This is a genomic window from Pseudarthrobacter sp. MDT1-56, assembly GCF_059383555.1.
The window spans coordinates 115,344-171,200 of the sequence record NZ_JBWZCK010000003.1; the positions used below are offsets into that span (position 1 = coordinate 115,344).

54 protein-coding genes (2 of these 54 running past the window's edge) are annotated in these 55,857 nt (G+C 67.4%); 9 read left to right on the forward strand and 45 right to left on the reverse strand.

The features are described 5' to 3' along the window. The 3 genes from AC50YC_RS05510 to AC50YC_RS05520 all read right to left on the reverse strand — a co-directional run. A protein-coding gene (locus tag AC50YC_RS05510) for an AAA family ATPase (RefSeq protein ID WP_494952583.1) crosses the window boundary here: on the reverse strand, positions 1-1,294 show its 5' end (the start). Its footprint begins 1,811 nt before the window's first position; only the first 1,294 of its 3,105 coding nucleotides appear in the window; the start codon lies at positions 1,292-1,294; the stop codon falls past the left edge of the window. Then, entirely contained in the window at positions 1,291-2,469 is a 1,179-nt protein-coding gene (locus AC50YC_RS05515; protein WP_494952584.1) for an exonuclease SbcCD subunit D, read from the reverse strand. Before AC50YC_RS05515 ends, AC50YC_RS05510 begins: the two co-directional genes overlap by 4 nt. 67 nt (positions 2,470-2,536) lie before the next feature. Beyond that, positions 2,537-3,478 carry an MIP/aquaporin family protein gene (locus tag AC50YC_RS05520; RefSeq protein WP_494952585.1) on the reverse strand — a complete coding sequence of 314 codons (942 nt, stop codon included), beginning with the start codon at positions 3,476-3,478 and terminating at the stop codon, positions 2,537-2,539. Between the two features lie 142 nt (positions 3,479-3,620). On the opposite strand from AC50YC_RS05520, the gene AC50YC_RS05525 reads away from it, so the two are divergent. After that, positions 3,621-4,736, forward strand: coding sequence for an ADP-ribosylglycohydrolase family protein (locus AC50YC_RS05525; RefSeq protein WP_494952586.1), 1,116 nt, complete (start codon positions 3,621-3,623; stop codon positions 4,734-4,736). Between the two features lie 39 nt (positions 4,737-4,775). Here the strand turns inward: AC50YC_RS05525 and AC50YC_RS05530 are convergent, their stop codons facing one another. Both AC50YC_RS05530 and AC50YC_RS05535 read right to left on the reverse strand, forming a co-directional pair. Further along, the gene (locus tag AC50YC_RS05530) at positions 4,776-5,336 is read right to left on the reverse strand and encodes a DUF4395 domain-containing protein (protein ID WP_494952587.1); all 561 of its coding nucleotides are present in this window, start codon (positions 5,334-5,336) and stop codon (positions 4,776-4,778) included. A gap of 79 nt (positions 5,337-5,415) precedes the next feature. Then, the gene (locus AC50YC_RS05535; protein WP_494952588.1) at positions 5,416-6,435 is read right to left on the reverse strand and encodes a 3'-5' exonuclease; all 1,020 of its coding nucleotides are present in this window, start codon (positions 6,433-6,435) and stop codon (positions 5,416-5,418) included. Between the two features lie 171 nt (positions 6,436-6,606). Between AC50YC_RS05535 and AC50YC_RS05540 the strand changes: the two genes are divergently transcribed. Then, complete coding sequence (locus tag AC50YC_RS05540; protein WP_354170299.1) at positions 6,607-7,374, forward strand: VTT domain-containing protein; 768 nt, start codon at positions 6,607-6,609, stop codon at positions 7,372-7,374. A 115-nt stretch (positions 7,375-7,489) separates the two neighbouring features. Here AC50YC_RS05540 and rdgB read toward each other — a convergent pair whose 3' ends face one another. From rdgB to clpS, 6 genes are all read right to left on the reverse strand, one after another. Beyond that, positions 7,490-8,155 (reverse strand): RdgB/HAM1 family non-canonical purine NTP pyrophosphatase, encoded by a 666-nt coding sequence (gene rdgB / locus AC50YC_RS05545; protein ID WP_494952589.1) that lies wholly within the window; start codon positions 8,153-8,155, stop codon positions 7,490-7,492. Next, the gene (gene rph, locus AC50YC_RS05550) at positions 8,152-8,910 is read right to left on the reverse strand and encodes a ribonuclease PH (RefSeq protein WP_354350062.1); all 759 of its coding nucleotides are present in this window, start codon (positions 8,908-8,910) and stop codon (positions 8,152-8,154) included. The genes rdgB and rph overlap by 4 nt, the downstream gene beginning before the upstream one ends. Before the next feature lie 102 nt (positions 8,911-9,012). Next, on the reverse strand, positions 9,013-9,810 hold the full coding sequence (locus AC50YC_RS05555; protein ID WP_354169962.1) for an MBL fold metallo-hydrolase: 798 nt from the start codon (positions 9,808-9,810) through the stop codon (positions 9,013-9,015). Beyond that, entirely contained in the window at positions 9,807-10,835 is a 1,029-nt protein-coding gene (gene murI / locus AC50YC_RS05560) for a glutamate racemase (protein ID WP_494952590.1), read from the reverse strand. Before murI ends, AC50YC_RS05555 begins: the two co-directional genes overlap by 4 nt. A gap of 131 nt (positions 10,836-10,966) precedes the next feature. After that, the gene (locus AC50YC_RS05565; RefSeq protein ID WP_494952591.1) at positions 10,967-11,533 is read right to left on the reverse strand and encodes a DUF2017 domain-containing protein; all 567 of its coding nucleotides are present in this window, start codon (positions 11,531-11,533) and stop codon (positions 10,967-10,969) included. Continuing rightward, positions 11,526-11,894 (reverse strand): ATP-dependent Clp protease adapter ClpS, encoded by a 369-nt coding sequence (gene clpS / locus AC50YC_RS05570; RefSeq protein WP_494952592.1) that lies wholly within the window; start codon positions 11,892-11,894, stop codon positions 11,526-11,528. The genes AC50YC_RS05565 and clpS overlap by 8 nt, the downstream gene beginning before the upstream one ends. A 37-nt stretch (positions 11,895-11,931) precedes the next feature. On the opposite strand from clpS, the gene AC50YC_RS05575 reads away from it, so the two are divergent. The 3 genes from AC50YC_RS05575 (at position 11,932) to AC50YC_RS05585 (ending at position 14,413) form a co-directional block, all read left to right on the forward strand. Next, positions 11,932-13,260, forward strand: coding sequence for a nicotinate phosphoribosyltransferase (locus AC50YC_RS05575; RefSeq protein ID WP_494952593.1), 1,329 nt, complete (start codon positions 11,932-11,934; stop codon positions 13,258-13,260). Then, positions 13,260-13,955 (forward strand): isochorismatase family protein, encoded by a 696-nt coding sequence (locus AC50YC_RS05580; RefSeq protein ID WP_494952594.1) that lies wholly within the window; start codon positions 13,260-13,262, stop codon positions 13,953-13,955. The genes AC50YC_RS05575 and AC50YC_RS05580 overlap by 1 nt, the downstream gene beginning before the upstream one ends. Before the next feature lie 107 nt (positions 13,956-14,062). Next, a complete protein-coding gene (locus AC50YC_RS05585; protein ID WP_494952595.1) occupies positions 14,063-14,413 on the forward strand; it encodes a hypothetical protein in 351 nt (116 codons plus the stop codon). 101 nt (positions 14,414-14,514) lie between these two features. On the opposite strand, the gene AC50YC_RS05590 is transcribed toward AC50YC_RS05585, so the two are convergent. From AC50YC_RS05590 to AC50YC_RS05625, 8 genes are all read right to left on the reverse strand, one after another. Then, positions 14,515-16,299: a DEAD/DEAH box helicase gene (locus AC50YC_RS05590; RefSeq protein ID WP_494952596.1), complete on the reverse strand. Its 1,785-nt coding sequence runs from the start codon at positions 16,297-16,299 to the stop codon at positions 14,515-14,517. 219 nt (positions 16,300-16,518) lie between these two features. Then, positions 16,519-16,827, reverse strand: a complete 309-nt coding sequence (locus AC50YC_RS05595; protein ID WP_494952760.1) for a DUF3039 domain-containing protein — start codon at positions 16,825-16,827, stop codon at positions 16,519-16,521. Between the two features lie 90 nt (positions 16,828-16,917). Next, positions 16,918-17,700 (reverse strand): glucosamine-6-phosphate deaminase, encoded by a 783-nt coding sequence (gene nagB, locus AC50YC_RS05600; protein ID WP_494952597.1) that lies wholly within the window; start codon positions 17,698-17,700, stop codon positions 16,918-16,920. A 100-nt stretch (positions 17,701-17,800) separates the two neighbouring features. Further along, positions 17,801-19,372, reverse strand: a complete 1,572-nt coding sequence (locus tag AC50YC_RS05605) for a transporter (RefSeq protein ID WP_494952598.1) — start codon at positions 19,370-19,372, stop codon at positions 17,801-17,803. Further along, entirely contained in the window at positions 19,354-20,160 is an 807-nt protein-coding gene (locus tag AC50YC_RS05610; RefSeq protein WP_494952599.1) for an ABC transporter ATP-binding protein, read from the reverse strand. The genes AC50YC_RS05605 and AC50YC_RS05610 overlap by 19 nt, the downstream gene beginning before the upstream one ends. An 89-nt stretch (positions 20,161-20,249) precedes the next feature. Further along, a complete protein-coding gene (locus AC50YC_RS05615) occupies positions 20,250-21,350 on the reverse strand; it encodes an NADH:flavin oxidoreductase/NADH oxidase (RefSeq protein ID WP_494952600.1) in 1,101 nt (366 codons plus the stop codon). Beyond that, on the reverse strand, positions 21,350-22,357 hold the full coding sequence (locus tag AC50YC_RS05620) for a co-chaperone YbbN (RefSeq protein WP_494952601.1): 1,008 nt from the start codon (positions 22,355-22,357) through the stop codon (positions 21,350-21,352). The genes AC50YC_RS05615 and AC50YC_RS05620 overlap by 1 nt, the downstream gene beginning before the upstream one ends. A 158-nt stretch (positions 22,358-22,515) precedes the next feature. Continuing rightward, a complete protein-coding gene (locus AC50YC_RS05625; protein ID WP_494952602.1) occupies positions 22,516-24,327 on the reverse strand; it encodes a hypothetical protein in 1,812 nt (603 codons plus the stop codon). A gap of 316 nt (positions 24,328-24,643) precedes the next feature. Between AC50YC_RS05625 and AC50YC_RS05630 the strand changes: the two genes are divergently transcribed. Next, complete coding sequence (locus tag AC50YC_RS05630) at positions 24,644-25,828, forward strand: AI-2E family transporter (protein ID WP_494952761.1); 1,185 nt, start codon at positions 24,644-24,646, stop codon at positions 25,826-25,828. A 91-nt stretch (positions 25,829-25,919) separates the two neighbouring features. Here the strand turns inward: AC50YC_RS05630 and AC50YC_RS05635 are convergent, their stop codons facing one another. Both AC50YC_RS05635 and AC50YC_RS05640 read right to left on the reverse strand, forming a co-directional pair. Then, complete coding sequence (locus AC50YC_RS05635) at positions 25,920-26,726, reverse strand: alpha/beta hydrolase (protein WP_494952603.1); 807 nt, start codon at positions 26,724-26,726, stop codon at positions 25,920-25,922. A 47-nt stretch (positions 26,727-26,773) separates the two neighbouring features. Then, positions 26,774-27,127 carry an Rv1322 family protein gene (locus tag AC50YC_RS05640; protein ID WP_494952604.1) on the reverse strand — a complete coding sequence of 118 codons (354 nt, stop codon included), beginning with the start codon at positions 27,125-27,127 and terminating at the stop codon, positions 26,774-26,776. A 59-nt stretch (positions 27,128-27,186) separates the two neighbouring features. Between AC50YC_RS05640 and nucS the strand changes: the two genes are divergently transcribed. Then, the gene (gene nucS, locus AC50YC_RS05645; protein ID WP_056426140.1) at positions 27,187-27,882 is read left to right on the forward strand and encodes an endonuclease NucS; all 696 of its coding nucleotides are present in this window, start codon (positions 27,187-27,189) and stop codon (positions 27,880-27,882) included. A gap of 374 nt (positions 27,883-28,256) precedes the next feature. Next, a complete protein-coding gene (locus AC50YC_RS05650; protein WP_024365900.1) occupies positions 28,257-28,460 on the forward strand; it encodes a cold-shock protein in 204 nt (67 codons plus the stop codon). A gap of 82 nt (positions 28,461-28,542) precedes the next feature. Here the strand turns inward: AC50YC_RS05650 and AC50YC_RS05655 are convergent, their stop codons facing one another. From AC50YC_RS05655 to AC50YC_RS05720, 14 genes are all read right to left on the reverse strand, one after another. Beyond that, positions 28,543-31,098, reverse strand: a complete 2,556-nt coding sequence (locus AC50YC_RS05655) for a bifunctional lysylphosphatidylglycerol flippase/synthetase MprF (protein WP_494952605.1) — start codon at positions 31,096-31,098, stop codon at positions 28,543-28,545. Beyond that, a complete protein-coding gene (locus AC50YC_RS05660) occupies positions 31,095-32,480 on the reverse strand; it encodes an alpha/beta hydrolase (RefSeq protein WP_494952606.1) in 1,386 nt (461 codons plus the stop codon). The genes AC50YC_RS05655 and AC50YC_RS05660 overlap by 4 nt, the downstream gene beginning before the upstream one ends. 5 nt (positions 32,481-32,485) lie before the next feature. Continuing rightward, positions 32,486-32,917, reverse strand: a complete 432-nt coding sequence (locus AC50YC_RS05665; protein WP_494952607.1) for a DUF2550 domain-containing protein — start codon at positions 32,915-32,917, stop codon at positions 32,486-32,488. Between the two features lie 10 nt (positions 32,918-32,927). Further along, positions 32,928-33,212 carry a F0F1 ATP synthase subunit epsilon gene (locus AC50YC_RS05670; RefSeq protein ID WP_307459655.1) on the reverse strand — a complete coding sequence of 95 codons (285 nt, stop codon included), beginning with the start codon at positions 33,210-33,212 and terminating at the stop codon, positions 32,928-32,930. Between the two features lies 1 nt (position 33,213). Further along, complete coding sequence (atpD, locus tag AC50YC_RS05675) at positions 33,214-34,668, reverse strand: F0F1 ATP synthase subunit beta (protein WP_354169922.1); 1,455 nt, start codon at positions 34,666-34,668, stop codon at positions 33,214-33,216. Between the two features lie 79 nt (positions 34,669-34,747). After that, positions 34,748-35,641, reverse strand: a complete 894-nt coding sequence (locus AC50YC_RS05680; protein ID WP_354350084.1) for a F0F1 ATP synthase subunit gamma — start codon at positions 35,639-35,641, stop codon at positions 34,748-34,750. Positions 35,642-35,717: 76 nt separating this feature from the next. After that, complete coding sequence (atpA, locus tag AC50YC_RS05685; RefSeq protein WP_282382575.1) at positions 35,718-37,355, reverse strand: F0F1 ATP synthase subunit alpha; 1,638 nt, start codon at positions 37,353-37,355, stop codon at positions 35,718-35,720. Between the two features lie 87 nt (positions 37,356-37,442). Next, positions 37,443-38,267 carry a F0F1 ATP synthase subunit delta gene (locus AC50YC_RS05690; RefSeq protein ID WP_494952608.1) on the reverse strand — a complete coding sequence of 275 codons (825 nt, stop codon included), beginning with the start codon at positions 38,265-38,267 and terminating at the stop codon, positions 37,443-37,445. Next, positions 38,267-38,815: a F0F1 ATP synthase subunit B gene (locus AC50YC_RS05695; RefSeq protein WP_494952609.1), complete on the reverse strand. Its 549-nt coding sequence runs from the start codon at positions 38,813-38,815 to the stop codon at positions 38,267-38,269. The genes AC50YC_RS05690 and AC50YC_RS05695 overlap by 1 nt, the downstream gene beginning before the upstream one ends. A gap of 57 nt (positions 38,816-38,872) precedes the next feature. Next, positions 38,873-39,076 (reverse strand): ATP synthase F0 subunit C, encoded by a 204-nt coding sequence (gene atpE, locus AC50YC_RS05700; RefSeq protein ID WP_009356484.1) that lies wholly within the window; start codon positions 39,074-39,076, stop codon positions 38,873-38,875. A 79-nt stretch (positions 39,077-39,155) separates the two neighbouring features. After that, complete coding sequence (atpB, locus tag AC50YC_RS05705; protein WP_354169915.1) at positions 39,156-39,956, reverse strand: F0F1 ATP synthase subunit A; 801 nt, start codon at positions 39,954-39,956, stop codon at positions 39,156-39,158. A 91-nt stretch (positions 39,957-40,047) separates the two neighbouring features. Beyond that, positions 40,048-40,377: a hypothetical protein gene (locus AC50YC_RS05710; protein ID WP_494952610.1), complete on the reverse strand. Its 330-nt coding sequence runs from the start codon at positions 40,375-40,377 to the stop codon at positions 40,048-40,050. After that, positions 40,370-40,855 carry a Cg1360 family ATP-synthase-associated protein gene (locus tag AC50YC_RS05715; protein ID WP_494952611.1) on the reverse strand — a complete coding sequence of 162 codons (486 nt, stop codon included), beginning with the start codon at positions 40,853-40,855 and terminating at the stop codon, positions 40,370-40,372. Before AC50YC_RS05715 ends, AC50YC_RS05710 begins: the two co-directional genes overlap by 8 nt. 123 nt (positions 40,856-40,978) lie before the next feature. Continuing rightward, positions 40,979-42,112 carry an MraY family glycosyltransferase gene (locus tag AC50YC_RS05720; RefSeq protein ID WP_494952612.1) on the reverse strand — a complete coding sequence of 378 codons (1,134 nt, stop codon included), beginning with the start codon at positions 42,110-42,112 and terminating at the stop codon, positions 40,979-40,981. 296 nt (positions 42,113-42,408) lie between these two features. Between AC50YC_RS05720 and AC50YC_RS05725 the strand changes: the two genes are divergently transcribed. Next, positions 42,409-43,305: a glycosyltransferase gene (locus AC50YC_RS05725; RefSeq protein WP_494952613.1), complete on the forward strand. Its 897-nt coding sequence runs from the start codon at positions 42,409-42,411 to the stop codon at positions 43,303-43,305. Here AC50YC_RS05725 and AC50YC_RS05730 read toward each other — a convergent pair. The 10 genes from AC50YC_RS05730 to argS all read right to left on the reverse strand — a co-directional run. Further along, positions 43,302-44,069 (reverse strand): WecB/TagA/CpsF family glycosyltransferase, encoded by a 768-nt coding sequence (locus AC50YC_RS05730; protein WP_494952614.1) that lies wholly within the window; start codon positions 44,067-44,069, stop codon positions 43,302-43,304. The two genes, AC50YC_RS05725 and AC50YC_RS05730, sit on opposite strands and share 4 nt — an antisense overlap. Beyond that, positions 44,066-44,857: an L-threonylcarbamoyladenylate synthase gene (locus AC50YC_RS05735; RefSeq protein ID WP_494952615.1), complete on the reverse strand. Its 792-nt coding sequence runs from the start codon at positions 44,855-44,857 to the stop codon at positions 44,066-44,068. The genes AC50YC_RS05730 and AC50YC_RS05735 overlap by 4 nt, the downstream gene beginning before the upstream one ends. Positions 44,858-44,893: 36 nt before the next feature. Continuing rightward, entirely contained in the window at positions 44,894-45,766 is an 873-nt protein-coding gene (prmC, locus tag AC50YC_RS05740; RefSeq protein ID WP_494952616.1) for a peptide chain release factor N(5)-glutamine methyltransferase, read from the reverse strand. A gap of 18 nt (positions 45,767-45,784) precedes the next feature. Beyond that, on the reverse strand, positions 45,785-46,858 hold the full coding sequence (gene prfA, locus AC50YC_RS05745; protein WP_354169902.1) for a peptide chain release factor 1: 1,074 nt from the start codon (positions 46,856-46,858) through the stop codon (positions 45,785-45,787). 247 nt (positions 46,859-47,105) lie between these two features. Further along, on the reverse strand, positions 47,106-49,292 hold the full coding sequence (rho, locus tag AC50YC_RS05750) for a transcription termination factor Rho (protein WP_494952617.1): 2,187 nt from the start codon (positions 49,290-49,292) through the stop codon (positions 47,106-47,108). A 324-nt stretch (positions 49,293-49,616) separates the two neighbouring features. Further along, positions 49,617-50,603: a homoserine kinase gene (gene thrB, locus AC50YC_RS05755; RefSeq protein ID WP_494952618.1), complete on the reverse strand. Its 987-nt coding sequence runs from the start codon at positions 50,601-50,603 to the stop codon at positions 49,617-49,619. A gap of 2 nt (positions 50,604-50,605) precedes the next feature. After that, on the reverse strand, positions 50,606-51,712 hold the full coding sequence (thrC, locus tag AC50YC_RS05760; RefSeq protein ID WP_494952619.1) for a threonine synthase: 1,107 nt from the start codon (positions 51,710-51,712) through the stop codon (positions 50,606-50,608). Beyond that, a complete protein-coding gene (locus AC50YC_RS05765; protein ID WP_494952620.1) occupies positions 51,713-53,047 on the reverse strand; it encodes a homoserine dehydrogenase in 1,335 nt (444 codons plus the stop codon). It abuts the gene before it with no gap. Further along, on the reverse strand, positions 53,048-54,556 hold the full coding sequence (locus AC50YC_RS05770; RefSeq protein ID WP_494952621.1) for a diaminopimelate decarboxylase family protein: 1,509 nt from the start codon (positions 54,554-54,556) through the stop codon (positions 53,048-53,050). Positions 54,557-54,561: 5 nt separating this feature from the next. Then, positions 54,562-55,857: the 3' portion of an arginine--tRNA ligase gene (gene argS, locus AC50YC_RS05775; RefSeq protein WP_494952622.1), read on the reverse strand. Its footprint extends 369 nt past the window's final position; the window shows 1,296 of its 1,665 coding nt (coding positions 370-1,665); the start codon falls outside the window, past its right edge; it ends in the stop codon at positions 54,562-54,564.

The following is a 55,857-nucleotide window of genomic DNA, read 5'->3' on the forward strand; positions in this document are numbered from 1 at the left end:
GGCTGAGGCGCAGCTGGGTGGTGCGGCTCCGAAGTCCGCTGAGCCTGGCTTCGTCGGGCAGCCGCTCGTCCAGCACCGCACGCAGTGAGTGAAGTCCGCTCAGCGCGGACCGGAGGGCGTCGCCGTCGTAGGTGGAGATGCCAGCGACCCCGCCGCTGTTGAGGGGGTCACCGGAGACGTGGCCTGGGATGCGGTCCGGGGTCCCGTTGCGCAACGCGGCGAGTTCAGGGTCCGTGAGGGCGGCGGTGCGCAGTTCTTCCGCGGCAGCTGCCATGGCGCCGGCGGCCAGTTCCTCGGCTGTACCGGCACTATCCCCCGCGTGCAGTTGGCCGCTGAGGACTTCGGCCTGGCGGTGCAGTCCCAGCTGTTTTTTCTTGGCGGCGACTGCCGGGGCCGCGGCCTCAGCGTCGGTGCGCCGGCGTTCGGCTGCGGCCAGCTTCGCTTGCCGGGCAGCACGCGCCGTCGCGCTGTCCCGGGCGGACAGGCTGACGGCGCGCAGCCCCTCGGCCTCCAGTGCGGTCGTGCGGCGCAGTTCTGCGGCGGTCCCGGCATGCACCTGCAGCCAGCTGAGGAAGGAGTCCGGGTCGGCGCGGTCCGGGGCAGCTGCTGTGTCGAGCTCCAGCGTGGCCGTTTCGGCTTCCGCCTGGGCGAGCAGGAGCTCGAGCTGGCCGTTGAGGGTGGCGACCTCGGCGCGGGCGGCCTGTGCCTTCCGGCCGAGTTCCTGTTCCACGGCCTCGAAACGCTGGGTGCCGAAGAGGCTCTGCAGCAGCTCGAGCCGGTCGGCGGCCTTGGACCGCAGGAAGGCTGCGAAGTCGCCCTGCGGCAGCATCACGACGCGGGTGAACTGTTCCCGGTTCATGCCGAGGACGGCGGCGATCTCGGCGCCGGCTTCATCGTTGCGGCCGGACTTTTCGATCCAGTCGCCGTCGATACGTTCGCGGAGCAGGGTGTTGGCCTGCTGCAGGGTGAAGCCGTTCCGGCCCCGGGCGCTGGGCTTGTCCCAGGCCGGAGAGCGGGAGACTTCGAAGTGCCGGCCGCGGGCGGAGAACTCGCAGGTGACGCGGGGCTCGGCCGCGGCCTCGGCGTGGTCGCTGCGCAGCCGTTTGCCGTCCTGCCGCGCCCCGGGCACCGAACCGTAAAGCGCGAAACAAATGGCGTCCAGGACGCTGGTCTTGCCGGCTCCCGTGGGACCGTTCAGCAGGAACAGCCCGTGGGCGCTCAGCCGGTCAAAATCGATGTGTTCGGTCCCGGCGAAGGGCCCGAAGGCGGAGATCTCGAGACGGTGGATTCTCACAGCGATATTCCTTCCAGCCGCACGGATTCCAGGGCGTCGGCGAGGACCGCCGCCTCACCGTCGTCGGCAGCCCGGCCACGGACGTGTTCGAGGAAACCGCAGCAGATGGACAGGTCGTCCTCGGCCTCGGCGAGCCGGCTGCTGTAGCTGGTTTTAGCCGCGGCGCCGGCACCTTCCGGGTCGAACCCCAGCACCAGGGTGTCGGGAAACCGCGAGCGCAGCCGTTCCATCGCCTGCGCCGGCCGCTGGGCGTCGGTCAGGGTGATCTGGCAGTAGGCTGATTCGGCCCAGGCGTGCTCCTCCGCCTGGAGCAGTTCCTCCAGCTTCCCCCGAAGCACGGCCAGGGTACGGGGTGCCTCCCACAGCACCTCGCGGATTGTGCTGACGCCGGCCGTGTCGACGTCCAGGAGCCAGCTGCCTTTCCTGTGCTGCGCTTCGGAGAAGGAGTAGGCGAGCGGCGAACCGGAATAGCGAACCGTCGGAGAGAGCTCCTGCCGGCCGTGCAGGTGGCCCAGCGCCGTGTAGCCGAAGCCATCGAAGAGATCCAGCGGGACGGCGCCGACGCCGCCGATGCTGAGGTCCCGCTCGCTGTCGGAACTGATGCCGCCGCTGGCAAAGGTGTGCGCCAGCACCACGGAATGGACGGTCCGGGTTCCGGCCCGGGCTGCAAGATCGGCCCGGATCCGGGCGGTGGCGGCCCGGGTCACCTCGAAGTGACTGGCGGTGTCCACGCCGAGCTGTTCGGCCACGAGCCGCGGTTCCAGCCAGGGAATGCCATAGACAGCGAGCACCGGTCCGGCGTCCGGGTCGGCAGCGTCGAGCGGGAAGAGCACGGGCTGGTCCAGCTCATTGAGCCGGGTGCGAAGGTGCACTCCCCCGCGCTCCAGCAGCCGGGAGGCAAAGCCGAGCCGGATGGCCGAGTCGTGGTTGCCGCTGGTCAGCACCACCTGGGCGCCGGCACCGGTCAGGCCCACCAGGGCGTCGTCGAGCAGGCGGACGACGTCGACTCCGGGCAGGGCGCGGTCGTAGACGTCGCCGGCGATCAGGACGACGTCGACCGCCTCGTCCCGGACGAAGGTAACGAGCTGGTCGACGAACGCGCGCTGGGCATCCAGCATCCCGACGCCGTGGAAGGACCTGCCCAGATGCCAGTCCGAAGTGTGCAATAACCGCATGTTCCTACGGTATCGGCTGGCACCGACAGGATTGTGACACCGCTCCGGGACCGGCGCGGGCTGCGGACTATTTGTCGCGTTTGTCGAAGAAGTCGCGTGCCTCATCCTCGTTTGCCGTGCGGCCTGCGGGTGCTGCCGTGCCCGCGGGTGCTGCCGGTGACGCCGCCACGGCCTCGGATTCCGCCAGCAGGGTCTCGCCCGTGTCCCCGTCCACTCCGTCAGCTGCAGCCGGCACCGGAACTGCGGCCGGCGTCGACGGCGCGAAGCCGCGGAACACCAGTCCCGTGAGGGCCGCGCCCGCCAGCGGGGCAACCCAGAAGAGCCACAGCTGCCCGAGCGCGTCGGGACTGCTGAAAAGCGCCGACGCGGTGGCGCGCGCCGGGTTGAAGGGCGTGTTGCCGGGCGCCTGGCCGAGCTGCAGGAGCACCGCCATGGTCAGGCCGACGGCGAACGGGGCCGCGAGCCGTGACGGGTTCCGGGCCGAGGTGGCGCCCAGGAAGGCGGCCACCAGCAGGGCGGCGCCGAGCACCTCAATGAGCAGTACCCCGGCCAGCGGGACCTGGATGATGGAGTTCTCGCCGAAACCGGCAGCCACCGTGTCGAAGGCGGTCCTGGTATCGGCGATGTTGGGGACAGTGCGCAGGATGGCGAAGAGCGTCACCCCGCCAAGCAGTGCGCCCGCCAGCTGCGCGCCGACGTACGCCGCGGCGTCGGCGAGCCGGAGACGGCCCGCAATGGCGTGTCCCGCCGTTACCGCGGGGTTGAAGTGTCCGCCGGAGAGGTACCCGAACGCCAGCATCGCCGCGGCGACCGCCAGCCCCGCGGCCAGCGAGGCGGAGAGCGGGTTCGACTGCGGAATGGTGAACAGCGGGACGCCCAGGCCGGCGACCACCACGAAGAAGGTCCCGAGGGCCTCGGCGGACACCCTGCCCAGCAGCCCGGGACGCACCGGTTCGGAGGTGGCGGCCGGCCGGTCGGGTGACGCGGGGGCTGACTCGGGCGTGATCATGTGCAGGAATTCCTTTGCTCGGGGTCAGCGAGCAGTCTGACAGCGGAGTCTGGACGTTGGCTGGAACCGCGCTCAGCGTCCCAGCCGGCACCCCCGCTGGCCAGGCCGCGACGGCAAGGGGCTGGGGGTAAAATTCTTAGTCATGAGCACCGAGCCCGTCACTCCCCCCGCACCACTCCCGACCCCGTCGCACGAATCCCGGATCCACGGATGTCTGCTGGGCGGCGCGCTGGGTGATTCGCTCGGTTACGCCGTCGAATTCGACGACATCTCCACCATCCGCGGGAAGTTCGGACCGGCCGGGCTCCAGGACTTTTCCGCGCTCGACGGCGGCAGCCACTTTTCGGACGACACGCAACTCACGCTGTACACCGTGGACGGGCTGCTGGAGGCGCTGGAGTGGGCCAACTCGGGCGTGGCCGCGGACACCAACGCGTGCCTGTGGCTCGCGTACCTGCGCTGGCTCGCCACCCAAGATGTGCCGGTTCCTGAGGCGGCGCCGTTCCAGCCTCCCCGCTGGATCGATTCCCACGGCGTGCTCAAGCACCGCCGTGCTCCGGGCAACGCCTGCCTGACCGGGCTGGCCACCGGTGAGATGGGAACGTTCTTCCGCCCGGTCAACCCGGACTCCAAGGGCTGCGGCACGGTGATGCGCTCCGCCCCGTTCGGCCTGGTCCCCTTCATCGCAGCCGACGCCATCTACAAGCTCAGCGCCGACGCGGCCTCACTGACCCACGGGCACCCCGCGGCCCGGCAGAGCGCCGGGATCTTCAGCGTCGTCATCCATGCCCTGACTGCCGGGCACGGCCTGCGCGAAGCAGCGGACTACGCCCTCGGACAGCTGGACGCCGGCCACCTGCGCAAAGGTGAGGCACCCGACCCGGATGTCGTCGCCCGGCTGGAGGCCGCCCTCCGGCTTGGCACCGCCGGCGTGATGCTGGAGCCCGAGGACCTGGTCCGGGAACTCGGCGAAGGGTGGGTGGCGGAGGAGGCACTCGCTGTCGCGCTGTACGCGGTCCTGGCCACGGAGCCGGATCCGACGGCGGCCGCCGGACACCCGGAGGCCCACTTCCGCGCGGCCATCGCCCTAGCGGTGAACCACAGCGGCGACAGTGACTCCACCGCGTCGATTGCCGGCAACATCCTCGGCGCCTTCTACGGGGAGGACTGCCTGCCGTCGCAGTGGCTCGAAGCGCTGGAGGCCCCGGAGGTCATCCGGGGCATGGCGTCGCAGCTGGCAGCAGTCACCGGCGCCTGAGCTGCGCCGGCTCTTGCACCGGGCGGCTGGTCCCGGCGCTCAGGCGCGGCGGAGCGAAATGTTGTTGCAGGCCTCGCACACGTCCTCGGGGATCAGGCCGCGGCGCTGCAGGAAGGCGAAGATGGCGCAGCCCATGCAGAAGCCCGCGAATGCTTCCAGCGACGCGGCGACAATCAGGACCGCGAGCAGAATCCAGGCCGCCGGCGCCAGTCCCACCGCCAGCAGGAGGGCGGCGGTGGTGGACACGGCGGCGCCGATGCCCTGGGCGAAGCGCTTCGGCGGGCCCGGGACCAGCCGGGTCTTCCCCAGCAGCGGAGTGAGGACCTTGACGGACAGCTGGGCCAGCGGCGAGATCCGCGGGCCGAAGAGGACGCGCAACCAGAACCCCACGGCGATGACGGCCAGGCCCCAGCCGATGCCGGTCAGCAGCGTCACCACGGACAGCAGCACCACCAGGGCGGCCGTGATCCGGGCCGCGTACTCATTGACCGGGTTCGGAAACGCGAAGACCGTCCGCCAGCTGATTCCGCCCCTGCGTGCAGGTGAATATGCAGTCGCGGATGCAGGAGGCGCGGGAGGTGCCGTGGTCGGTTTGCTCATCGTTCAAGGCTAGGAGCAGGACTGCCCCGGGCGGAATGTTTGTTGCGCAGTGTGACCGCGGGAGCCGTCGTCCGGGGGGTCAGGCAATCGCGGCGGAGGCGACGTGGCCGCCCACCATCTGCAGGAATTCTCCCTCGGAGAGGACCTCGATCCGCTGGCCCCGCTCGTGCAGCTCCAGCACGCGCCGCGCCTTGCCGGTCAAACGGCCGGAGCGCAGGTCGGCGGCCACGAACCCGTCGCCCACCACCAGGACGGTGGTGCGGGCCGTGACCCGGCTCTCCGGCCGGGCGCCGAGCTCGGCGGAACGGGTCTTCGCCTCGGGACGGGGGATGGCGAGTTCGCCGGTGAACACGACGGTCTGGCCGAATAAGGGGTGGCCGGACTCGGCGAAGGCATTCGGCAGCGGATTGGCGCCCTCCTCCGGCCAGCCGGGCTGGTACGCCCGGACCGGAGCCGCGGCGGCCGGTCCCCCGGCCAATGCGTCCAGGGCGGACTGGCTGGCCTTGGAGAGCGGATCGCGCAGCGGGTCGAACGCCGGCTGGCGGGACACCGTCAGTCCCAGGGACAGGTAGAGTTCCGCGATGCTGCCGGCACCGTTGCGCGCCGCAATGTCGATCAGGATCCCGGCGCAGGCGCGCGCGTCCTCGGCGGCGTCGTGGTGGTTGACCAGCGGAACGCCGGCTTCCTCAGCCGCGTACGGCAGGGAATTGGACACCAGGGAGTAGCAGCGGCGGGCGAGCATCACCGTGCAGACGTAGTCATAGGCCGGTCCCGCAAGTCCGGAGACCTCGAGGCCGGAGCGGATCACACCGAGGTCGAAAGCGGCATTGTGGGCAGCAAGCACGTCGCCGCCGATGAAGGCGCCGATCTCCGGAAAGAGTTCACCGAAGCGCGGCAGCCCGGCGACCTGCTCAGGCCGGATGCCGTGGATCCGGACGTTGTGGTGGTCAAAGCGGTCGTGGTTTTCCGGCGGCCGCATCAGCCACGAGGCCTCCTCGACCACAACGCCGCCGCGCACCTTGCTCAGGCCAACAGCGCACGGTGAACCACGGAAGCCGTTCGCGGTCTCAAAGTCGATCGCCGTAAAGTCCAAACCCACGCTCCAACATTACCGCCGGAATCCGGCCCGCCCCGCACGGCCGCGCCCGCGCCGCGCCCGTGCCGCGCACGTAAAACAGTCTGCGCCGTGCCGTTCTCGTGGCCTGCGCCCGTCCGCCGGGAGCGCCCGACGGCGGCCGTCAAGTACCCTTGACAGGTGAACCTTTTAGCTTTGAGCGACTTTGCCGTGTCCACGATCGGCGGCGCAGGCCCGGTCCAGCCGCAGCTGGCCTCCTTCCTGCCCGACTGGCTGAACCCCCAGGTCTTCCTGGCCGATCCCGCCCTCGCGCCCTGGGTGGTGCTGCTGGTCTGCGGCATCATCTTCGCTGAGACCGGACTCCTGATCGGCTTCTTCCTGCCGGGCGACTCGATGCTCTTCACGGCCGGACTCCTCGTGGCCACCGGGACCATCAAGGTCAACATCTGGGCTTTCGTCGGGCTGATCATCGTCGCGGCCATCGTCGGGAACCAGGTCGGCTACCTGATCGGTTCCAAGGCCGGCCCGGCCATCTTCAACAAGCCGAATTCCAGGCTCTTCAAGCGTGAAAACGTGGAAAGCGCCCACGCCTTCTTCGAGAAGCACGGCGGCAAGGCCCTGATCCTGGCCCGTTTCGTGCCGATCATCCGGACCTTTGTCCCGGTGATCGTGGGCGTCGCGCAGATGGACAAGCGCAAGTTCTTCCTGTTCAACGTCATCGGTGCGCTGCTGTGGGGCGGCGGCGTCACGCTGCTGGGCTACCTGCTGGGCGACACCTTCCCGTGGGTCCGCGAAAACCTGGACATCATCTTCATCGTGATCGTCCTGGTCTCCGTGATCCCGATTGGCATTGAGGTCGCCCGCGGCTTCATCGCCAAGCGCCAGTCCGAAAAGTACGGCACGGACCTTGTCGAGGAGTTCATCGAGGAGCACGAGCCCGAAGAGGAACGCAAGACCCCGTAGCTCCCGTTCCGGACAAGCGGTCCGGATAGGCGGTCCGGCCACAACAGCTCAAGCGGAAGGCGCCCCACAGTGTGGGGCGCCTTCCTGTGTTAGCGCGCCTGGTGCCGCGGCCCGGCTACCTGCCGGACAGCGCCTCCACGATCGCCGGGAGCAGCGCACGGAACGCGTGCCCGCGGTGGCTGATGGCGTTCTTTTCCGCCGGGCTCAGCTCGGCGCAGCTGCGGTCCAGCCCGCTGGGCTGCAGCACCGGGTCGTAGCCGAAGCCGCCGGCCCCGCGCGGTTCGCGCAGCAGTGTCCCCTCGAGCTGCCCGTATTCCACGACTTCGCGGCCCTCGTCCGGGGCGGAACCTGCGCCGGAAGCGGGCACCGCCAGCGCCGCAGCGCAGACAAATGCGGCTCCGCGGTACTCGTCGGGAACGTCGGCCAACTGGTCCAGCAGCAGCCTCAGGTTGGCGGCGTCGTCCCCGTGGCGGCCGGCCCAGCGGGCCGAGAAGATGCCGGGCGCCCCGCCGAGCACATCGACGGCGAGGCCGGAGTCGTCGGCGATCGCCACGAGCCCGGTTGCCTGCGCCACCGCGCGCGCCTTGAGCAGCGAATTCTCGGCGAAGGTCACTCCGGTCTCGGCGACGTCGGGGGCGCCGACCGCGCCCGCGTCCACCACCTGGGTGTCGACGTCGAGGCCGGGCACCTGCCCGCGCAGCAGTTCCCGAAGTTCCCGCAGCTTGCCCTGGTTGTGCGTGGCGAGGACCAGCACCGGTGTGGCGGCAGCGCCCGCTGTCACGGGGCTTCCGCCAGGGTTTCGCGCTGGATGGCGGCGAGCTGCTCGGTGCCCATCAGTGCGAGGTCGAGGAGTTTGTTGAGCTCATCGCGGTCGAAGGGGGCTCCTTCGGCAGTGCCCTGGACTTCGACGAACTTGCCGGACCCGGTGACGACGACGTTCATGTCGGTCTCGGCCCGGACATCCTCCACGTAGGGCAGGTCCAGCATCGGGACGCCGTCGATGATGCCGACGGAGACGGCGGCGATCGTGTCGACCAGGGGCTGGGCGTTGCGGGCGATCATCTTGTTCTCGCGGGCGAAACGGATGGCCTCGGCCAGCGCCACGTAGGCGCCCGTGATGGCGGCGGTGCGGGTTCCGCCGTCGGCCTGCAGGACATCGCAGTCCAGCACGATGGTGATTTCGCCGAGGGCCTTGGTGTCGATGATGGAACGCAGCGAGCGGCCGATCAGCCGGGAAATCTCGTGGGTGCGCCCGCCGATTTTGCCCTTAACGGACTCGCGGTCGGAGCGGGTGTTGGTGGCGCGCGGCAGCATGGCGTACTCGGCGGTGACCCAGCCGCGGCCCTCGCCCTTGAGCCAGCGCGGGACGCCCTCGGTGAGGGAGGCCGTGCACAGCACCCGGGTGTTGCCGAACTCGATCAGGGCCGATCCCTCGGCCTGCTTGGACCAGCCGCGGGTGATGCTGATCGGACGGAGCTGATCGGGGGTACGGCCATCGGCGCGGATGATGGGGGCAGTCAGGGCTTCGGAAGTCATGCCAATAGCTTATCGACCCTCACCGGACCGCGAGAGCACGCCCGGCCCGTCCGGACTGTTTCGGGAGCTGTCCGTACCTGGCCGTACCAAAGAGGGGCAGGCTCAGATCGTGTAGTGCACGCCTGCCACGGCCACTGCCACGTGCTGGCCGAAGACGCCCTTGGCTTCCGCCATGACGGTGGTCGGGGACGTCCAGACCGGGATGTGGGTCAGCAGCAGCCGCCGGGCGCCGGCAGCGACGGCGGCCTCCCCGGCCCGCTTGCCGGTCAGGTGCACGTCCTTGATGCCGTCGTCGCGGCCCTCCTCGAAGGCTGCCTCGCACAGGAACAGGTCGGCGTCGCGGGCCGCGTCCTCCAGCCCGCCGCAGGAGTCGGTGTCGCCCGAATAACTCAGCACCCGGGTGACGGGGTTGCCGTCCTTGTCCGGTTCCGTGACCTCCACGCGGAGCGCGTAGGCCTCCTCCACCGGGTGGTTGACGGCGTACGGGGTGACCGTGAACGGGCCCACGGTCACCGGCTTGCGCTCGGACCAGTTGCTGAAGTCGAATTCCTCATGCATGCCGGGGTCCAGTTCGAGTCCGTAGGCGGTGGCCATCCGGTCGGCGGTCGCGGCGGGCCCCCAGACCGGGATCCGGCCCCGTCCCCAGCCGCCTGGCTTCCAGCGCACCGCGACGTGGAGCCCGCACAGGTCCATGCAGTGGTCCGGGTGCAGGTGGGTGAGGAAGATCGCGTCGATATCCTCCAGGTCCGTGTACCGCTGGATGGCACCGAGCGCGCCGCTGCCGAGGTCCAGGACGATTTTCCAGTTCCGCTCGCCGTCGCTGGCGGTCAGCAGATAGCACGACGCCGGCGAGCCGGGCCCCGGGAAGGACCCGGTACAGCCCACGATGGTCAGCTTCACAGCAGTGTTCCCCCGCCCGCGGATCCGCCCACGAAGTTGGAGATCCGGGGGCGGTTCGTGCCGGCCTGCGCGGCGGCGATCATTTCCGGCGTGATCCGGGCCAGGCTGCCTGTGGGGTACTGGGCCGCGACGTGGTCCACGTGGCGGACACTGAGCACCTCGGGTCCAAGGAAGCGCCGGGCGAGGTGCTCGAACTGTTCGGCGTCCCCCGTGGCGATGAAGTTGTGGGACGGGGCCGAGGCGTCGGTCCGTTCCAGCCCGCGGGAGGCCAGGGCCCGGTAGACGTCCTTTGCTGTCTCCTCGGCGCTGGAGACGAGTGTGACGTCCTCCCCCATGACATAGGAGATGACGCCGGTGAGCAGCGGATAGTGCGTGCAGCCCAGCACCACGGTGTCCACCCCGGCGGCCCTGAGCGGCTCCAGGTATTCGCGGGCAACGGCGAGCAGCTCCGGTCCGGTGGTGATTCCGGCCTCGACGTAGGAGACGAAGGCTGGGCAGGCCGCGGAGGTGATGTGCAGGTCCGGGGCGGCGGCGAAGGTGTCCTCGTAGGCGCGGGAGCCGACGGTGGCCGAGGTGCCGATCACCCCGACGCGGCCGCTGCGGGTGGCCGCGACAGCGCGGCGCACGGCCGGCTGGATCACTTCGATGACCGGGATCCCGTAGCGGGCGGTGTAGCGTTCCCGGGCGTCGCGCAGCACGGCGGCGGACGCCGAGTTGCACGCGATGGTCAGCAGCTTCACGCCGGAATCCACCAGCTCATCCATCACGCCCAGGGCATTGGCCCGGACCTCGGCGATGGGGAGCGGGCCGTAAGGGCCGTTGGCCGTGTCGCCGACGTAGAGGATGGATTCGTTGGGCAGCTGGTCGATGATGGACCGGGCCACGGTGAGTCCGCCGACGCCGGAATCAAACACACCGATGGGACGTGATCCCATCTGGCTGGCGGTCTGGCTGCTGGCGGTACTGCTCGCTGGGGAGTCCGCAACAGCTCCCGCTGCCGGATCCATGCTCGATGCTGAAGTCATGATTATTCGAGGATAGGGCTTAGCCGAGGGTGCGGCCATCTCATTGTGTCGTCCGACTCATGTCAAATGTGTCACACGCGCCCGGCACCTCCGAAGCCCGCCGGCACCTTGTGGCGCTATTCAGCCGCACTTCAGCCGCGTATCTCCAGCGACTGCAGCATCGCCTGGACCAGCGATTCCTGCAACCAGGTGGTGAAGTTGTAGACCAGGGCCAGGTAGCTTTCGACGTCCTCGGCCTGGGACCAGTCCTGCATCAGGTGCACGTGCCCGGCGTCCTCGTCGTCCCGGATATCCAGGCGTTCGGCCAGCACCAGCCGGACATCGTTGAGCGCCATGGACCAGTGCCGCGCGTCGGCGGGGGCCAGGACCAGCTCGTCCTTGTCCAGCCCGAGGGACGCGGCTTTTAAGGCGCCGATCTTGCTTTCGCGCAGCGACCGCTCGGTGTACCGGCGGAATTCCAGCGAGGCGGCGTCGTCGGTCTTCGAGACGTTCGGGAGCAGCCGGCGCAGGGCACGGTCCGAGGGTTCGCGGGCATCGGCGTCAAGTCCGACGAGCGCGGCCAGCGGGTCCTGGTTGGCGCGTTCCTCCGGCTCCAGCATGGACACAACGTCGTCGAAGAGGCTGCGCAGCAGTTCCCGTTCGGCCGGTTCCAGGTAGCCGGTGATGCCCTTGATGCCGTATTTGAATGCCTTAGCCACGTTTTCCTTTGCCCTTGCCTGATCCTGAGCCCGAGCCGCCGCCGGTGGCCTTCTCCACCGTGGCCCAGAGGCCGTAGCCGTGCATCGCGACCGCGTGCTGCTCCACCTGCTCCTTGCTGCCGTGCGCCACGATGGAGCGCCCCTTCTTGTGGACTTCGAGCATGAGCTTGTTCGCTTTGGCCTCGGAATAGCCGAAGTAGCTGCGGAACACGAAGCTCACATAGCTCATCAGGTTCACCGGATCGTTCCAGATCACGAGGTTCCAAGGGATGTCCGGGGCGGACAGGACATCGGTCGACGTCACTGTTCCGGTCTGGGTGCTCTCCTGGGTGTCAGGGCCGAGCGCAACGCTGAGGGTCATCTGTCCATTCTATGGGGATGCGCACTAGAGTGAATTTGTGAGTTCATCAGCTGGCTGGGACCGTCCCCGCACGTCCCTGTACACCGACCATTACGAGCTGACCATGCTGCAGGCCGCGCTGCATTCCGGCGCCGCCCACCGCAAGTCAGTGTTCGAGGCCTTCGCCCGGCGCCTGCCGGACGGGCGCCGCTACGGCATTGTGGGCGGCACAGGCCGGCTGCTGGAGGGCATCGCGGACTTCCGCTTCGGCGACACCGAAATCGATTTCCTCCGCCGCACCAAGGTGGTCAACGAGGAGACCCTGGACTATCTGGCCGAATTCTCCTTCTCGGGCGATGTCTGGGGTTACGCGGAGGGCGAAGCGTACTTCCCGAACTCCCCCATCCTTATCGTCGAGTCCACCTTCGCCGAGGCCTGCATCCTCGAGACCTACATCCTCTCGATCCTCAACCACGACAGCGCCATCGCCTCGGCGGCCTCGCGCATGATCACCGCGGCCGGCAGCCGCCCCTGCGTGGAAATGGGCTCGCGCCGCACCCAGGAGGAGTCCGCCGTATCCGCTGCCCGCGCCGCCATCATCGCCGGCTTCGACAGCACCTCGAACCTGGAGGCCGGCCTGCGCTACGGGCTCAAGACCGTGGGCACGGCCGCGCATTCCTTCACTCTCCTGCACGACACCGAGCGCGAGGCCTTCGAGGCCCAGATCGCCTCGATGGGCGCCGGCACCGCGCTGCTCGTGGACACCTACGACGTCGAGACAGCGGTGCGCACCGCCGTCGAGCTGGCCGGCGACAAGCTCGGTGCGGTGCGCCTGGACTCCGGCGACCTCGTGGCCCAGGCGCAGTGGGTGCGCCAGCTCCTGGACGAGCTGGGCAATGAGCGGACCCGCATCATCGTCACCTCCGACCTCGACGAGTTCGCCATCGCCGCCCTGCAGTCCGCGCCGGTGGACTCCTACGGTGTCGGCACCTCCCTCGTCACCGGTTCCGGCGCCCCGACGGCCAGCATGGTCTACAAGCTGGTCAGCCGGACCGACGACGGCGGCGACTTCGTTTCCGTCGCCAAGGCGGCCAAGAACAAGACCAGCAAGGGAGGGCGCAAGTACGCGCTGCGCAAACTCAACGAGCGCGGCACGGCCACGCAGGAAATCATCGGAGTCGGACACCGCCCGGACGACGACGGAAATGACCGGCCCCTGCTGCAGCAGTTCGTCAAGAACGGCGAACTCCTGCCCGGCTGGACCGGTCCGGAGGGTGTGCTCCGCGCACGCCAGCGCCACGCGGACACCATGAAAGAGCTGCCCCCCGTCGTCAACCGGCTCCAGCGCGGCGAGGCAGCCATCCCCACCATCTACGAGGAGAACTGATGTCCCGCGCCCTGATCATCGTCGACGTACAGAATGACTTCTGCGAGGGCGGCTCCCTGGCCGTCGAGGGCGGGGCGGAGCTCGCCGGTGCCATCAGCGAGTACGTGGACGCACACCATGGCCAGTTCGACCACGTCGTGGCGACCCAGGACTGGCACATCGATCCGGGCGCGCACTTCTCGGACAGCCCGGACTTCGTCGACAGCTGGCCGAAGCACTGCGTGGCCGGAACCCGCGGTGCCGAGCTCCATCCGGACCTCGACACCGAATACATCCAGGCCTACTTCCGCAAGGGCCAGTACACCGCGGCCTACTCGGGCTTTGAAGGTCTGCTCGCGCCCGACGACGCCGTTCCCACCGGGGACCGGAAGCCCGGCGCCATGCCGGTCGCCGGAGGTTCTTCCGGCAGCGGAGCCGGGGCTGCCGACGGCGAGGCCGCCGGCAGTGACTTTGCCGCCAGTGACCCCGCCGCCGGCGAGGACGCGATCGGGCTCGACGACTGGCTGCAGAGCCACGACGTCGAGGACGTCGTGGTCGTCGGGATCGCCACGGACCACTGCGTCAAAGCGACCGCGCTGGACGGCGTGCAGGCCGGCTACTCCGTCACCGTGCTGCGGGATCTGACCGTGGGGGTCGCCGAGGATCTGGACGACGCCATCGCGGAGATGGAACTCGGCGGCGTCGACATCGCCTGACGCGCTGGCGTCTCCCTGGCCGGACCGCTGACGGGAAAGCAGCGGCCTCGCAGTAGACTCGGAATCCTTGCCAATAACGTCTGACCCGTAAAACCCCGGAGTACACCATGAAGAAGACCCTGACCGTCCTGATCGCTGCCGGGGCCCTGCTCGGCGCTGCCGGCTGCTCGGCCACCCCTCAAGACACCACCGAGGAAACCTGCGCCCGGATCCAGACCGTCGGCGCGGGTCCGACGTCCAACGAGGACCGGGCCGGGATGATCCGCCTCGGCAACCGCCTCCGGCCCATCGAGGCCACCGCGTCCGAGGAACTCCAGGCGCCCCTGCACTCCATCATCGAATTCCTGGACGAGTCGGCGAAGGAAAACCCGGACTCCGCGAAGCTGCAGGAGATGCAGGCCAGCTACACCGCCGCCGGCCAGACCCTCAGCGAGCTCTGCGGCGCGGGCGGCCAGTAGCGCTTCACCCTCATCGCCGGGAACTCGCGACAAGCCGCACAAAAAGGGACCGGGGCCTGGACTGAACAGTCCGGGCCCCGGTCCCTTAGTGTGTCCGGCGGCTACTTCCGGCCGATGAACCAGTCCTGAAGTTTCCGCAAGCGGGTCTGCAACTGCTCCTCGTTGGCCTGGGCCACCGCCGGGCCGCCACAGACCGTCCTGAGCTTGGTGTGGATGACGCCGTGCGGCGTGCCCGTGCGCGCCGACCAGGCCGCGACATTCTTCGCCAGTTCGGTGCGCAGGTCCATCAGCATCCGGTGGTCCGGCACGGCCGGTACCGCAGCGGAAACCGCACCCTGCGGGGCGCGCGCGTTCTTGCGGCTGAGCTGCTCGTGCTGTCGCTGGCGCAGCAGCGTGCCGACCTGTTCGGCGTCGAGCAGGCCGGGAATCCCGAGGAAGTCGAGCTCGTCCTCCGAGCCCACTTCGCCACCGGTGCCGAACTCGCCGCCGTCGAACAGCACGCGGTCAAAGGACGCCTGCGAATCCAGGGCCTCAAACTTGCCCTTCGTCAGCGAATCGGACGCTTTCTCCTCGCGGTTCGCCTCGTCCATGAGCGAGTCTTCGGGGTTGAAGAGACCGTCGCCGTCCTCCTTCTCCGGGCGGTCCAGGGCGTGGTCGCGCTCGGCCTCCATGGAGTTCGCCAGCGCCATCAGCTGCGGCACGGAGGGCAGGAAGACCGACGCCGTCTCGCCGCGTTTCCGGGCGCGCACGAAGCGCCCCACGGCCTGGGCGAAGAACAGTGGCGTGGCGGTGGACGTCGCGTACACCCCCACGGAGAGCCGCGGCACGTCCACGCCTTCGGAAACCATGCGCACGGCCACCATCCAGCGCTTCTCGCTGGCGGTGAACTCCTCGATCTTGCTGGAGGCCTTCGCGTCGTCGGAGAGAATCACCGTGGGTGACTCGCCCGTGATCCTCTTCAGCTGGCCGGCGTAGGCACGCGCGTCCTCGTGGTCGGTTGCGATGACCAGCCCGCCGGCGTCGGGAACGGTCCGGCGCACCTCACTGAGGCGCTTGTCCGCCCCGGCGAGCACCGCCGGGATCCATTCACCCGCGGGATTCAGCGCGGTCCGCCACGCCTGGGACGTGACGTCCTTGGTGACCGCCGACTCGCCGAGCGAGGCGGCCATCTCCTCGCCGCCGCTGGTGCGCCAGCGCATCTGCCCGGAGTAGGCCATGAACATGACGGGACGGACCACGTGGTCCCGGAGCGCCTTGCCATAACCGTACGTGTAGTCCGCTTTGGACCGCCGGATCCCGTCCCGGTCCTCGGCGTATTCCACGAACGGGATCGGCGAGGTGTCGGAACGGAATGGCGTACCCGTCAGCGAGAGCCGGCGTGCTGCGGGCTCAAAGGCTTCGCGGAGCCCGTCGCCCCACGAGAGGGCCTCGCCGCCGTGGTGGATTTCGTCGAGGATGACCAGCGTGCGGGCGGCCTCGGTCTTGGCCCGGTGCAGCATCGGTTTGCTCGCCACCTGCGCGTAGGTGACCGCGACGCCGATGAAGCCGCGGCCGTGCTGGCCGTCGGCGTTCTTGAAGTTCGGATCGATGGCGATGCCCACCCTCGCGGCGGCGTCGGCCCACTGCCGTTTCAGGTGGTCCGTGGGCGCCACGATGGTGACGCGGTTGACGACGTTGGCCTCGATCAGCATGGAGGCCACCCGCAGCGCGAAGGTTGTTTTGCCGGCGCCGGGCGTAGCAACCGCCAGGAAGTCCTTCGGATGGGTGGTGAAGTAGCTGTCCAGCGCTTCCTGCTGCCAGGCACGGAGCTTCGGCGCGGTGCCCCAGGCTGCCCGCTCGGGATACGCGGGAGGCAGCACGGGTCCGCCAAAGAGTGTCTCTGTCACTTAGGTGCCCTCCATTCCGCGCACTGCTGCCGCTGCCGGAGAAACCCAAATAAGCACAAAAACACCAATCTTTTCGGATGAACCGTAAGCAATCACCGGCCAGCATGGGCCGGGCATCATTCACCGGGAGAACAGGGGTCCCCGGCGCACCGCGGCGCGGCTGAGAAACCGGGCGCGGGGGCGCGCAAGACTCTGGCGTCGCCGCTTTGTGTGGCCGCGCTACTTGTCGCCGGAACCCTTGCCGCCGTCTTTGCCCGGGCGGAGGCCGTCGTAGACCTCTTTGCATTCGGGGCAGACGGGGAACTTCTTCGGATCGCGGCCCGGCGTCCAGACCTTGCCGCACAGGGCGATGACAGGCTCGCCGGACAGTGCGGATTCCATGATCTTTTCCTTGCGCACATAGTGCGAGAAGCGTTCCCGGTCACCGGGTTCCACTTCCTGGCGCAGTTCCTCGCGCTCGATCGTGGCCGTCGACGTCCCGGCTCCGGAGAGCTCGCGCATCGGGTCGTTTTCGAGAGGATCGGTCATGCTGTTCATGAGACCCATCTTAGCCGCTGGATCGGTCGGTGGTGCGACGGACGGGCGGCGGCATGGCGGCTTCATCGCGAAAAGGGCGCCCTACAGACCCTGCCACGACGGCTTGTTCTCATAGCTGTGCCGGTAGTAGTCGGCGAGCCGCAGCGAGGATGCCGCCGCCTCGTCCAGCAGGATCGTGGCGTGCGGGTGCAGCTGCAGGACGGACGCCGGACAGATGGCGGCGACCGGTCCTTCCACGAGGTCGCGGACCGCCTGGGCCTTCTGCGCGCGGGTGGCGATGAGGATCACATGCCGGGCCTCCAGGATGGTTCCCAGTCCCTGCGTCAGGACGTGGTGCGGAACCTTGGACAGGCTCCCGAAGAACCGTGCATTGTCCCGGCGTGTCTGCTCGATCAGCGTCTTGATCCGGGTCCGCGAGGCAAGGGACGAACCGGGCTCGTTGAACCCGATGTGGCCGTCCGTGCCCACGCCCAGCAGTTGCAGGTCCACTCCCCCGGCCCCGCGCAGGGCGTCCTCGAAGGACCGGCAGGCGGCCGGGATGTCCGCGGCGGAGCCGTCCGGCCCCAGGACATTCGCAGGGTTGATGTTCACGCGCTCGGTGAACTCCCGCCTGATCACCTCCCGGTAGGACTCCGGGTGGCCGGACGGCAGCCCCACATACTCGTCGAGGGCGAAGCCGCGCACCTGGCCGAAGTCCAGGCCGTCCCGCTCGTGCCGCAGTGCCAGCTCGTTGTACACCGGCAGCGGGGATGAACCTGTTGCCAGGCCCAGGACGGCGTCGGGCCTGCGCTGGAGCAGCGCCCCGATCGCTTCCGCCGCGAGGGCGGCAATCGGTTTACTCCCGGAGAGAATGACGACTTCCATGGCCCTGCCTTTGTCCTTGCCTTGCCCGCGGCCTGTGCCGTGCCCGCGGCCGGATGTGCCTTAGGGGCAGGGTATCCCAGTCCCGGCCACCGCGCCCGCGTCAGCGGTTGACGGCCAGCTGGGCCAGCAGTTCCGGCCCCCGGGCGTCGAGCCATTTCCCGCCCAGCCGGACCCCGCCGGCGAACAACGCGAGCCCCAGGACGGGGCCGAGGACCAGGTTGATCCAGCCGGGGACCACGCTGCCGGTGACGAACTGTGCCACCAGCAGCACCATCTCGGGGGCCACGAGCAGGAGCAGGACGCCCATGCCGCCGAATTGCACCGCCATGGTCTGTGCCACATTGCCCGGCGGCTTTTTGAAGGGACTGTCCCCGGGCAGCGGCACGGCGACGGTGTAGCGGGCCGAGACCACCGAGGACAGTCCCATCCCGCTGAACAGGACACCGAGGGACAATCCGAGCACCCCGGGCAGGAGCTGCCAGTCCGCGCCGATCAGGAACGGCAGGATGCTGAGCGCCAGCACCGCCGGCAGGGCAAAGACCAGGCACGCCACGGCACGGCCCAGCCGGTCGTGGACCCCCCTCACTCCCGTAGAGAGGTGCAGCGCGAAGGCGGTGTTGTCGTAGGAGACATCCGTTGAGATGGACCAGGCCAGCAGGAACGCGGTCAGCGGGCCGATGAAGAGGAGCATTCCGTAGGATCCGGTCTGGGCGGCCTGGAACAGGAGCAGCACCGGCAGCAGCGGCACCACGACCAGGGCGCCCGCGTAGCGCGGGTCCCGGAGCCAGTAGCTCAACGACCGCGCCGCCACCGCGCCCGTCGGCGTCGCCGGAAACAGCCCAAAGAAACCCAGCCCGCCGGCTTTTTTCCTGGACGCGCCGGCGTACGGCGGCGTCACCAGCGCCCGCTGCAGCAGGAGCTTCCAGCAGAGAGCGAGCCCGGCCAGCGTAGCCAGCGCGATCAGTAACTTGAGCGCCGCGGCGCCGTAGTTGCCCGCGGCCAGTTCGCCGCCGAGGGACCACGCGGCCCCGGCCGGGGTCCAGGACAGCGTCCTGGCAAGTCCGGTCAGGAAGTCCCCGGAGCTCCTGATCCCCTCGGCGACACCCGCCACGATCGGCCCCATCAGGACCAGCGGAATCAGGAAAATCACGGCGCTGGCGTCCTTGAACCGGCGGGAACTCGCCAGCCCTGCAGTGGCAGTGGTGACCACTTTGGACAGCACAATACAACTCAGCACACCGAGGACCGCCCCGATCAGGGCACCGGCCGCACCGGGCAGGTTCCGGGACCAGGTCCCGACGGTCCCCAGCGCCACTAGTGTGGTCGCCGTGCCCGGGATTCCGATCAGCCCGCCGAGGGCCAGGCCGGTCAGCAGCTGCGGCATCGGCACGGCGAAGGTGGTGAACCGTGCCGGGTCCAGGGTCAGGTCCGCGGCGGAGGCAGCGACCGGGATAACGGCCCAGCCCAGCAGCGCCGCGGCGCCGCCCAGCACAACGACCGTCTGCGCCACACCGGCTTCCGCCCCGCGGAGGAACTGCAGCCCGGTGATGCCGAGCACCACGAGCCCCAGCGCATACAGCGTGCCGATACCCAGGCCCACCAGCTGCCACGGGCTGCGCCGGACGCTGTTGCGCAGCAGGGTCAGTTTGAGCCTTAGAAGGTGCGCAACCATTCCAGCCCCTCCGTGTGGTTGCGCCCGCCGACCAGCTGGACGAAGCGGTCTTCGAGGGACTCCCCCGCACGGACGGCGTCCACCGTCCCGGCGGCAAGGACCCGCCCGGCGGCGACGACCGCCACGTGGTCGCACATCCGCTGGACCAGGTCCATAACGTGGCTGGAGACAATGACGGTACCGCCGGACGCCACATAGCGGTCCAGGATGTCGCGGATGTTGGCTGCCGATACGGGATCCACGGATTCGAACGGCTCGTCCAGGACCAGGAGCCGGGGCGCGTGGATCAGCGCCGAGGCGAGGGCGATCTTCTTGGTCATGCCGGCGGAGTAGTCCACCACCAGCGTTCCGGCATCCGGGCTAAGGTCCAGGGCGGCGAGCAGTTCCTTGACGCGCGCGGCCACCACGTCTTTTTCCATGCCGCGCAGCAGGCCGGCGTAGCTCACCAGTTGCTCGCCGGTCAGCCGGTCGAAGAGCCTGACGCCGTCCGGGAGGATGCCCATCAGCTTCTTGGCCTCCAGCGGCCGCTGCCAGACATCCACGCCGTGCACGAACGCCGTGCCGAACTCGGGCCGCAGCAGACCGGTGGCCATAGACAGCGTTGTGGTCTTGCCGGCGCCGTTCGGGCCGACGATCCCGTAGAAGGAACCCGCCGGAACGTCCAGGCTGAGACCGTCGACGGCGATTTTGTCGCCAAAGCGCTTGGCGAGACCCCGCAGTGACAGTGCGGGAACAGCCTGGCCCGTCTGGTTTTCGGGGGCAGGCGGATGCGGTTGCTGGAAAGTCATGTCGTTAGACTAACCGCCCGGGTTGGTGGAAGGGATCGTCCGCAAGGCGTACCCCTGCCGGCGGAGCTCTCTCTCAGCCAGAAGGCCTGTTAGAAGGAGTGGCGGGGAATGGCCCGTTCGTACTGTGGCGGCCACGCCAGCTCATGGCCCAGTTCGAAGGCAGCCCGCAGCCACCAGTGCGGATCCCGGAGGGCTGCACGGGCGATAAAGACACCATCAGCCTGGCCGGTCGCGACGGCATGCTCGGCCTGGCCGGCCGAGGTCAGCAGCCCCACGGTGCCGGTCTTAACGCCGGTTTCCCGTCGGATCCGGGCGGCAAACCCGGTCTGGTAGCCCGGTCCCACCGGGATCTGCTGGTAGGCAACAGCCCCGCCGCTGGAGACGTCCACGAGGTCCACTCCGTGGTCCGAAGCCGCCCTGGCCATCCGTACCGAGGCCTCGGCGTCGATGCCACCCTCGGCCCAGTCGGACGCCGAGATCCGGAGCAGCAGCGGCATGGAGTCGGGAATGACATCGCGCACGGCATCGACCACGGCGAGGGTCAGCCGGTTCCGGCCGGTCTCGTCGCCGCCCCAGCGGTCGGTGCGGTCGTTGACGAGCGGACTCTGGAACTGGTGCAGGAGGTAACCGTGGGCGCCGTGGATTTCGATCGTGTCGAATCCGGCTCCGACGGCCCGGACCGCGGCGGCAGCGAAATCCTCGATGACGCCGTTGATTTCCCCTTCCGTCATCGCCGAAGGGGCCTCGTAGCCGTCAAAGGCTCCGGTGCCGGGGCCGACGGTGGGCCAGCCGCCGTCGTCGGCAGGCACGGTGCCCTGCTTTCCGGAGAAGGGCCAGTAGGAGGAGGCCTTCCGGCCGGCATGCGCCAGCTGGGTACCGATCCTGGTGTCCGCGGTGCCGTGGCGGTGCACAAAGGAGGTGATCCGTTCCCAGGCTGCCGTCTGGTCGTCGTTGTAGAGCCCGGCGTCCCGCGGGCTGATCCGTCCGGCGGCGTTTACGGCGGCGGCCTCGGTGAGGATCAGGGCTGCCCCGCCGGTGGCGAAGGAACCCAGATGCATCAGGTGCCAGTCGTTGGGCACGCCCTCCCCGGTTTCCGGCCCGCAGCTGTACTGGCACATGGGAGACACCCAGCCGCGGTGCTGCAGGTGCAGGGACCGCAGGTCCAACGGCGTGAAGAGGGCGGAGCCCACTAGAAGAGCACCCGCGCGAGGTTCTGGCGCGCCTTCGCCACCCGGTCATCGCCGGTGCCGACGACGTCGAACAGTTCCAGCAGCCGGACCCGTGCCGTTTCCCGCTCCGGGCCGAAGTTCCGGCCGATGAACGCGACGATCCGGCCGAGGCCGTCCTCCACGTGTCCGCCGGCGACGTCCAGGTCGGCCACGCTGAGCTGGGCCTCCAGGTTGTCCGGTTCGGTGGCGGCTTGCTGGCGCAGCGCCTCGGTGTCCGCGGCGGAGAGCGGCTGGAGCCGGCCCATCAGCTCCACCTGCGCGAGTCCGGCCTTGGCCTCGACGTCGGCGGGCATTTCGAGAAGGGCCTGGCGGTAGGCGTCCGCGGCCGCGGCGTAATCCCCGGCCTCGATGGCGTCGAACGCCTTCTGGTGCAGGGGCGGCAGCGGCGGAGCCTCCTGCTCGGCGGCGCCGGGTCCGCCCGCGCCGATTTGTCCGGTCACGCCGTTGGTGGCAGCGACCTTGAGCAGTTCGTCCAGGAGGCTGCGGACCTGCGGTTCCTCGGCACCGCCCTGGAAAAGGGGTATCGGCTGGCCCTTGACGAGGGCCACAGCGGTGGGAACGGCCTGCACCTGGAACGCCTGGGCAAGCTGCGGGAACACTTCGACGTCGGCGGCGCCAAGGACCAGCCGGCCCGCATAGCTGTCCACGATCCGTTCGAGGACGTCCACCACTTCGGCGGAGCCGGGCGAGTAAGCCGCCCAAAGCGCGACAACGACCGGGACCTGTGCGGACAGCTCCACGAGTTCCTGGAAGTTTGCCTCGGTGATATCAACCCGGAGCGCACGGGCGGGTTGTTCCGCGTCGCCGGTACCCGCGGCAGGGGCCCCGGGAACCGCTGGCGTGCCGGCGGCGCCGGGCGCGGCTGGTGCCGCGGGACGCTGTTTCAGGGAGGACAGGTCGACCGCACCCCGCAGGTTGAGCGGGTTGGCGGCAGCTGGCGGGACCGGACGGGAAGCTGGCGAAGTCATGGTTCCACTCTAGCCATATCAGCCCGGGCCGGTGCCACCCGAAGGCGCCCGGGCAACAGAAAAGACCCGGCCCCGTGGCCAGGTCTTTTCTGTTGCCGCCCGTACTGCCAGCAATGCTGGTGCCTGGGCTGCTGGTGTCAGCGCTGCTTGCGGCCGGCCTACTTGAAGCTGGCTCCCACGAGGCCACGGGTGGCGGCCACGAGTTTCATCGGGTCCTGGGAACCGGCCGGCGGGATGTAGACGGCCACGGACTCGGCGAAGTTCAGCACCATGCCGGTGCTGGTCTCCTTGCCGCCGGCCAGGGCCGCTGCGTCGTCACCGATCGTCAGCTTGTCGCCGGCGGCCTTGGGGGTGCCGTCGAAGGCGAAGTCCAGGCGGCCCAGGGCCAGTGCCCCGCCGTCGGCAGTCCGGAACACCACAACACTCTCCGGGACCATCTTGTGGGTGAAGGAGAAGACGCCGTTGACGCCCGAGCTGACCACATCCGCCTGGTAGGCCAGAGTGTCCGCGATATACGGGGAGGACTCGCCCTCGGCCACCTTGTCCTTGAACGCGGATTCGGCGGAGTTCAGCCGGTCACCCAGGGCGCCCAGCGCTTCCTCGCCGCTGTAGGGCAGACCCGACTTGTCGGCAGGAGCCAGGGTCTCGGTACCGCCGCGGGCGATCCCCGGGAAGGTCGTTCCCGGCTGCAGCGGCGTGGTGAGGACCAGCTTGTAGTTGTCCCGCGGCGAGGCCTGGGTCAGGGTGAGCAGCTGCGGAACGACGTTGCCCTCGCCCTGGGTAACCGCCATGACCGTGCGCGGCCAGCTGCGCTGTTCGGTGACCACGGTGGTGAGGAGCTTGGTGGCACGCACCGGCATCCGGGGCTCGTACGAGCCGACCTGGGAGCGGATCTTATAGTTCTGCGTGCGGACCTCGAGTTCGGGTCCGGCCATGCGCGGCTCCAGCTTGCTGGCGTCCTTGGCCGCGTCTCCGGCGTCGACCGCGCTGGCAACCTGTTCAAGGATGCGGCGGAACTGGGCATCAACCACGACCGGCGAAGCCGGAGCCTGCTCCGCCGCGGCAGAAGAAGTGCTCGGTGACGGGGCGGGCGTCTGAGTCGCCTGGGCCGCCACGCCGCTGCCGGCGACGGCAGTGGCTGTCAGCACGGCCACGACCGCTCCGGAGCGCCGCAGGCGCTGCGCCGCGGAGGCCGGTGCTGCGATGGACTGCTCTGAGGCGTTCTTCGGGGCGGTGCTGGCTTCTTCGGAGGCCCGGGGGGCAGCGCCCTTGGAATCAACGGCCGATGCGCCGCTGCCGGAAGTGCCGCTGCCGGAAGTGCCGCTGCCGGAACCGGCACCGTCTGTTCCGGGGCGGGAGCCGGACTTGGGCTTGAGCACCAGCAGCACGGCGCCGGCCAGGATCAGCAGGCCGCCGATGACCATCAGGGGAATGGCCCACGGAGTGGAGGTGTCGTTCGGGAAGGTCATGGTGATTGAGCTCGGGGCCGGCTTGGTGCCGTCCGTCGCGAGCAGCAGCGCCCAGTCGCCGTCGGCCGGCGGGGTCCAGTTGTACTTCAGCTCGCCGCTGGCGTTCTCCGTGCTGACCCACAGGTCCGAGCCGGCCGGCGAGGGCGCGGTGGGTTCCCCGTCAGCGTGGGTCAACTGCAGTGCTTTGCCGTTCTCGGTCACGCCGGAGACGGTGTTGTGCGCGGTGGCGCCGACCCAGGCGTCGACGTCGTCAGGGCGGCCCGCGGCCAGCATAAAGCTGCCCTCGCCTTTGACGTTGATCGTCACGGTGCCGTCGTGCAGGGTACGGAGCTTCTCGTCGAAAACGGTCAGCGGAGCGGCGGTGGCACCTGAGGGGGCGGTGGCGGTCACGGTCTCCGGCGGAGCCCAGAATGTCTTCTGGCCGATACCGGCCAGCAGTGTCAGGAGGCCCAGCAGCACTAGTGCAACTGCAGTCTTGAAACGCAAAATATTACCTATCATCAGCGGACACTTAGCTTCAATAGTAACCGTTTTGTTACCACAGAGTCAGATCGGGCTGTTTGTCAACCCCTCCCGGGTTCTGCGCAGCAGCCTTAAAGGGCGCCATAACAAGCCTGCTGATAGTGTTTGCGTTGATCATCACACTGGGGCCGACGCAGCGTCTCCGCCGGGGATATACAGAGAATAAAGGGCTTTCAACGCAGTGACAGGACACACGGACTCGTCCCCCACAGGACCGGAAGAAGACCAGGAATCCGGCAGCACGGTGGGCAGTCCGCAGGAGCAGGTTCCCCCCCGCCGCGCGGCCCTGGCCGGGATGCTGAACTCGATGGCCCACCGCTTGCGCCAGCCCCTTCCTGGGGCCCAGCCGCGGCTCCGCTTCGAGATGCCCCCGGAGCAGGAGGACGACGAGACGACGCCCGAGACCGAGAAGGGCACCCGCTTCGGCAATCCCGGCCCGCGGATGTCCTCCCAACACCCCCTCTACGTCGGGTTTATGGGGACGGTTGGCGTCGGCGTGGCCCTGCTGGTCTACTGGATCGGCTCCAACACCACCCAGCTGATCCTCTGGATCGTGGCGGCGCTCTTCATCGCCCTGGGCCTGGACCCGGTGGTGCGCTGGCTCGAGGGAAAGAAGCTCCCCCGCGCCGCGGGCATTGTGGTCGCGGTTTCCACCCTGGCCCTGGGCGTCGCAGCCTTCTTCGCCACGCTGATCCCCACGATCGTCCAGCAGGTCACCCAGATCGTCGAGGAGGCGCCGCGCTGGATCACGGACTTCATTAACTCCGACTTCTTCCGCAGCATCGACAACCAGTACGGGGTGCGCGAACGCATCACCCAGGAGCTGGAGAAGTTCGTCAACGACCCGGAGGCGATGGGTGGCATCTTCGGCGGTGTCGTCGGCTTCGGCTCCACCGTGGCGAACGGACTGTTTGGCGCCCTGATCGTGCTGGTGCTGAGCCTTTACTTCCTCGCCGCCCTGCCGGCCATGAAGAAGTGGGGCTACCGCCTGGCCCCGCGGTCCCGCCGGGCCAGGGTCGAGGCCCTGTCCGAGGAAATCACCGGATCGGTGGGCAACTACGTGATCGGCCAGGCCGTCGTCGCCCTCGTGAACGCAACGTTCGCGTTCATCGTGATGACGGTGATCGGCGTCCCGTTCGCCGTACTGCTGGCCTTCGTGGTTGCCCTGCTGGCCTTCATTCCGCTGGTTGGCGGGCTGATTGCCGGTGTCATCGTCACGCTGATCGCCCTCACGGCGGGCTGGCAGACCGCCGTCGTCTATGCCATCTGCTACTTCGCCTACCTGCAGTTCGAGGCCTACTTCATCTCTCCGCGCATCATGCAGAAGGCCGTCGCAGTTCCCGGCGCCGTCGCAGTCATCTCGGTGATCGCCGGCGGCAGCCTGCTCGGTGTCCTGGGCGCGCTGATCGCCATCCCCACCGCGGCCGCCATCATGCTCCTGATCAAGGAAATCTTCATCGTCCGCCAGGACAAGCACTGACAAGCACTGACATTTCCGCTACAGAAAAGGACAGCCGCTGCGTGGATCCACGTAGCGGCTGTCCTTTTCCGTAGCGGAAAGGCAGGGGCCCTCAGGCGTGCGCCGTGGCCACCGGACCGTCCCATTCCTGCGGCAGTTCAGTCCCGGCGGCGCCGGCACCGCCCGGCAGCACTTCGTCGACAATCTCGTTGAGCACCCGGCCGGCGTACTTCTCCCCCACCCACAGGTGCTTGGCTCCGTCCACGCCCACGACGCGGGCCTGGGGCACCGCCCCGAAGCGCTCCGCGGCCTCGGCCGGCTGGAGGTAATCGTCAAGCTCGGGAACCAGAACCTTAAGCGGCTTGCCGGAGGCTGCCCACTCCTTGAGGTGCAGATCCGTGGCCCGGTGCAGCGGGGGCGAGAGCAGGATGGCACCTTCCACCTCGGAGGCCACCGGTTCCGACGCCCCGTACATCAGCGCGAGTTCGGTGCCGAAGGACCAGCCCACCAGCCAGCGGTTCGGCAGGCCCCGGTCGACGGCGAACTGCACCGCCGCCTCGACGTCGAGGCGTTCGCCGATGCCCTCCTCGAATGCTCCCTCGGAAGTTCCCCGCGGTGATCCGGTGCCTCGGGTGTTGAACCGGAGCACGGCGATTCCGGCCAGGGCGGGCAGCCGGTAGGAGGCCTTCCGGTAGACGTGCGAGTCCATGAAGCCGCCGTGGGTGGGCAGCGGATGCAGCGTGATCAGGGTGGCCTTCACCTCGCCGGACTCCGGGAGCGCCAGCTCCCCGACGAGTTTGTGTCCGTCACTGGTGCGGAGCTCCACGTTCTCCCGGCGGGCCGGGAGAACGGTGGAGGCTCGGATCGCGGTCGGTGCGGAAGGCTGGCTGAAGACGTACGACGCCGGGTCAAAACTCATGCGTCCAGCTTAGCGAAAGCCGCCGGCAAAGCTGTCCGTGCCGGCACTCAGCGGTACCGGTAGCTGCGTGAGGTCCAGCAGTTGGTGTGCCAGTGCCGCCGCTCCGCGAGACCCGCGGCAGCCCCGAAAAGATGGTCCTCGGACCAGACGACGAGGTGGGCCACGCCGGGCAGCACCGCCGTCGAGCAGCCCGGACAGATATAGGTCTTCTCCGCACGGCCTGCGGTCACGGGCCGGACCGACCACTCGCCGTCCGGCGCGCTCTCCCGCCGCGCGAAGCCCGAGCGTGCGCGCTCCAGGTCCAGCTCCGGCACCGGCCCGCCCTTGACTCCGGGCTTGGCGGCTTTGCCTGAGCCGGCTCGTCCTGACACGGCTCGGCGGGGGCGGTTGGAGCGGGGCATGGTTCCATTCTGCCCCAGTCCGGGTGCCCGCTGTCCCCGCAGACGGTAGTGTTGACCGGGTGCGTTTAGTCATAGCCCGTTGCTCCGTTGATTATGTCGGCCGGCTCAAAGCCCATCTCCCGCTCGCCACCCGGCTCCTGCTGGTCAAGGCCGACGGTTCCGTTTTGGTCCACTCGGACGGCGGATCCTACAAGCCGCTGAACTGGATGAGCCCCCCGGCGTCCCTGCGCGTCTCCACCCCGGACGAGGTCGACGTCGAAATCGGCGTGGTTGAACAGTGGACCGTCCAGTCGGCCAAAACCGACGACCGGCTGATCATCAACATCCATGAGCAGTTGCATGACACCTCCCATGAGCTCGGCCAGGACCCCGGGCTGATCAAGGACGGAGTGGAGGCGGACCTGCAGCGGCTGCTGGCCGACCAGATCGAACTCCTCGGCGCCGGTTTCTCCCTCATCCGCCGCGAGTACTTCACCGCCATCGGCCCGGTGGACATCCTTGCCAGGGACGCCAAGGGCGCCACCGTGGCCATCGAGCTCAAGCGCCGCGGTGACATCGACGGCGTCGAACAGCTCACCCGCTACCTCGAACTGCTCAACCGCGACCCCCTCCTGGCTCCGGTCCGCGGGATCTTCGCCGCCCAGCAGATCAAACCCCAGGCCAAGGTCCTGGCAAATGACCGCGGTATTGACTGCGTCACCCTCGACTACGACGCCATGCGCGGCGTCGACGACGTCGAATCCCGGCTCTTCTGAATGTGGTCTTACCTGAGCCAGGAAGTCCATTTAACAAAATGAGCGCTGTAGCCATGGTCCATTGTGGCTTTAGAACAGTTCGTCCCTGCATAAGCGGCGGCGGTAATCCGCGTTGAAATCGTTCATCGATACTTTGTACAAATTTTATGCCAATTGTTTGCCGGCCCCGTTGACCTGACGCAACTGACATGAAATTCTTATACCAGTCTTTGTGTAGGTGTTTTTTCATGCTCGCAAGACATGTTGCGAGCGTGAAGCTCCTGCCGCCGAAGTCCGGTTAATCCGGTCCCACAGCCAGGGATCTTCTCGCGGAGTGACCAGGACCGGCACGAAGTGTGCCGGTCTTCATCAAGATCCACAATGAGGAGATTTACATGGCACAGGGAACCGTCAAGTGGTTCAACGCTGAAAAGGGCTTCGGCTTCATCACCCCGGATGACTCCGATGGCGATGTCTTCGTTCACTACTCCGAGATCCAGACCGGTGGCTTCAAGACCCTCGACGAGAACGCTCGCGTTCAGTTCGAAATCGGCCAGGGCGCCAAGGGCCCCCAGGCTACCGGCGTGACGCTGGTCTAGCACCCCCGCAGCGGAACTGCCTACGGCAGCCTCCGCGCAAGAGATGGTCCCCGGCTCCACGCCGGGGACCATTTTTTTTGCTTCAGCGCACGAGGGTCCTCAGCAGCCGCGCACTTTGCCGCACGGACAGGCCCGGCAGATAGGCCCGGCTCAGCGCACGGCCCATCGCCGGCAGCTGCAGCGGGTCCTGGTAATACAGGTACAGCGTCCGGTAGTCGGGCTTGAAACGGGACTTGAACGTAGCCAGCGAACGGAAGCCGTACACGGGCTCGAGCGCTTTCCCGACGACGTCGAGGATTCTGGCCAGCGCCTCGGGGCCGGGCTCATCGCCGGCAGCATCCGCCACCGTGGCCTCATCCTTCGCCAGCGGGGATCCGGACAGGGAGATAACTTCCACCGAGCTCCGGAGCTCCTGCACCGCCGAGGCGATCAGGAATTCCATGACGCCGGGGAAAGCATCGCCGCGCCGGCGCATGAAGTCCAGCGTCCAGCTTACGAGGCGGCCCTCCTCGTACACCGGCAGCCAGCTGGTGACGCCCTGGACCTGCCCCTCGGCGTCCACCGCGAGGCAGCAGAGCACCTCCGGGTCCTCAAGCTCATCGATGCCGCCGAGCGTGAAGCCCATCTCCGGGACGGACTTCTGGGCGGCCCACTCCTCCGAGACCTCGCTCAGCTGGGCGCGCACCGAAGGCGCGAAGTCGGTGTAACGGCCCCACACCGCGTGCACCCCGGATTTCTTGGCCCGGTTCAGGGCGGTCCGGACGTTCTGCCAGTCCTTTCCCTTGAACTCAAGTGAGCGCACGGCCAGCCGGGTCTCCTGGGCCACCGCCACCCGCCGGAACCCCCGGCCCTCCAGCAGCGGCCACAGCTCGTCCGTGCAGGAGTAGAAGCAGGGAATGAGGGCATGCTCGGCGCAGTACCGGACGAAGCCCGCCGCGGTTTCCTCGTGGAACTCCGCCGGGCCAAAGGGCCCGGCCAGCGTCAGCGCGACGTTCCCATGCTGCTGGTAGGCCACTCCCCCGCGGCCCGCCGGAGCGAACCAGTATTTGTTGGGCTCCCACAGCGCCATCCAGGACAGGGAGTCGCCGCCCTGGCGGATCAGGCTGCGGGCCACATCGCGGTCGCCCGCCCCTGCGTCGGTCGGGTGCAGCCGGCGCTGCAGAACCAGCCAGACGGCAGCCAGGGCGACCGCCCAGAAAATGATGCCGGAGGCGGCGAAGAGGAAGGCCTCGAGGGCGTCGCGGTCCTGGAAGACGCGGCTGTAAATTCCGGGGATGGGCAGCGGCAGGTACTGGCGGGAGAGCTCGGCGGCCAGGCCCAGCAGGCCGCCGTCCCGGTCCATGCCGCCGGCGGCCAGCCAGACGCCGGTGTAGAGGGACGCCAGCACGAGCCAGGTGCCGCCGACAACCGCGGCGAGGGCCCGGCGCGCCCGGGGACTGGTCTCGACGCGGAACTGGCGGCGGTTCACCGCGAGGAGGACAACGAGCACGAGCGGAACCACCACCAGGGGCAGCACGTGGACAATCCCGGAGCCCATCACGCCGGTGTGCGGCCGGTTGGCGTACTGCGGAATCCTGGCGAACAGGGACAGGTAGACGGCGGCCATGACGGTTACTGCGAGTTGGAGGGTGATCGCGATCCGCAGGGCGAGCCGGCGTCCGTGCCGCATGCCGTCGGCGCAGATGAGCAGCAGCACCACGGGGACCACCGCCAGCGCGAGGCCCAGCGGCCCGGCGAAGCCGGCGCGGCCGGCCTCCAGACAGGTGGCGTCGATGGTGCCGCCGCAATTCTGTTCCAGTTGGTTCAGCGTGGGCAGCGGGTTGAGGACGACGTCGCGCAGCAGCGCCAGCGGCCCGGTGGGGGTCCGGACGGTGGCGGTCAGGATGGGTCCGACGGCGAAGATCGCGACGGTGAGGGCGAGCAGGTTGCGGGTTTCGCGCCCCGTGGAGCGGTGCCGGTGCAGGGTGCCCTTGTCGCCCTGGATCCACCAGCCGGCCGCCAGCCCGGCCAGGGCGCCGGCGAACCCGACGACGGTCTCCGCATGCCCCACGTACAGCACGAGCATCAGGGAAACGGAGACGACGGCGGTGCGAAGCCGCCGCTGCCACAGCGTGGGCAGCAGCCCGCTGGACGCCAGCGAGACGGCAAGGACAGCCGCGTACGGGCCCATGAGCCGTGCGTCCACCATCGCGCTGAGCCAGCCGTCGTCGGTGTAGCGGGCAAGTTGTGTCACCAGCAGGAACAGCGTCACCGCGGCGAACTGGGCGGCGAAGTAGAAAACGGCCGTGCGCCGGGTGCCCAGCTGCCGCTCGGCGAGGCCCAGCAGGAGGAGGATCATCAGTGCGGCCGAGGTGTAGGCCAGCAGGTTCGTGGCGAAGAACATCGAGCTGAACATCGACCACCAGCGCCCGGCCTTCAGCTCCGGGGCACTGACGGACGCCAGGTCCAGGAGTGACTCCGGCGGCCCGGCGAGGAAGCTTCCGGTGGCCGCGCCGGTGATCAGGAAGGCCGCGAGGACGGCGAGGGTGAACGGGATGGCCCGCAAATGGCCCGCGGACTGCCGCAGGCCCTCGCGGCCCAGGCCCCGGAGGGAGGCGGCGCCGCTTCCCCGCTGCCGTGCCGGTGTTGCCGGGCTCACTGCGGGATGCCCCAGCGGGACGCCAGGAAGTCGAGCCCGGAGGGCAGCCCCTTGGACCCGGTCTCCCAGGAGTGTCCCGCGCCGGGGACCAGCCGCGCCTCCACCGTGAACCCGGCGGTGCGCGCGGCCTCGGACAAGACCTCCAGGTAACGGATGAACTCAGGATCCCGCTCGCCGGCGGCAAAGTAGACGGCATGCCCGTCGAAGCGGTTCTCCCTCATGAGCCGCAACGGTGTCTGGCGGTCAAAGGCTTCAGTGTCGCCGTCAAAGGAGGCAGCGATGGTCTTTTCCCGCTCCTTGGCCAGGGCGGGTTCCTGCTCGCTGGAAAAAGCCAGGGCGGAGCTGTAGATGTCCGGATGACGGGTCACCATCTGCATCGCGCAGGTCGCGCCGAAGGAGAATCCCCCGGCCGCCCACTGCCTGGGGTCCGGGTCCACGTCCAGCGTCCGGTTGATCCAGGCCGGCACGTCCTCGGCGAGGAAGGTGTCGGCCCGGGCGATCCTGCTGTCCATGCAGAGGGTGTTGCCCGCGGCGGAACCGTTCGGGTCCACGACGACCACCACCGGAGCCAGTCCGTGGTGCGCTGCGGCGAACCGGTCCATCCGGCTGCGCAGTGCCCCGCCGGTGAGCCAGTCTGCCGGGGCGCCCGGCTGGCCGGCGAAGAGAACCAGGACGGGAAGGGCGGGCCGGGGCGTGGCCTGGTAGGCGGGCGGAAGGTAGAGGTAGGCCTCGCGGCTCTGGAACCCCGAACGGGTGCCGGGGATTTCGGCTCGCCGCAGCTCACCGCCGTCGGGCAGGCTGGCCGGCGGGTCCCACTGGTTCAGGCTGACGGTGGCGGAGGGCCTGGGGGCGCGTTTCAGCCCGTCTTCCAACGGCTGGATCCGCGCCAGGGCGGTGCCCGTCAGGTCACTCACCGTGTGGATAAGGCCAAAGTAGCCGTTGATCTGGACGGCGGAGAGCAGGACGACGCCGAGCAGGGCGGCCGTGGCCACCGCCGTCGTCCGGGCGGGACGCCGGGGTTCGCCGCGGCCGGGGGCTCGGGCACCCGTGGGCCGCCACAGGCGCCACAGGCCCATCAGCCAGAGCAGCAGCGCCGTGACGGCGGGAAGCGACCAGGCCAGGACCTCGCGGGGAAGTTCCCCCGGGAAGACGGCGAAAAGGTAGATCATCGCCCAGTGCGCTCCGGCCAGCAGCGCGGAGGCAAGCAGGACGGCTGCGGCGGGGCGGAGCAGGGAAGCCAGCCAGCGGGGGGCGGCGGTAACCGGGACGGGGCGTCGTCCGCCCTGCCACAGAAGGAAGTAGAGCAGGCCCGCAGCGCCAGCGGTCCAGGCGATCCACAGCACCGGCCCGTCGACGAGCCGGAGGTCTTCGATGAAGTCCACCGCGGCTAGCGCCAGGTGCCGACGCCGATGACGGGTCCTGCCTCAAGCCACGATGAGAGCCCGGTGTAGGCGTCGAACCGCATCGCGAGCAGGATGTCCTGCCCTTCGTAGCGGAGTTCGACAATCACGGCGTCGGGTTGGACTTTGACAAGCTCGGACTCGGTGGGTTTGCGACGGCCGATCAGCTCAAGCGAACTCCGGCGGAAGGTGTGCTTCGGACGCATGCTGAGCGAGGCAAGCCGGAACCACTCAAGGTCGTTGTCCTGATAACGACAAACCCCCATCTGCCAACTGTTTCCAGCCGTGCAAATGGAGGCGTCCACCGTGCCCAGGGCACGCCGCAGATTGAAGCGGCGCACCCCGGAAAGGCACAGTGCAAGTACCAGCAACGCAAAGATCGTTGCCAGGACGATGAACGGAAAAACAGTATCGTTCATCAAGGTCGTGCTAGCGGATCCCCGCAGTAGCCGCGTCGCCCATTTGGGCGTTGTCAGCAACAATGACGACCCGGTTGTTGTCGACGGAGAAGAACCCGCCGTCGACGACTACAGCAATGCGGTCACCGGATACCGGCTGGATTGCCAGCTCACCTTCGGCCAGAATCGCCAGCAGGGGCGCGTGGCCGGGCAGGATTCCGATTTCACCATCGCTGGTGCGGGCCTTGACCATCGTGGCCGCTCCGGACCACACGAAGTGGTCCGCTGCGACAATCTCAACCTCAAGCTCAGCCATATTACTTGGTCTGTTCCTGGATCTTGGCCCACTGGCGCTCAACGTCATCCAGGCCGCCGACGTTGAAGAACGCCTGCTCTGCGATGTGGTCGAGTTCGCCGTCGCAGATCGCGGTGAAGCCTTCAACGGTGTCCTTGATGGACACGGTGGAGCCCTCGACGCCGGTGAACTGCTTGGCGGTGTAGGTGTTCTGCGAGAGGAACTGCTGGATGCGGCGTGCACGCGACACGACGATCTTGTCTTCTTCAGAGAGCTCGTCAACGCCGAGGATGGCGATGATGTCCTGGAGTTCCTTGTTCTTCTGCAGGATCTGCTTGACGCGGACGGCCGTGTTGTAGTGGTCGTTGCCGATGTACTGCGGATCCAGGATGCGGGAAGTCGACGTCAGCGGGTCAACGGCCGGGTACAGACCACGGGAAGCGATTTCACGGGAAAGTTCCGTGGTCGCGTCAAGGTGTGCGAAGGTCGTGGCCGGGGCCGGGTCGGTGTAGTCATCTGCGGGAACGTAGATGGCCTGCATCGAGGTGATCGAGTGGCCCTTGGTGGACGTGATGCGCTCCTGGAGGAGGCCCATCTCGTCAGCCAGGTTGGGCTGGTAGCCCACGGCCGACGGCATGCGGCCGAGGAGGGTGGAAACCTCGGAGCCTGCCTGGGTGAAGCGGAAGATGTTGTCGATGAAGAGCAGCACGTCCTGGTTTTGCACATCGCGGAAGTACTCCGCCATGGTCAGGGCGGACAGTGCCACGCGCAGACGCGTTCCCGGCGGCTCATCCATCTGGCCGAATACAAGGGCAGTGTCCTTGAGGACGCCTGCCTCTTCCATTTCAACCCAGAGGTCGTTACCTTCACGGGTACGCTCGCCGACACCGGCGAACACCGAGGTGCCGCCGAAGTTGCGGGCAACACGGGTGATCATTTCCTGGATCAGCACGGTCTTGCCGACGCCGGCACCGCCGAACAGACCGATCTTGCCACCCTTGATGTACGGGGTGAGAAGGTCGATGACCTTGATGCCGGTTTCCATCATCTCGGTGGAACCCTCGAGCGTCGCGAAGGCAGGAGCCTTGCGGTGGATGGGCCAGCGCTCGGTGATCCCGAGTTCCGACTCAGCCACGTCCAGCGGCTGTCCGAGGACGTTGAAGATGTGTCCCTTCACGACGTCGCCGACGGGAACGGAGATGGGGGCACCCGAGTCCACTACAGCGGTGCCGCGGACAAGTCCGTCGGTCGCCTGCAGGGAGATGGCGCGAATGACGTTGTCGCCGAGGTGCAGGGCAACCTCGAACGTAATGGTCTTGGTCTCACCGTTGAGAGTAATCTCGGTGGTGAGTGCGTTGTAAATCGAGGGGATTGCGTCAGCCGGGAATTCGACGTCGACAACCGGGCCAATAACACGTGCAATACGGCCGGTAGCACCGGTCGTCGCGGCTACGTGTTCGGTAGCAGTGGCAGTCATCTCTCTCACTTCACTCAGTAGATGGCGTTGGGGTTAAGTTTACTTTGGTGCAGGTACAGCTGGATCCGAACCTGGAAGGCTAGGACGCGTTCAACGCGTCGGCGCCGGCCACGATCTCGGAAAGCTCCTGCGTAATTTCAGCCTGGCGGGCAGTATTGCGCAGACGCGTGAACTTCTTGATGAGCTCCGTGGCGTTGTCGCCGGCGGACTTCATTGCCCGCTGGCGGGCAGCGAGTTCCGAAGCTGCTGCCTGCAGCATTGCGGCGAAGATGCGTGATTCGATGTAGCGCGGCAGCAGAGCGTCAAGAACCTGCTCCGTTTCCGGCTCGAATTCGTAGAGCGGCAGGAGGTCCGATTCGGACGCAGCCTGCTCTTCGACAACCTCAAGCGGGAGAAGACGGATGACCGTCGGCTCCTGGGTGACCATGGACTTGAAGCGGGTGTAGACGACATGGATCTCGTCGACGCCTCCCTCTGCATAGTCCGTCGCAAAGTCAGACAGCAATGCCTCGCCGATTTCCTGTGCCGTGGCAAACTCCGGCGCATCCGTGCCGCCGGTCCAAACACGCCCGTAGGGACGGTTCCGGAAGTCGAAGTAGGCCTGCGCCTTGCGGCCGACCAGGTAAAACTTGACTTCCTTGCCCTCCTCGACGAGCAGCTCGTTGAGGCCTTCCGCCTGCTTGAGCACGCTTGCGGAGTACGAGCCTGCAAGGCCACGGTCCGAGGTGATTACCAGGACGGCGGCCCGGCGGATCTGCTCCGGCTCGGTGGTCAGCGGGTGGTCGATTTCGCTCTGGCTTGCGACAGCAGAAACGGCACGCGTGATGGCGTTTGCGTAAGGCAGTGAAGCTGCTACGCGTGCTCGGGCCTTCCCGATGCGCGAGGTAGCGATCAGTTCCATCGCCTTGAAGATCTTGCGCATCGACGTCGTCGAGCTGATCTTCTGGCGGTAGACCCGGATCTGGGCTCCCATACTTATCCTTTCCTAAGATCCCGATGGCCGGGACTGCCGGAACCTAAGTGGGCTCCGGCAGTCCCTGCCAGCGAAACTAGCGCTTCTGCTTGACGATTTTTTCCTGGTCGACCTGTGCCTCGTCGATGGGGGCGTGTTCTTCGTGCCCCGCACCAACCAGGTGGTTGTCTCCCTCGCCGAAGAAGCCCTTCTTGAAGTCCACGATCGCGGTCTTCAGTGCTTCTGCAGTGTCATCGCTCATGACGTTGGTCTGGGCCAGCGTCGTCAGGATGGAGGACTTGTGCTTGAGGTGCTCCAGGAACTCGGTCTCGAAGCGGTTGATGTCCTCAACCGGAACGTTGTCGAGGTGCCCGTTGGTGCCGGCCCAGATGGAGACGACCTGGTTCTCGACCGGGAACGGCGAGTACTGGCCCTGCTTGAGCAGTTCCATCAGGCGTGCGCCACGGGTCAGCTGCTGGCGCGATGCGGCGTCGAGGTCCGACGCGAACATTGCGAACGCCTGCATGTCGCGGTACTGAGCCAGTTCCAGCTTCAAGGTACCGGAGACCTTCTTCATGGACTTGACCTGGGCGGCGCCACCCACGCGGGAAACGGAGACACCCACGTCGACGGCGGGACGCTGGTTGGCGTTGAAGAGGTCCGACTGCAGGAAGATCTGGCCATCGGTGATGGAGATCACGTTGGTCGGGATGTAGGCGGAGACGTCGTTTGCCTTGGTCTCGATGAGCGGCAGGCCGGTCATCGAACCTGCACCGAGCTCGTCGGAGAGCTTGGCACAACGCTCCAGCAGGCGGGAGTGCAAGTAGAAGACGTCGCCCGGGTAGGCTTCGCGTCCCGGCGGGCGGCGGAGCAGCAGCGACACTGCACGGTAGGCCTCAGCCTGCTTGGAGAGGTCATCAAACACAATGAGGACGTGCTTGCCGCCGTACATCCAGTGCTGGCCGATCGCCGAACCGGCGTACGGTGCCAGGTACTTGAAGCCTGCGGGGTCGGACGCGGGGGAAGCCACGATGGTCGTGTATTCCAGTGCGCCGTTGTCCTCGAGGGTCTGACGGACGGCAGCGATCGTGGAAGCCTTCTGGCCGATGGCTACATAGATGCAGCGCACCTGCTTGTTGACATCCCCGGAAGCCCAGTTGGCCTTCTGGTTGATGATCGTGTCGATGGCGATAGCCGACTTGCCGGTCTGACGGTCACCGATGATCAGCTGACGCTGGCCGCGGCCGATCGGGATCATGGCGTCGATAGCCTTGAGGCCGGTCTGCATCGGCTCGTGAACCGACTTGCGCTGGGTCACGCCGGGCGCCTGGAGTTCCAGTGCACGGGTGGTTTCGGCCTTGATCTCGCCGAGGTCATCGATGGGCTCGCCCAGCGGGTCGACAACGCGGCCGAGGAAGGCGTCGCCCACCGGTACGGACAGAACCTGTCCGGTGCGGTGAACTTCCTGGCCTTCTTCGATACCGGTGAAGTCACCGAGGATGATGACGCCGATCTCGCGGACGTCGAGGTTCTGGGCCAGGCCCAGGGTGCCGTCTTCGAAGCGAAGCAGCTCGTTCGCCATGACCGAGGGAAGGCCCTCAACACGGGCGATGCCGTCACCTGCGGTTGTTACACGGCCGACCTCTACGCGCTCTGCGTTTCCGGGTTCGTAGGACGCCGCGAACTCGTTCAACGCATTACGGACGTCGTCGGCGTTGATGGTCAATTCGGCCATCTGCAGTCCCTGCTCTCCTGTTTTCGTGATCATCGTTGCTCACGATGACCGGGGTTTCGTTTCGTTTAGTTGTGCTGGTCCGGCTGGCTAAGCAAGCTGGCGGTGGAGCTGGCCCAGGCGGGCGAGGACCGAAGCGTCTACCACTTCGTCACCAACCTGGATCCGGATGCCACCGATCAGTGCCGGGTCAACGTTCATGTTGATCTTGAGCTCGCGCCCGTAAAGGGCATTCAGCCCCGCCTGCAGACGGCTGGTCTGTGTCTCCGTCAGCGGACGGGTGACGCTGACCGTTGCAATCCAGCGCTGCTGGCGCTTGGCTGCAAGCTCCGCGAAACGACGGACGAGCTTGGTCGCCTTGAGCCCACGGGGCTGCGAAACTGCCTGTCCGATAAGGACCTTCGCTTCCTCGCTTGCACCGGGTACGAGCTTTTCGGCGAGGGCAACCTTGGCGGCCGAGCTAGCCTGCGGCTCGGACACAGCACGCTGTACCTCGTGGTTGGACTCGACGGCCCGGTTGAAGGAGAACAGATCGTTCTCCAGCGCTTCCAGGCCGGTGATCCCTGAGGCAGAGACGGCAGACCTGTTCTCAGCAACGGCAATTACCACCGAAGCGGCAAGAGTCTCGAGTGCATCGCCGATATCCCGGGCCGACGCCCAGCGCGAGCTGGCCAGTCCGCCCGCGATTTCCACAGCATCCGCGGAGACTTTCCCGCCGAAGAGCTGCTTGATAAGCGCCGACTTTTCGTCACCGCTACGGGACGGGTCAGTCAGGGCGCGGCGCAAGCCAGCCGAGCTGTCCACCGTTCCCAGGATTCCGAAGAGTTCCTTAGCCAACTGCAGCGAGGCGAAGGGAAGCTTGGCTTCCAGCGCCACCAAGGCCGCGGTGAGCGATTCGCTCGATACACCTGCCATTACTTAGCTGCACCTGCGTTCTGGTTCTCCAGATCTGCCAGGAAGCGGTCAACCACACGGGCTGAACGCGCGTCGTCCTCGAGGGACTCGCCAACGATGCGGCCTGCCAGCGTGGTGGCAAGGGTGCCAACTTCCGTGCGGAGCGACACAACGGCCGCCTGGCGCTCGGACTGGATCGCCGCGTGTGCCTGAGCCGTGATGCGGGCAGACTCGACAGCTGCCTTCTCCTTCAGGTCCGCAAGGATCTGAGCGCCTTCGGCACGTGCTTCCTCGCGGATCCGGTTGGCCTCGGCACGGGCATCGGTGAGCTGCTGCTTGTACTCTTCGAGTGCAGCGGAAGCCTCTGCCTGGGCCTTTTCAGCCTTGGCGATGCCACCTTCAATGGCCTCCGCACGCTCTGCGAAGGTCTTCTCGAACATCGGGACAACGTACTTGACCACGATGAACATGAGAACAGCGAAGCCGGCGAAGACGACGCCCATTTCCCAGACATTGGGAACCAGAGGGTTGATGCCCTCTACGGCGGCTGAGATGATCAGCTGATTCATAATTCACCCGTCCTTATCTACTCGGTTCTGGATGTTCGCTTAGTTCTAAAGTTCAGACTAGAGAACGAACGCGAAGACCAGGCCGAGGATGGCGAGGGCTTCAGTCAGCGCGAGGCCGAGGAATGCGATCGGCTGGAGCACACGCTGTGCCTCCGGCTGACGTGCGACGCCGTTGATGTAAGCGGCGAACACGAGACCAACACCGATACCACCGCCGATTGCGGACAGACCGTAACCTACGAGGTTGAGATTGCCTTCCATTTTTTTCCTTTCAAGATGCCATCTATGTGGCAGGTTGTTTGGTGTGCTTCATCCCCCGTGAGGGGAAGATTTTGGGTGCCTAGTGGCTATCCGCGTGCAGCGCGCCTTCAATGTAGATGGCGGTCAGCAGGGTGAACACGTAGGCCTGCAGCGCCATGATCAGCGCTTCCAGCATGTACATGGCGATCGCTCCGCCGAGCACGAGGACCGAGGTGCCCTTCAGGAGGATGTTCTCCTGCATAACGAGGAACTCGATGCCCGAACCGGCAATCATCACGATCAGGTGGCCGGCCAGCATGGTCGCGAACAGACGGAGGCTGTGCGTGACGGGGCGGACCAGGAAGTTGGAGATGATCTCGATCGGAATGACGATCGGAAGAATGTAGACCGGGACTCCGGACGGCACGGTGGCCAGCTTGAAGTACTTCAGGCCGTTCTTCTTGACGCCGATGGCGATCCACGTGAAGTAAACGATCCCGGCGAGCACATAGGCGCCGCCGACATGCGAGAAGCTCGGGAGCTGGATCACCGGGATGGCGCCGTAGATGTTGTTCACCAGGATGAAGAAGAACAGGCTGAACAGCAGCGGGACATACTTCATGAAGTCTTTGCCGCCGATGATGTCCTTGGCAATGCCGTTGCGGACGAAGCCATAGGCGGCTTCGCCGGCGAACTGCAGTTTGCCGGGAACAAGCTGCCCCTTACGGGCAGCTAGCAGAAAGAATGTGGCGATAATAACGACCGAAAGGATTACCAGCAGCATCTGCTTGGAGAATCCATCGACCGCCCCCCACGGCAGGATTGCCGGCAGGTGCATTTCATCAATTCCAGGAGGCGTAAAAGTTCCTGATTCTTGGGCCGGGAGCGCAAGCGCGATCAACGCGTTTCCTCTCTGCAGTGTCCATCATTGGGCGTTTGTCGGGGAAAGGCGACGTTACTGTCGCATTCTCCCCCTGTGAAATTATTTGGCATTACTGATCCTCGTCCTGAGACGGGCCACGTGCAGCATTGTCCCCGCCCGCGGATTTATCCGGGCTGGTGAGGCCGTGCATATGAGAAAGATAGAACCCTCCCGCGGCTCCCAGCAGGGCGCCTGCGAGCACAATCCAGCGGGTTCCCCACAGATTATCCAGACCCCACCCTATCAAACTCCAGACGAGGATTCCGCCAACAATGTAGCTGAAGACGGCGATGCCTGCGTTGTATCCGCCGTCCCGTCCGTTGTCGGATACACCGGGGGCTCCGGACGTCTTTTCCGGGGTGCGGGCCTTGTCCGCGGGGCGCTCTTTGCGGTTAAACATCGGTGCTGCCTTCCGGGGTCTCGGGGTCGTTGTAGAGCTGGAGCCGGGCCTTGCTGAAACCGTAGATTTCGGCGGCCTGCCACAGGACCACGGTCACGACGGCGCCGGCCAGGAACCAGCGTCCGTCCAGCCACTCGGGGCTGCCGATGGCAAACAGCACCACCGCAAAGCCGACGACCTTGATGAAATAGGTGGCCGCGAACAGGCCAATGGCTCCGGAGGAATGATTGCGGCCGCCGAAATGGCCGACCAGAAGGCTGATCGAGAAGAACGCGATCGCCAGCGCCCCGCCGAAGAGGGACGACAGCGCCGCCGCCATTCCGTCGAGCAGGAGCGCCGCCAGGCTGGTGAGCAGCAGGGCTGCGCCGCCGACGGCCGAACTGATGGCGAGCAGCCGCAGCCACAATGATTTTGTGGGACCTGAGACATCAACTTCTCCGGCGCCGGACTTTCGTCCGGGTTCGGCGTTGGAGGTCATGAGATCCCAATCGTCGAGGGGTGGTTTGCTGGTCGCGCTGGCACGGCGAAGGACCGCACATGAATTCTACATGAGATAGAAATTATTCGGAAAAGCCCGGTTCCGGGTAATTCGTCGTCGGTGTCATTCTTCCTCGGCCGAAGAACGCGGACCCCTCCCCGGAGCCTTGTGGCGCAGGTAAGGCCAGGCCGTGACGCCCGCCATGACGATCATCGCGGCCAGGTTCACGACCATGACGACCTGCCACTGGAAGACGGCGAGGGCGAGGCCTCCGAACGCCAGGACGCAGGTCCACAGGTACATCAGGATGACCGCACTGCGGTGTGAATACCCGATGTCCAGGAGCTTGTGGTGCAGATGGCCACGGTCCGCCGACCATGGGGAGCGTCCGTGCGCGGTGCGGCGCACAACAGCCAGGCCGAGGTCCAGCAGCGGCAGGAACAGCACCGCGAAGGGAAGCAGGATCGGGATGATCGTGGGGATGCCGTTGGCCCGGTCGTACAGACCGGACGTGATCTGGCCGGTGGACACGATGCCCGCCGACGCCATGATCAGGCCGATCAGCATGGCGCCGGAGTCACCCATGAAGATCTTGGCGGGGAACCAGTTGTGCGGCAGGAAGCCGATGCAGGCGCCGACGAGCACGGCGGTCAGCAGGGTGGCCAGGTCCGAGCGGTCCAGCAGAATGGCAGTCCGGTGCACCCAGTACGCCGTGAGGAAGAACGCCGTCCCCCCGATGATGGCCACGCCCGCCGCCAGGCCGTCCAGGCCGTCGATGAAATTAAACGCATTCATCGTCGTCACAATCAGTCCAGCAGTCAGCGCGATACTCACGGCGTCGTTCTCGATCACAAACGGCTCCGGGATGAACGGAATGATGGTCATCCGGACGCCCCAGATCGCCACCACCAGGGCCGCGGCACTTTGGCCGATGAGCTTGACCCACCAGCGCAGGTCCAGCAGGTCATCTGCCACGCCGACCAGCACGATCACGGCGGCGCCCGCGAGGATCCCCCAGGGCCCGTCGTTGTTACGGAAGATGTCCTTGACGAAGAACGACTGGCTGGCGATGAGCAGTGCCACGAAGAATCCGGCAAAGATACCCAGTCCGCCGAGCCTCGACACGGGGGTCGAGTGCATGTCACGGCTGCGGATCGGGGAGAACAGCTCCATCCGGTTGCCGACAAAGCGGGCACCCCAGGTCGCCGTGTAGCTCACGACTGCCGCTGAGAGCATCATGAGCAGGTACATAATCACTGCGAAGACACCCGCTCGCAGCCGTCGGCACAGGGCACACCCGGTTTCACAGCCCGGAGCCACGGTGTTGCTCCGTGGCTCCGGGGGTGGGGTGAACTCAGTTGCTGTGGGTCTGTCTTGCGATAAATGAAACTTCTCCGTCGCCGTGCGCAGGGCAGGCAGTGCGTAGTGCCTGACAGGGCTGTATTACAGTGGACTCTAGTCAAGATACTAACGCCAACGGCCACTTGTCTTCGCGTCACACGGCCCATCGCCGGCGGGAAAACCACCGGCGGCCGTGCTGAAAGGAACACTCGATGACCCTGTCGGTTGCAGTTGCTGCCGTGACGTTTGACCGTCCCCGGGAGCTGGCAGTTCTGCTGAACGCCATCAACAACCAGACGGCATCGGTTCGTTCGATCTGCCTTGTCGACTCCGGCACGGTCCCCGCGCAGAATGTCGCGCAGGCGCACGAAAACGTCGATTACGTCCGGTCCGAGGCCAACCTTGGCGGCGCCGGAGGTTTCTCCCTCGCGATCCTCAAGGCGGTCGCCACCGGGGCCGACTGGATCTGGATGATGGACGACGACGCCGAGCCCGCCGACCCGGAATGCCTCGCCACGCTCGTCCGCGAGGCGGAGGCCAGGGACCTGGAGGCCGTCGTTCCGCTCGTGGTCGCCCCCGGCCACCCCGACCGGCTCTCCTTCTTCTTCCGCCTGGACGGAAAAGTCACGCACGACCGTGCCGAGGTGGAGAAGATCGGGTTCCTGCCAAACGACGGACACTTCTTCAACGGCGCCCTGATCCGCTCGGATGTCTTTTTCAAAGTCGGCCTGCCGGACATGCGCCTGTTCATCCGCGGTGACGAGGTGGACTTCACCATCCGGCTCCGCAAGGCCGGTATCCGCTTCGGCACCGTCACGACGACGGCGATCACGCACCCGCACGCCTTTTCCGAGACCAAGCACGTCTACGGCGCCCGCTGGCATGTCATCGTGCCGGAGTCGGCTTTCAAGCGCTACTTCTACTACCGGAACCGTGGGTACCTGATCCGCCGCCACTTCCGGATTAAGTCGTTCGTCGCTGATGTGGGCGGGTACCTCGGCTACTTCCTGCAGCGCGGGGATCTCCGCGGCCTGGCCGACTGGTTCGGGGCTTTTTCCGCCGGGCTGCGCGGCAAGGGCTTTGGCCCCCTCAAGGACCAGAAGTTCTAGCGCCCGGGCTGTAGCCGGCGCCGGATCAGCAGCCCGGTGAGCAGCCAGGGCTCGCCGAAGACCCGGTAGGCGACCCGCCGGGGGTGCAGGATCAGCCGCCAGGCCCATTCCAGGCCGAGGCGTCCAAGCCACCGCGGTGCCAGTTTTTGGATCCCCGCAATTTGCTCGATCGCACCGCCGACGGCGCAGTAGACCGCCGGGGGCAGCGTGGCCAGCCGGCGCGTGAGAACCTGTTCCTGCAACGGCATGCCCAGGCCCAGCAGGACCAGCTGCGGCCGGAACTCCAAGAGCCACGTGACGGCCGAGTCCTCGAGTTCCTCGTTCCAGCCCTCGCCCGGCAGTCCGGCCACGCGGGCCTGCGGGACCAGGGCCGCGAGCCTGGCGACGGCCTGGGAGTTCGCCTCGTAGCCGGCTCCGATCACGGCGATCCGCTCGAGCCCGTCGACTTCCGCCAGCGCAGGGATCCAGTCCGTGGAACCCAGCCGGTAGTCCATGACGGGTCCCCCTCCCGTCCGGGCGCCGCTGCCGCGGGCCCAGAGCATCAGCACCGGGGCGCCGTCGATCAGGACCACGTCGCTTTGATCGTAGAAGGCGCGGAAGGCCGGGTCGGAGTGGCACAGCGTGACGCTGTGCAGGTTGTGTCCCACGACCGTGCGGGTGGTGCCTTCGGCCACGAAGCGGTTCAGCACCCCGGTCAGTTCCGGGACAGTCAGGGGCGTCGCGTCCACGTCGAGGACGGGGACGCGTTGTCGCTGGAGGGTCATGCCGTGCCGGCCCCCGGGTTGGGACGTTGGGCATCCGCAAGGGTCTCCCCGGCGTCGTCGGCCTCCGCAGGATCCACGGCTTCAGCGGTTTCCCCTGCCGCGGCCACCTCCTCTAATGCTTCCGGTTCCTCGCCGACGCCGAGCACTGACGGGACAACCTCGCGAAGCCGTTCCAGGCTGATGGCGCCCTGGCGGACCACCCGCAGCGGCACGGCGGTGGCATCGACAATGGTGGACGGCAGGGCGTCGGCGCCCTCGGCCGGCCGTGGTCCGCCTTCGAGGTAGACCTCCACTGACTCCGCGAGCTGGGCTTCGGCCTCGGCGGCGGTCAGTGCCGCGGCCTGGCCCGTGCGGTTCGCCGAGGAGACGGCCAGCGGCCCGGTCAGCGTCAGCAGGTCCTGGGCAACGTCGTCGGCCGGGATCCGCAGGGCGACGGTGCCCTTGGTTTCGCCAAGATCCCAGTCGAGTGACGGCTGGGCATGCAGGATCAGCGTGAGTCCGCCCGGCCAGAAGGCCTCGGCCAGGCGCCGGGCCTCGGCCGGCACGTCCGTGGCGAGGCCGTCGAGGGCGTTGAGCCTGGGGATGAGGACCGGCGGCGGCATTTTCCGGCTGCGGCCTTTCGAGGCCAGCAGCAGGGTCACCGCGAGGGGTGAGAACGCGTCGGCGGCGATCCCGTACACGGTGTCGGTCGGGAAGACCACGCACTTGTGGTCCCGGATGGCCCGCTGGGCATGTTCAAGTCCGGCAGCGCGCTGCTCAGCTGCCGTGCAATCGTAGCTAGTCGTCACTGGCCTATTCTTTCATCACTTAGGGCGTTGCCCGGTTCACCGGGAGTCAGCCGGGCCGGCGAGGACGGCGCTGGTGGCCCGGTCCCTGCCGTTGAGGTCACGATGGGTGGCCACCTCGGCCCACAGCCCGGAGCGCTCCAGCATCGTCGCAATCCAGCCGGCCTGGACTTCGGCGTGTTCCATCACAAAGTAGCCGCCGGGAACCAGCAGCCGCGCCGCGGAGGCCGCGGCCGCCGTCGGAAGTTCCATGCCGTCCGCTCCCCCGCCGTACAGGGCTTCGGGGGGATCGTGCAGTGCCACTTCGGGTTCGTTGGGGACCGCTTCGGCGGGAATGTACGGCGGGTTGGAGACCACGACGTCGAACGTCCCGTTGTGTTCCGGCAGGGCATCGCGCAGGTCACCGCGGATCAGGTGGACGCCGAGCGGCAGCAGGTTCCGGGCAGCCCAGGCGTGCGCAAATTCGCTGAATTCGACGGCGTGCACCTCCGCGCCGGGGACCTCGTGCGCAATCGAGCCGGCGATGGCGCCGGATCCGGTGCCTAGATCCACCACCTTGGGATGTGCCAGGCCTTGCAGCCTGTCGATCACGAGCTGCACGACTGATTCGGTTTCCGGGCGGGGAATGAACACCCCCGGCCCGACGGCCAGTTCCAGGTAGCGGAAATGCGCGACGCCGGTGATGTGCTGCAGCGGAATGCGCTGGGCGCGCTCGGCGACGAGCTCCGGGTAGCCGTCCGGGGCCGGGGTGTCCCCCAGCATCAGCGCGCGGAGCCGTCCGAGCCCGACGCCGAGCAAGTGCTCGGCAAGGAGTTCGGCATCGGCGCGGGGACTCGGGACTCCCGCGGCGGACAGGACGGCGGTGGCCTCGCGGACCGCGTCCGCGAGGCTCAGCCCGGTTCCTTCTGTCATCACTGCGCGGGGCCGGGACTAGTCGCCGATGGCGTCGAGGCGGGCCTGTTCGTCCATCTCGATGGCCGACTGGATGACCGGCTCCAGGTCGCCGTTCATGACCTGGTCCAGGTTGTAGGCCTTGTAGCCGGTACGGTGGTCCGCGATCCGGTTCTCCGGGTAGTTGTAGGTCCGGATGCGCTCCGAGCGGTCCATGGTGCGGATCTGCGACTTGCGCTGGGCCGAGTTCTCGGCATCGATCTGCTCCTGCTGGTGCGCCAGGATGCGGGCGCGGAGGACTCGCATGCCGGCTTCGCGGTTCTGCAGCTGCGACTTCTCGTTCTGCATGGCCACCACAATCCCGGTGGGAAGGTGGGTGATCCGGACGGCGGAGTCGGTGGTGTTCACGGACTGGCCGCCGGGGCCGGAGGAACGGTAGACGTCGATCTTAAGATCGTTCTGGTTGATCTCAAGTTCCTCGGGCTCGTCCACTTCCGGGAGCACCAGCACGCCGGCCGCGGAGGTGTGGATGCGGCCCTGGGATTCCGTCACGGGGACGCGCTGCACACGGTGCACGCCGCCTTCGAACTTGAGCCGCGCGTAGACACCCTCGGCCGGATCGTTCGAGTTGCCCTTGATGGCCACCTGGACATCCTTGTAGCCGCCCAGGTCCGACTCGTTGGCGGAGATCATCTCGGTCTTCCAGCCGCGGGATTCCGCGTACCGGGTGTACATCCGCAACAGGTCGGCCGCGAACAGGGCAGCCTCGTCGCCGCCCTCGCCGCCCTTGACTTCGAGGATCACGTTGCGGGCGTCGTCCGGGTCGCGCGGGATCAGCAGCCGGCGCAGCTTGGCCGCAGCCGTCTCCAGCGCAGCCTCAAGCTCCGGCACCTCGGCCGCAAACTCCGGGTCCTCGCCCGCCATTTCCTTGGCAGCCGCGAGGTCATCCTGGATGCCGTGCCAGGCATGGTAAGCCTCGACAATGCCGTTCAGCTGAGCCGACCGCCGCCCCAGCTTCCGGGCAATCTTCTGGTCAGCATAAACAGCAGGATCCCCAAGTTGTGCCTGGATAGCGTCATGCTCATCCAACAGGCCCTGTACGGACTCAAACATTTTCAAAACCTCTTTCGACTCTTACAAGTCTAGTAACGCGACAGCGAAGGTGGGAAAACAGCGAAGCCGTTCGGTTTTTGCCGCCCCGGGAGTGGCATCGGGCCTGCCGGAGCTGGGAGGCCTGCGATCGAAGATCGCAAGCCTCCCAGCGTAGGGACGGGGGCGGCAAAAACCGAACGGCGAAGGCGGGGGCGGAATCCCGCACGGCTAACCGTGCGAGATTTCCGGCACCCCGCCTTTGACTCAGCTACTTGTCGTTATCGGACTTCGCACCGAGCGTCGTCTTCTGCACCTGCATGAGGAACTCGACGTTGCTCTGGGTCTCCCGGATCTTGTTGGTCAGCAGCTCAAGGCTCTGCTGCGTTTCGAGTCCGGAAAGGACGCGGCGCAGCTTCCACATGATCTTGACTTCCTCGGGGGACAGCAGGTTTTCCTCGCGGCGGGTACCGGACGCGTTGACGTCCACGGCCGGGAAGATGCGCTTGTCCGCGAGCTGGCGGGACAGGCGCAGTTCCATGTTGCCGGTGCCCTTGAACTCTTCGAAGATGACCTCGTCCATCTTGGAGCCGGTCTCGACGAGCGCGGTTGCCAGGATGGTGAGCGAGCCACCGTTTTCGATGTTGCGGGCTGCACCGAAGAAACGCTTCGGCGGGTACAGCGCTGCGGAGTCGACGCCACCGGAGAGGATACGGCCGGAGGCCGGCGCCGCAAGGTTGTAGGCACGGCCCAGGCGGGTCATCGAGTCGAGCAGCACCACAACGTCCATGCCCATTTCCACGAGGCGCTTGGCACGCTCGATGGAGAGCTCGGCCACGGTGGTGTGGTCGTCGGCGGGACGGTCGAAGGTGGAGGCAATGACCTCGCCCTTGACGGTGCGCTGCATGTCCGTGACTTCTTCGGGGCGTTCGTCAACGAGCACCATCATGAGGTGGACCTCAGGATTGTTGGTGGTGATGGCGTTGGCAATCGACTGCAGGATGAGCGTCTTGCCGGCCTTCGGCGGCGAAACGATCAGGCCGCGCTGGCCCTTGCCGATCGGGGCAACCAGGTCGATGACACGGGGGCCGATCTTCTTCGGGTCCGTCTCGAGGCGCAGGCGCTCGGAGGGGTACAGCGGGACGAGCTTCGCGAATTCGACGCGGTCCTTGAGTTCCTCGGGGGTCTTGCCGTTGACCGAGGTGACGCGGACCAGCGCGTTGAACTTCTGGCGCGCGGTCTGCTGCTGATTCCCTTGCTGGGCCTCGCCTTCACGCGGTGCACGGATGGCACCGACGACGGCGTCACCCTTGCGCAGGTTGTACTTCTTGACCTGGGCGAGGGACACGTAGACGTCGTTCGGGCCCGGCAGGTAGCCGGAGGTGCGGATGAACGCGTAGTTCTCAAGCACGTCCAGGATGCCGGCGACGGGCAGCAGGACGTCATCCTCGGTGACCTCGACGTCGTCGACGTCCGGTCCCTGGACGCGTCCACGACGGCGGTCGTTGCGGTCGCGGAAGCGGTCGTTGCGCGAGCTGTTGTCGCGGCTGTCCTGCCCGCCGGAGCGCTCGGGACGGTCGTTGCGGTCTCGCCGGTTCCGGCGGTTCCGTCGGCTGCCGCCGTCGCTGTCGTCATTGTCGCGGTTGGTGTCGCGGTTGCCAGTGTTGTCGCGGGTGTCCCGGTTGCCGGCAGCGTCGTCGCGGCCGCCGCGGGTGCGCTCACGGCGCTGGCCGTCTTCGCTGCCCTGCTCTGCCTGGCGCTGTTCCGAACGCTGCTCGGTGCGCTGGTCCGAACGCTGTTCCGTGCGCTGTTCCGAACGCTGGTCAGCCTGACGCTGCTCGGCCGGGGCTTCGACGGCGGTTGCGGCCGGGGCTGCGGCCTGTCCGGCGGACTGGTCTGCGCTCTGGGCGGCGGCTTCGCCGCGGCGGCGGTTGCGGGTGCGCGGCTGGCGGGTGCGTTCGCCGCCTTCCGTCGAGGAAGCGGCAGTGCCGTTCTCGGCTGAGCCGGCCTCGGCGGAAACCACGGGGGCCTCCACTGCCGGAGCGGCTGCGGGTGCCTCGGCGGCGGGAGTCGTGATGACGCCGTCGCTGCCGGCGCGGCGGCTGCGGCCACGTCCACGGGCACGCGGGTTCTCCTGGGCCGGGGCCTCGGAGTCGGCAGCAGGCGCGGCGGCAGGAGCCGCAGCCTGGGAGACGGTGCCGTTGTCGGTCGCCTTTTCAGCAGCGCGGGCCGGAGCCTTGCTCACGGGAGTGCCGGCGCGGTGGGCGGAAATGGCCGACACAAGATCGCCCTTCCGCATCCGGGAACCGCCGGAAATCCCCAGCTGGCTGGCAAGTGCCTGGAGCTGGGCGAGCTTGAGGCCGGCGAGGCCACTGCTCTTGGCGGGTGCTGCCGTAGACGATCCGGCAGCAGAAGATGATGTTTCCACAGCTGAAGACAGCTCAGTGGTTTCGGTCACGAAGGATCCTTCCCCCTCGACGGCGTCCAGGCTAGGAGCTGGACGCGATGATTTGATCTGGGCTGCAGTTCAGATCCGCAGCCGGGATTTCGGCCTTGCCGGATGGATATTGGCCAGCACGGCCGGATATAGCTACACCTAGCGCGTTCCGGAAGATAAGGAACGGCGGGCTGACTTTTCAGGGGTGCAGAGATTGGTTCTGCGGATTCCTGCGTCAGACCAAAAGCAGGTGGCACCGAAAAATATTGCGCAGTGAAAGATGAGAGAGGCAACTAGGCCAACATCGCGGTCTTTTGAACAGTAACTGAATTACTGCCTGCGTGATTACCGCCGGTGCACTTCCACTTTAGCACCTTCAACGTCCACAGCCAGCTTCATCACACGCCAGCCCACGTCCGGCGTGTTGCCGGTCGTGAAGTCGCCGATGAACTCGACGGCGGCATCGGCCTGGGCCTCCCCGTTGGCCAGGACCAGCACCGTCGGGCCGGCGCCGGAGACGACGGCGGCGAAGCCCGCCTGCCGCAGGGCGGCGATCAGGTCCGCGCTGGGCCGCATGGCGTCCGCACGGTAACTCTGGTGCAGGTAGTCCTCGGTACCCGCCAGCAGGAGTTCGGGTTTTTGCGTCAGGGCGTGGATCAGCAGGGCCGCGCGTCCGGAATTCATTGCCGCGGCGTGGTGTCCCACCGAGGCAGGCAGCAGCGCACGTGCGGCCTCGGTGGACAATTCAAAGTCCGGCACGGCAACCACCGGAACCACCGCCGAGGCGACCGTCGCGCAGGTGCTGCTGTACTGGTCACTGTCCTGCCATGACAGCGCCAGTCCGCCGAAAATCGCGGGTGCGACGTTGTCAGGGTGTCCTTCCATCTCACTCGTGAGCTGCAGGACCCAGTCCTTGCCCCGGCGCGATGCCTCCGGAACCAGGGCATTAGCGGCGGTTACCGCGGCCACAACGGCACAGGCGGAAGAGCCCAGGCCGCGGCCGTGCGGATTGATGTTGTCTGCCGTGATCCGCAGGCCGTCGTGCCGGAAGCCGAGGCGGTGCAGGGCCTCCGTGATGGCCCTGACCACCAGGTGGGTGGCGTCGCGGGGCAGGGATTCCGCGCCTTCACCGCTGAGCTCGAATTCCAGCTCGCCGCTGTCCAGGGTTTCCACCGTTAGCGTGTCGAACAACGTCAGCGCCAGGCCGAGGCTGTCATACCCGGGGCCGAGGTTCGCGCTCGTGGCCGGCACGCGGACCGTCACGAGTTGCCCGGCCGGAACCGCCGGCGTGTCGGCGGCGGACTCGGCCGGAATGGTGAGGGTGGTTTCCACGGTTACTTTTCTTCCAGTCCCAGGGCCGTGGCCACGGTAACCACGTCGTTCGAGACCTTGACGGGCAGCACTTCGCTGCCGTCCTCGGTGCGGAGTGCCCACTGCGGGTCCTTGAGGCCGTGGCCGGTGACCGTGATGACGATGGTCTTGCCGGTCGGCACTTCCCCGGCTGCGTGCTTCTTGATCAGGCCGGCAACGCCGGCAGCAGAACCGGGCTCGACGAAGACGCCCTCACGGGCGGACAGCCAGCGGTGGGCGGACAGGATTTCCTCATCGGTCACGGCTTCGATCACGCCGCCGGACTCGTCGCGTGCGGCGATGGCGGTGTCCCAGGACGCGGGGTTGCCGATCCGGATGGCGGTCGCGATGGTGTCCGGTTCCGTGATCGGGTGGCCGGCGACGAACGGTGCGGCGCCGGCGGCCTGGAAGCCCCACATGACCGGGGTCCTGGTGGAGACTGCGGCCAGCGTCCCGGCGGTGGCGGATTCGAAGGGGGCGGAGTACTCCTTGTAGCCCTTCCAGTACGCGGTGATGTTGCCGGCGTTGCCCACCGGGAGCACATGGAAGTCCGGAGCGTCGCCGAGCCAGTCGACCACTTCGAAGGCGCCGGTCTTCTGGCCCTCGATCCGGGCCGGGTTGACCGAGTTGACCAGGAACACCGGGTAGGACTCCCCCAGCTTGCGGGCAATGTCGAGGCAGTCGTCGAAGTTGCCGTCGACCTGGAGCAGGGTTGCGCCGTGCGCGATCGCCTGGCTCAGCTTGCCCATCGAGATCTTGCCTTCGGGCACCAGCACCACGCACCTCAGGCCGGCGGCAGTGGCATACGCGGCGGCGGACGCGGAGGTGTTCCCGGTGGAGGCACACACCACGGCCTGTGCCCCGGCGGCAACCGCAGCAGTCATGGCCATGGTCATGCCACGGTCCTTGAAGGACCCGGTCGGGTTCATGCCCTCGACCTTGAGGTAGACATCGCTGCCGGTGAGCGCGGAAAGCTGCTGCGCGTAAACGAGAGGGGTGCCGCCCTCCCCGAGGGTGATGACCTTGGTCGCCTCGGTGACAGGCAGTCGTTCAGCGTATTCGCGGATAACGCCGCGCCATTGGTGAGCCACTTAGACTCCTTCTACCCGCAGTACGGATGTAATGGAATTGATAACGTCCAGGCCCTTGACGGCCTCGACGGTGGCTGCCAGTGCAGCCTCGCTTGCGCGGTGGGTCACGATCCGGAGTTCTGCCGATTCGATATTCGAGTCAGCATCGCGGTGGATGGTCTGCCGCATGATTTCAATGGAGACGCCGTGCTCGGCGAAGAGCTGGGCAATCCTGGCCAGCACACCGGGCTGGTCCGCGACGTCGAGTCCGATGTAGTAGCTGGTGACCGCAGCGGTGATGGGAAGCGCGGACACCTGGCCGGTCGTGGTCTCGGCGCGGCCGGGACCGCCCAGGACGATGCTGCGGGCAGCGGAGATGAGGTCGCCCATCACGGCAGAGGCGGTCGGCTTGCCGCCGGCGCCCTGGCCGTAGAACATCAGCTCGCCGGCGTTTTCGGCCTCGATGAAGACGGCGTTGAACGCCCCGCGTACCGCTGCCAGCGGGTGTTCGCGCGGCAGCAGCGTCGGGTGCACGCGGACGGACACGCCGGTGGTCCCGTCGGCGCCTGTTTCCATGCCTTCGGCGGTCAGCTTCTCGGCGATCGCCAGCAGCTTGATGACGAAGCCGGCGTCTTTCGCGGCGGCGATGTCGGAGGCTGTCACGGAGCTGATGCCCTCGCAGTACACGTCATCCAGCGAGAAGCGGGTGTGAAAGGACAGCGAGGCAAGAATCGCGGCCTTGGAGGCGGCGTCGTGGCCCTCGACGTCGGCGGTGGGATCGGCTTCCGCGTAGCCCAGGCGCTGGGCCTCTGCCAGGGCGTCGGCGAACTGCGCCCCGGTGGAATCCATCTGGTCCAGGATGAAGTTGGTGGTGCCGTTGACGATCCCGAGCACCCGGGTGATCCGGTCGCCGGAAAGGCTGTCCCGGATGGGCCGCAGGATGGGGATCGCGCCGGCGACGGCGGCCTCGTAGGAAAGCTGCACACCGGCCTTGTCCGCTTCCTCGTGGAGGGTGGGGCCGTCCTTGGCAACGAGCGCTTTGTTGCCGGTGACCACGCAGGCGCCGTTCCGCATGGCGGTCAGGATCAGGGTCCGGGCCGGTTCGATCCCGCCCATCAGCTCGATCACCAGATCGGCGTCCTTGACCAGGGCCTCGGCGTCGGTGGTGAACAGCCCGCGCGGCAGCTCGACTTCGCGGGGGGCGTCGAGGTTGCGCACGGCGATGCCGACCAACTCCAGGCGGGCTCCGGCGCGCGACGCCAGCATGTCGGCGTCGTCAAGGAGAATCCGCGCAACCTGGGCCCCGACGTTGCCACAGCCCAGCAAGGCTACTTTCAGGGTTCGCAATTCGGTCATTCAGACTCCCATGTCGCGGTTGAGCAGATCTTCTTCGGTTTCCCCGCGGACAATGAGCCGGACAGATCCGTCGCGCACAGCGACAACGCCCGGCCGGGCCAGATAGTTGTAGTTGCTTGACAGGGCCCAGCAGTAGGCGCCGGTCCCCGGTACAGCGAGCAGATCACCGGCTGCCACGTCCTCGGGCAGATATACATCTCTAACAACTATGTCGCCGCTCTCGCAATGTTTGCCCACTACTCGGGACAGCTGCGGGGCCGCGTCCGACGTGCGGGAGGCCAGAATTGCCGAGTAATCCGCGTCGTACAGCACCGGACGCGGGTTATCGCTCATCCCGCCGTCCACCGACACATACCGGCGCGGGTACGTAACGTTTTTGCTTGGCTCGCCAGCATCCGCGGCATCCCCGGGATCGCCGGCGCCGGCTGCCGGGGCATCGACCCGGACGGTCTTCAGCGTGCCCACTTCATAGAGCGTGAAGGTGCTGCTGCCGACGATCGCACGGCCCGGTTCGATCGAGATCCGCGGGGCGGTGATCCCCAGCTCGGCGCATTTGGCGCGGACGACGGCGGCCATCGCCTGGGCGATTTCGGCGGCCGGGCGCGGGGTGTCCACGGGCGTGTAGGCGATGCCGTAGCCCCCGCCGAGGTCCAGCTCGGGGAGCACGATCGAGTACTTGGTCTGCATCGCGGCGAGGAAGTCCAGCAGCTTCTCTGCTGCCAGGGCGAAGCCGTCCGGCTCGAAGATCTGCGACCCAATGTGGCAGTGCAGGCCCAGCAGCTCGATGCTGGGGTAGCCGGACGCGGCGGCCACAGCTTCCTCGGCCGCGGACAGGCCGGCCTGCTCGGTGGAGTCCCCGGCCATGGAGAGGCCGAACTTCTGGTCCTCGTGGGCCGTGGCGATGAATTCGTGGGTATGGGCGTGCACGCCCGGGGTCAGCCGCAGCATCACCTTCGCGGTTTCGCCGCGGGCCTCGGCAATCCTGGCGACGCGTTCGAGCTCGGCGAGGCTGTCGACCACGATCCGGCCCAGCTGCATGTCGAGGGCGCGGTGGATCTCGCCGTCGGACTTGTTGTTGCCGTGGAGCGCGACGTCGGCGCCGGGGATCCCGGCGCGGGCGGCGACGGCGAGTTCCCCGCCGGAGGCCGTGTCCAGCCGCAGCCCCTCTTCCTCCACCCAGCGGACCACCGCCGTGCACAGGAAGGACTTGCCGGCGTAGTAGACGTCCACTCCCCCGCAAATGTCGGCGAAAGCGTCGTTGAAGGCGTCGGAAAAGGCGCGGGCCCGGGCCCGGAAGTCGTTCTCGCTCATCACAAACAAGGGTGTGCCGAACTGGCGCTGGAGCTCGCTGGCGGGGATGCCGTCAATGGCGAGTTCGCCGGCGTCGTTCCGGCTAACCCCACTGGCCCACAGCGGCTCGTGCAGGACATTGAGGTCAGCGGGGACCTGCAGCCATTCCGGCGCGAGCGGGGAGGCTGCGCCGGCGGTGGTGGACGGGTTGGTGGTCATGGCAGTTACATCCGTTCCGGCGCCGAGACGCCCAGCAGTTCCAGTCCGTTGGCCAGCACCTGGCTCGTGGCGTCGTTGAGCCACAGCCGGGTGCGGTTGAGGTCGGTGATCGGCTCGTCGCCCTGTGGCGCGACACGGCAGGCGTCGTACCAACGGTGGTAGGCGCCGGCGATGACCTCGAGGTGGCGGGCCACCCGGTGCGGCTCGCGCAGTTCGGCGGCCTTGGCCACGATCGAGGGGTAGCTGCCGAGGTAGGAGAGCAGCTCGTTCTCGGTCGCGTGTTCGAGCAGGGACGCCTCGAAGCAGTCTTTGCCGTCCACACGGCGCTCCACCCCGGCGGCAACGGCGTTGCGGGCCGTTCCGCGGGAACGGGCGTGCGCGTACTGGACGTAGAACACCGGGTTCTCGTTGCTGTGCTTCTTCAGCAGTTCCGGATCCAGGGTCAGCGGCGAATCGGCCGGGAAACGTGCCAGCGAGTAGCGGACCGCGTCCTTGCCCAGCCAGGAGATGAGGTCCTTGAGCTCGATGATGTTTCCGGCACGCTTGGAGAGCTTGGCGCCGTTGACGGAGACCAGCTGTCCGATCAGGACCTCAATGTTGACCTCGGGATCGTCCCCGGCCGCGGCCGCAATGGCCTTGAGCCGGTTGATGTAGCCGTGGTGGTCCGCGCCGAGCAGGTAAATCTTCTCGGTGTACCCGCGGTCCTTCTTGGACAGGTAGTAGGCGGCGTCGGCGGCGAAGTACGTCGGCTCGCCGTTCGCGCGGATCATCACGCGGTCCTTGTCATCACCGAAGTCCGTGGTGCGCAGCCAGACCGCGCCGCCGTCGTCGTACACGTGGCCCTGTTCCCGGAGCCGCGCGACGGCGTCCTCGATCGCGCCGGCGTCGTGGAGTTCCTGCTCGGAGAAGTAGACATCGAACGCGACGCCGAACTCGGCCAGGGTGCGCTTGATGTCGTGCAGCTGGGCCTTGTACGCCGCGCCGCGGATCACCGGCAGCGCTGCGACGTCGGTCAGTTCGCGGATGTCCGGGTGCTGGGTCAGCACCTCGTGGCCAAGTTCGGCGATGTACTCGCCCGGGTAGCCACCCTCCGGGACACCGCGGCCGTGCAGCCGGGAGAGCACCGAGTGCGCGAAGACGTTCATCTGCGACCCGGCGTCATTGATGTAGTACTCGGCCGTGACCTCGGCGCCGGAGGCCCGGAGGACGCGGGCGATCGCGTCGCCCAAAGCCGCCCAGCGGGTGTGGCCGATGTGCAGCGGGCCGGTGGGGTTGGCGGAGACGAATTCCATGTTGACCGT

Excerpts from the sequence above, each read along its gene's own strand:
- AC50YC_RS05515 (WP_494952584.1), bottom strand. The coding sequence starts at position 2,469 with ATGCGGTTATTGCACACTTCGGACTGGCATCTGGGCAGGTCCTTCCAC.
- AC50YC_RS05520 (WP_494952585.1), bottom strand. The coding sequence starts at position 3,478 with ATGATCACGCCCGAGTCAGCCCCCGCGTCACCCGACCGGCCGGCCGCC.
- AC50YC_RS05525 (WP_494952586.1), top strand. The coding sequence starts at position 3,621 with ATGAGCACCGAGCCCGTCACTCCCCCCGCACCACTCCCGACCCCGTCG.
- AC50YC_RS05530 (WP_494952587.1), bottom strand. The coding sequence starts at position 5,336 with ATGAGCAAACCGACCACGGCACCTCCCGCGCCTCCTGCATCCGCGACT.
- rph (WP_354350062.1), bottom strand. The coding sequence starts at position 8,910 with ATGACTTCCGAAGCCCTGACTGCCCCCATCATCCGCGCCGATGGCCGT.
- murI (WP_494952590.1), bottom strand. The coding sequence starts at position 10,835 with ATGACTTCAGCATCGAGCATGGATCCGGCAGCGGGAGCTGTTGCGGAC.
- clpS (WP_494952592.1), bottom strand. The coding sequence starts at position 11,894 with ATGACCCTCAGCGTTGCGCTCGGCCCTGACACCCAGGAGAGCACCCAG.
- AC50YC_RS05580 (WP_494952594.1), top strand. The coding sequence starts at position 13,260 with ATGTCCCGCGCCCTGATCATCGTCGACGTACAGAATGACTTCTGCGAG.
- AC50YC_RS05585 (WP_494952595.1), top strand. The coding sequence starts at position 14,063 with ATGAAGAAGACCCTGACCGTCCTGATCGCTGCCGGGGCCCTGCTCGGC.
- AC50YC_RS05595 (WP_494952760.1), bottom strand. The coding sequence starts at position 16,827 with ATGACCGATCCTCTCGAAAACGACCCGATGCGCGAGCTCTCCGGAGCC.
- nagB (WP_494952597.1), bottom strand. The coding sequence starts at position 17,700 with ATGGAAGTCGTCATTCTCTCCGGGAGTAAACCGATTGCCGCCCTCGCG.
- AC50YC_RS05605 (WP_494952598.1), bottom strand. The coding sequence starts at position 19,372 with ATGGTTGCGCACCTTCTAAGGCTCAAACTGACCCTGCTGCGCAACAGC.
- AC50YC_RS05610 (WP_494952599.1), bottom strand. The coding sequence starts at position 20,160 with ATGACTTTCCAGCAACCGCATCCGCCTGCCCCCGAAAACCAGACGGGC.
- AC50YC_RS05620 (WP_494952601.1), bottom strand. The coding sequence starts at position 22,357 with ATGACTTCGCCAGCTTCCCGTCCGGTCCCGCCAGCTGCCGCCAACCCG.
- AC50YC_RS05625 (WP_494952602.1), bottom strand. The coding sequence starts at position 24,327 with ATGATAGGTAATATTTTGCGTTTCAAGACTGCAGTTGCACTAGTGCTG.
- AC50YC_RS05630 (WP_494952761.1), top strand. The coding sequence starts at position 24,644 with ATGCTGAACTCGATGGCCCACCGCTTGCGCCAGCCCCTTCCTGGGGCC.
- AC50YC_RS05635 (WP_494952603.1), bottom strand. The coding sequence starts at position 26,726 with ATGAGTTTTGACCCGGCGTCGTACGTCTTCAGCCAGCCTTCCGCACCG.
- AC50YC_RS05640 (WP_494952604.1), bottom strand. The coding sequence starts at position 27,127 with ATGCCCCGCTCCAACCGCCCCCGCCGAGCCGTGTCAGGACGAGCCGGC.
- AC50YC_RS05650 (WP_024365900.1), top strand. The coding sequence starts at position 28,257 with ATGGCACAGGGAACCGTCAAGTGGTTCAACGCTGAAAAGGGCTTCGGC.
- AC50YC_RS05665 (WP_494952607.1), bottom strand. The coding sequence starts at position 32,917 with ATGAACGATACTGTTTTTCCGTTCATCGTCCTGGCAACGATCTTTGCG.
- AC50YC_RS05670 (WP_307459655.1), bottom strand. The coding sequence starts at position 33,212 with ATGGCTGAGCTTGAGGTTGAGATTGTCGCAGCGGACCACTTCGTGTGG.
- atpD (WP_354169922.1), bottom strand. The coding sequence starts at position 34,668 with ATGACTGCCACTGCTACCGAACACGTAGCCGCGACGACCGGTGCTACC.
- AC50YC_RS05680 (WP_354350084.1), bottom strand. The coding sequence starts at position 35,641 with ATGGGAGCCCAGATCCGGGTCTACCGCCAGAAGATCAGCTCGACGACG.
- atpA (WP_282382575.1), bottom strand. The coding sequence starts at position 37,355 with ATGGCCGAATTGACCATCAACGCCGACGACGTCCGTAATGCGTTGAAC.
- AC50YC_RS05690 (WP_494952608.1), bottom strand. The coding sequence starts at position 38,267 with ATGGCAGGTGTATCGAGCGAATCGCTCACCGCGGCCTTGGTGGCGCTG.
- AC50YC_RS05695 (WP_494952609.1), bottom strand. The coding sequence starts at position 38,815 with ATGAATCAGCTGATCATCTCAGCCGCCGTAGAGGGCATCAACCCTCTG.
- atpE (WP_009356484.1), bottom strand. The coding sequence starts at position 39,076 with ATGGAAGGCAATCTCAACCTCGTAGGTTACGGTCTGTCCGCAATCGGC.
- AC50YC_RS05710 (WP_494952610.1), bottom strand. The coding sequence starts at position 40,377 with ATGTTTAACCGCAAAGAGCGCCCCGCGGACAAGGCCCGCACCCCGGAA.
- AC50YC_RS05715 (WP_494952611.1), bottom strand. The coding sequence starts at position 40,855 with ATGACCTCCAACGCCGAACCCGGACGAAAGTCCGGCGCCGGAGAAGTT.
- AC50YC_RS05725 (WP_494952613.1), top strand. The coding sequence starts at position 42,409 with ATGACCCTGTCGGTTGCAGTTGCTGCCGTGACGTTTGACCGTCCCCGG.
- AC50YC_RS05730 (WP_494952614.1), bottom strand. The coding sequence starts at position 44,069 with ATGACCCTCCAGCGACAACGCGTCCCCGTCCTCGACGTGGACGCGACG.
- prmC (WP_494952616.1), bottom strand. The coding sequence starts at position 45,766 with ATGACAGAAGGAACCGGGCTGAGCCTCGCGGACGCGGTCCGCGAGGCC.
- prfA (WP_354169902.1), bottom strand. The coding sequence starts at position 46,858 with ATGTTTGAGTCCGTACAGGGCCTGTTGGATGAGCATGACGCTATCCAG.
- AC50YC_RS05765 (WP_494952620.1), bottom strand. The coding sequence starts at position 53,047 with ATGACCGAATTGCGAACCCTGAAAGTAGCCTTGCTGGGCTGTGGCAAC.
- AC50YC_RS05770 (WP_494952621.1), bottom strand. The coding sequence starts at position 54,556 with ATGACCACCAACCCGTCCACCACCGCCGGCGCAGCCTCCCCGCTCGCG.